The sequence below is a fragment of the Frigoribacterium sp. MEB024 genome (genome assembly GCF_000878135.1).
Classification (GTDB): Bacteria; Actinomycetota; Actinomycetes; order Actinomycetales; family Microbacteriaceae; genus Frigoribacterium.
The window spans coordinates 1-55279 of sequence record NZ_JXQZ01000037.1 but is presented as its reverse complement, the minus strand read 5'-3'; the positions used below and the strand labels follow the sequence as shown (position 1 = coordinate 55279).

The following is a 55279-nucleotide window of genomic DNA, read 5'->3' as shown; positions in this document are numbered from 1 at the left end:
GTCCACGCCGCCCTGGCCGCCGACAAGCCGCTGCTGGGCGTCTGCCTCGGGCACCAGGCCATCGCCGAGGCCCTGGGGGCCACGGTCACCCATGCCGACGAACTGATGCACGGCAAGACGTCGGCCGTCGAGCACGACGACAGCGCGTTCTACGACGGGGTCCCCCAGCCCTTCACCGCGACGCGGTACCACTCGCTCGCGGTCGTGGACGAGACGGTGCCCGAGACGCTCGAGGTGACCTCGCGCACCACGGGTGGCGTCATCATGGGCCTGCGCCACCGCTCCGCGCCCGTGTACGGCGTGCAGTTCCACCCCGAGTCGGTGCTGACGCAGGGCGGCTACCAGATGATCGGCAACTGGTTGTCGTTCGCCGGCCTGCCGGAAGCGGCCGAGACGGCGAGAGGGCTCGATCCTCTCGTCGACCTGGGCTGACCGTCACGGTCTCTGCGTCGGACCATCGGCACAGAACCGTCGGCACAGAACCGTCGGCAGGGTGCTGTCGCGTCGAACCCGCAAAGGGAACTCTGGATCGCGAAGGGGTCAGCCGGTGCAGATGCGGAGGGTGACGGCCGAGCCCTGAGCGACGTCGCCTGGGGGGACGCTCATGCCCGACACGGTCTCGCCGGTGCAGCCGGGGTCGGCCTGAGGGGTGACCGTCAGACCCAGCTGGTCACGGAGGGTCGTGATGGCCTCTTCGGAAGGCTGACGACTGACGTCGGGAAGCTGCACGAGGCCGTTGGACACCACGAGGTCGACGTCCGAGCCGAGGGCGACCTGCGAGGCCGCCGCCGGATCCGACGAGAGCACGGACCCCTCGGGCACCGTGGGCGAGTAATCGGTGCTCTGCTGACCCCGTTCGAGACCGGCGTCGGTGACGGCCTGCCACGCGGCATCCACCGTCTGGCCGGTGACCGAGGGCATCGCGACGAGTTGCGGCCCGGACGAGACGGTCACCGTGACCGCGAACTCTTTCGGGACGGACGTGCCGGGCAGGGGATCGGTCGAGACGATGTCGCCGGCGTCGATGGTCGGGCTGCTGGCGTCGGCACGGATGACCGTCAGGCCCAGGTCGTCGAGGCGGGCGGACCCGGTCTCGAAGCTGACCCCGACGAGGTCGGGAATGCGAGACGACTGGGCGTTGTCGACCGTGGGCGGGGTGAGATTGACCACCCAGAAGACGACGGCCACGATGACGACGGCCACGAGCACGATGCCCGCCCAGATCCAGGCCACCGGAGGGCGGGTCTGCGTTCGCTGGGGTCGTCCCGTGTCGTCGGACTGGAGCTCTTTCAACGCGGCCTCGCTGCCGGCGCTCGAGTGCGGGTTGACGCCGAAGAGCGTGGAACCTGCGTCGACGGCATGCGGGCGGCGGGCCGGCGCGCGACCGGCACCGGCGGCCTCGAGGTCGTCACGGAACTCGGCGGCGCTCTGGAAGCGGTCGAAGCGGTCTTTGGTGAGCGCGTGCAGGACGACGGCGTCGAGCGCCGGACTGACGCCCCGCTCGACCGTGCTCGGCGGGACAGGGGGCTCGCTGACGTGACGGTAGGCGACCGCGACGGCGCTGTCGCCGGTGAAGGGCGGCTTGCCCGTGAGCAACTCGAAGAGCATGACGCCCGTCGAGTAGAGGTCGGTGCGGGCGTCGACGGTCTCACCGCGCGCCTGCTCGGGGCTGAAGTACTGGGCGGTGCCGAGGATCGCCGTGGTCTGCGCGACGGTGGCCGCGGAGTCGCTGATGGCTCGGGCGATGCCGAAGTCCATCACCTTGACCTGACCGGAGTTGGTCAGCATGACGTTGCCGGGTTTGATGTCGCGGTGCACCACACCCGCGCGGTGCGAGTACTCGAGGGCCGTCAGCACCCCTGCGGTGACCCGGACGGCCTCGTCGGGGTCGAGCGGACCCTCGGCGACGATGTCCTTGAGCAGACGCCCCTCGACGTACTCCATGACGATGAACGGGACGACCACGTCGAGCCCACGGCTGTCGCGGACGACCTCTTCGCCGGCGTCGAAGACCCGGACGATGGTCGGGTGCGCCATGCGGGCGGCGGCCTGGGCCTCTTGGCGGAACCTCGAGCGGAAGGCCGGATCGGTGGCGAGGCTGGGCTTCATCAGCTTGACGGCGATCTTGCGACCGAGCCGGGCGTCGGTGCCGACGTGGACGTCGGCCATGCCACCGCGGCCGATCAGGTCACCGATCTGGTACCGGTTGGCGAGGAGATGGATGCTCTCTCTCACACCTTCAGCCACGCCTGTTCTCCCAACGACCCACCCCTGTCTGGCGACACGGTCGGAGCCAGTGTACCGGGGCGGCCGCCCCCGGACTGGGTACGGGCCTAGGCCGCAGGGATGATTGTCAGGCCTTCGCGACCCCGGTCGACCGCACGACCGGGGTCACGAGGAACCTATTGCTGGTCGGGGCCTTCCGAGGGGCTCGGAGCGGGCGACGTGGCCGGCGCCGTCACGGTGACGGTGACGCCAGGAGACGGCTCGGACGCGATCTGACCGCAGTTGGCCACGTAGCTGACCGTGAGGTTTCCGGCGGCCGTGGCCGTCACCGTGAGGGAGGTCGCGTTCGCGCCGAGGCCGCCGGCCGACTGACCGGAGGTGTCGGTTCCGCCGGTGATCGTGTACGAGTACCCGGTGAGCGAGTAGCCGGTCGGGCACCCCGTGTAGGCGGGCCAGTTGATCGTGGCGGTCTGGCCGGCGGCGATCTGACCCGGCGTCGCCGTGGGCGTCGAGGGCTGGGCAGGGGTCGGGGCCGCGCGGTAGATGTAGATCGTCACCGAGGAGCCCTTCTCGAGGGCGCCCGTCGGGTCGATGCTGGCGACCGTGCCGACCTGGTCGGGGCTCGGAGCGCTCGATCCGGCGTCGGCCGAGTCGACCTGCAGGCCCAGCTCTTCGAGGGAGGCGCGGGCAGCGGCCTCGGTCAGCCCCACGTAGTCGCCCGAGGACACCGTCACGGATGTCGGGGTCGGGGTCGGCGTCGGAGTCGTCCGGGTCGGCGACGGCGTGCTGCTCGAGGTCGTCGGCGCGGGCGCCGGGTCGTCGGTGTTGCCCACCGCGAAGACGATGCCGACCACGAGGGCGATGACGGCCAGGACGGCCAGGACGATCAACGGCCAGAACCAGGGGCTGCGCTTCTTCTCGTCGGCGGGCTCGTCGTCGCCGTCGCGCAGGGCGTCGGGATCGGCCGAGCCGGCCACGTAGCCCGCGGCCGCACCACCCGCGGCGCTCTGGGCTCGGGTGGCCATCGGATCGAACAGCTGCGTCGTGGCGTCCTGGGCGTTGAAGGCCTGGGTCGCGGCGTCGGCGGGCGTGGCGGCTGCCGCACCGATCGCCGGCACGGCGACGGTCGCGGCGGCGACGTCGCCGCGACGGAGGGCGCGTGCCGCCTGGGCGAGGGCCGAGGCCGTCGCGGGCCGTTCTCCGGGCTTCTTGGCGATGCACGACAGGACGAGACGGCGCACGGGTTCGGAGACCGTCGACGGGAGATCGGGCGGCTGTTCGTTGATCTGCGCCATGGCGATGGCGACCTGGGACTCGCCCGTGAACGGGCGGCGACCGGCGAGGGCCTCGTAGGCGACGATGCCCAGCGAGTAGATGTCGGTGCTCGGGGACGCCGGGTGGCCGCTCGCCTGCTCGGGTGAGAGGTACTGCACGGTGCCCATGACCTGACCCGTGGCCGTCAGCGGCACCTGGTCGGCGATGCGTGCGATGCCGAAGTCGGTGATCTTCACCCGGCCGTCGGGGGTGACGAGCAGGTTGCCGGGCTTGATGTCGCGGTGCACGAGTCCGGCGGCGTGGGCGGCCTGCAGGGCCGACGCCGTCTGCGCGACGATGTCGAGGACCTTGTCGGTGGGCAGGACCCGATCGCGCTCGAGGACCGTCGACATGGCCTCGCCGGGGACGAGCTCCATCACCAGGTAGGCGCTGCCCTCTTCCTCGCCGTAGTCGAAGACGTTCGCGATGCCCTCGTGGTTGACGAGGGCCGCGTGGCGGGCCTCGGCGCGGAAGCGCTCGAGGAAGCCCGGATCGCCCAGGTACTCGTCCTTGAGGATCTTGATGGCGACCGTACGGCCGATGACGAGGTCGGTGGCTTCCCAGACCTCGCCCATGCCGCCGATGGCGACTCGGGTCGACAGCTGGTAACGCCCACCGAAGGTGACTCCGCCGGATGGTCTCATTTGTTCAGCACCGCCTCTAGTACTTTCTTCGCGATCGGTGACGCGACACTGTTGCCGAATGCGGACTGGCCCTGTCCGCCGCCGTTCTCGACGACGACGGCGACCGCGACCTCGGGGTCAGCAGCAGGCGCGAACCCGGTGAACCAGAGGGTGTACGGCTCGCCGGGGCCGTTCTCGGCCGTTCCTGTCTTGCCGGCGACGTCGACGCCGTCAATTCTTGCATTGCTCGCCGCACCGTTCGCGACGTCCTGCACCATCATGTCGGTCATCGTGGCCGCAGTCTGGGAGCTGATGGGCTTGCCGTACTCGGAGGGCGAGAAATCCTCGACCGGGCTCAGGTCGGGGTTCAGGACGCTCTCGATCAACGTCGGGTTCATCTCGGTGCCGCCGTTGGCGATGGCGGACGAGACCATGGCCATCTGCAGGGGCGTCACTCGGTCGGACCCCTGCCCGAACGACTGGAGCATGAGGGTGGCGTCGTTGATGGCCTGGCCCTTGGAGTCCTCGATGGGGAACTGGCTCGGCGTGACGGCCTGGGGGACGCCGATCGACTTGTCGCCGAAGCCGAACTTCTCGGCCTGCTCTTGCAGGGCCTTCGCCCCGAGGGCCTGACCGAGCTGGGCCATGGGGATGTTGCACGACAGGCGGAGGGCCGTCGCGATCGTCGCCGTCTCACCGCCGCCGCAGCTTCCGCCCTCGGCGTTGTTGATGTTCGTGCTGGTGCCGGGCAGCGTCAGCGTCGACGGGTTGGGGAACGCGCTGTCGGGCGTGTAGTCACCGCTCTCGAGCGCCGCCGCCGTCGTGATCAGCTTGAAGGTCGATCCCGGCGCGTAGAGGTCGCCCTGGATCGCCCGGTTCTGCAGCGGGGCCGAGGGGTCGGCGATCAACGAGTCGTAGGCGTCGGTGACGGTCTGGCGGTCGTGGCTGGCGAGCGGGTTGGGGTCGTAGCTGGGCTTCGAGACCATGGCGAGGATCTTGCCGGTCTTCGGATCCATCGCGACGACCGAGCCGGAGTTCGAGCCGAGCGCGTCGTACGCGGCCTGCTGCACCGTGGGGTCGAGGGTGAGGTTGACCGTGGCGCCCTCGGGGTCCTGACCCGTGAGCAGCGAGTTGACCTGGTCGAAGAACTGCGAGTTCGCGTTGCCCGTGAGGTACCGGTTCATGGCGTCCTCGATGCCCCGGGACCCCTGGCCCAGCGTGTAGTAGCCGGCGACGGGTGCGTAGAGGTCGGGCTGCGAGTACGTGCGCTGGAACTCGTACTGGTCGTCGACGGGGGTCGACTGCGCGATCGCCTGGCCGCCGACCAGGATGGGGCCGCGCTGGGCCGAGTAGCTGGCGAGCAGCGCCCGCGAGTTGCGGGCGTCGGCGTTCAGCGCGTCGGCCTGGAACGCCGTGATGTAGGTCGTCGAGAGGAAGAGCGCGACGAACATGGCGAGCACCACGTAGCTCACGCGTCGGAGTTCTTTGTTCATCAGCCGATCACCAGCCTCGGTTGGTTGCGCACGGAGTCGGACAGTCGCAGCAGCAGGGCCACGATGATCCAGTTGGCCACGAGCGACGAACCGCCCGCGGCGAGGAAGGGAGCGGTGAGGCCCGTGAGCGGGATCACCCTCGTCACGCCACCCATGACCACGAAGACCTGCAGGGCCACGACGAACGCGACGCCGACCCCGAGCATGCGACCGAAGTCGTCCTGACCCACGAAGCCGATGCGGAACCCGCGGGAGACGAGCAGGAGGTAGAGCGCCAGGATGGCGAAGAGCCCGGTGAGGCCGAGTTCTTCACCGAGGGATGCGAAGATGTAGTCGCTCTCGGCGAGCGGTGTGGTCTGCGGACGGCCCTGACCGAGCCCCGTGCCGATCAGTCCGCCGTTCGCCAGGCCGAACAGGCCTTGGACGAGCTGGAACGACCCGCCGACGGCGTCGTACTCGGACTGGGCGAAGGGGTTGAGCCAGGCGGCGAAACGGCCCTGCACGTACCCCAGGAAGGTGCTGGCGATCAGGGCCCCTCCGAGGAAGAGGCCGACGCCGAGCACGATCCAGCTCGCGCGCCCCGTGCCCACGTAGATCATGACGAGGAACAGCCCGAAGTAGAGCAACGAGGTGCCGAGGTCGCGCTGGAAGATCAGGACGCCCATGGCGACGAGCCAGACGATGAGGATCGGCCCGAGGTCGCGCGGCCGCGGGAACCGCATGCCCAGGATCTTCGGCCCCATGAGCGAGAGGTTGTCGCGGGCGGTGACGAGGTAGCCGGCGAAGAAGATCGCCAGCGTGATCTTGGCGATCTCACCCGGCTGGAACGAGAACGGGCCGATGTCGATCCACACGCGGGCGTTCAGCCCCTCGCGGCCGATGCCCGGCAGGAGGGGCAGCAGCAGCAGCACGATCGACACGAACATCGCGATGTAGCGGTACCGCGACAGCACCCGGTAGTTGCGGATCACGAGCAGCACGGCGAGGGCGATCACCATCGCGAGGACGGTCCAGACCATCTGCTTGATGCCCAGCGCGCCCCAGCCCTCACGCCCCTCGGCCAGGTCGAGGCGGTAGATCATCGCGATGCCGATGCCGTTCAGGGTGACGGCGATCGGCATGACGAACGGGTCGGCCTCGCGGGCGACGACCCGCAGGACGACGTGGAAGATCAGGGCCAGGCCCAGCACCATCGAGCCGGCGATCAGCACGGTCGGGTCGACCTCGCCGGTCGCACCGAGCTGGACCAGCACCATCGCTCCGGCGGCGACGCCGCAGGCGATCAGCAGCATGAGCAGTTCGAGGTTGCGGAGGCGCGCGGGTTCGCGCAGGCGCAGCGAGATCGCCTGCGTCATGTTCGTGGGACGCGACGCCTTCGCGGACGGCTTGCGCGCGCCTCCTACGCGACCGATGACCTCGGTCGCGTCACCACCGGGTGCGTCAGGGGTTGCTGGCATCGGCCAACCTCTCGACGATGGCCCTGGCGTCCGCGAGGGAACCGGCGTTGATGGTGTCTTCGACGGTGGTCTGCGTGTAGTTCGGCAGGTCGTCGACCTGGACGTCGGTGGTCTCGTAGACGCTCGAGAGGCCGATGGGCCCGAGGCTCTGTTGCACGCCCTTGTAGATGACGACCGTGCCCCGCTCTTCGCCCACGTAGTAGTGGTCTTGCGTCCACTGGTAGGTCAGCACGAGCCCGGCGACGAGCGCGGCGATCGCGACGACGAGGGCGGTCAGCCAGGTGATGCGGCGACGGCGACGGCGACGTTTGTCTTCGGCGATGAGCTCGGCGAGGTACTCGTCGCTCTCGGGCTCGAAGTGGCTGTCTTCCGGCGTCGTGGCGACCTTGAGCGGGTGCAGCAGGATCGTCGGCAGACGGAGCTGCTTGCGCCCGGCGTCGCTGTCGAAGCTGAGGGGTGCGGCGGCCGACCCGACCGTGACGGGTTCGTCGAGTGCCGAGTCGCCCGACTCGTCGACGTCGACGATGACGACGGTCACGTTGTCGGGGGCGCCGTGGTCGAGGGTCTCCTTCACGAGGCGCCGGGCCGTCTGCTCGGCGTCGAGACCCATGGCCATGGCCTTCTTGATGCGCTCCTCGGCGAGGTAGCTGCTGAGGCCGTCCGAGCAGATCAGCCAGCGGTCGCCGGGCTGCGTGCCGAGGGTGGCCGTGTCGATCTCGGGTGCCGCGTCGACGTCGCCGAGCACGCGCATCAGCACGCTGCGTCGGGGGTGGACCGCCGCTTCTTCGGGCGTGATGCGTCCGCTGTCGACCAGGCGCTGCACGAAGGTGTGGTCGGCGGTGATCTGGCTGAGCTCGCCCTCGCGGAACAGGTAGATGCGCGAGTCGCCGATGTGGGCGATCGCCATGCTGTCACCGACGCGCAGCATGGCGCTGACGGTGGTGCCCATGCCGGTGAGCTCCTGGTGTTCGAAGACGGTCTCGGCCAGCAACTGGTTCGCGGCGATCAACGACGACTGCAGCGCGAACTCGGCGTCACCCGGCGAGGTGTAGACGCGGTCGGTCTCGCGGATCCGTCGGATCGCGATGGCCGAGGCCACGTCGCCGCCCGCGTGCCCGCCCATGCCGTCGGCGACGACGAAGAGTTGCGTGCCGGCGTAGCCGCTGTCTTGGTTGTTGGACCGGATCTTGCCCACGTTGGACAGAGCGGCACTCTTGGCGTGCGTCGTCATGAGGGCCTACCGCCGGAGCTCGAAGCTCGTCTGCCCGATCGTCACGGTCGCGCCCGTGGGCACGGGGGTGGGGACCGACACGCGCTCACCGGCGAGGAACGTGCCGTTGGTGGAGTCGAGGTCTTGCACGACCCAGCGGCCGTTCCAGAGCATGAGGCGCGCGTGGTGGGTCGAGGTGTAGTCGTCGCGGATCACGAGGTTGCTCTCTTGGGATCGCCCGATGGTGAGCGGCCCGTCGCCGAGGGGCATCTCGAGGCCGGCCTTGGCGCCCTTGGTGATGACCAGGCGCGTGGCGCGCCCGTCACCCTGCGGCGTCGGTGCCGGCGCGGCGGGCGCGGGACGCGGGGCGGGGGCAGGAGGCGCGGTGGCGGTCGAGCTCGCCTTGCCGGGTGTGGCGTCGGCGGGCATCTTGCGCGCCCGCTGCCCGAAGAGGTCGCTCCGCAGCGCGAACACGATCACGAAGACGAACAGCCACAGGACGGCCAGGAAGCCGAAGTGGAGCACCAGCAGGGTGAGGGCTGAGGTCATCGTCGGCCACCCGTGGAGTCGGGCCCGTCGAAGGGGTCGGGCGTCGATGACTGGGGGAGCACGCGGAACACGATACGCGTACGACCGATCTGGATCACCGAATCGGGCTGCAGCGGGGCCTTCGTCAGTGGGTTGCCGTTGAGCTTCGACCCGTTCGTCGAGCCGAGGTCGCGGACCTGGGCGCGTGACCCGTCCCACAGGATCTCGACGTGCTGACGCGACGTCCCCGTGTCTTGCACGGTGATGTCGGCGTCGCTGCCGCGGCCGATGATGGTGCGGGCTCCGCTGAGCTCGCGGCGCTTGCCGTCGATCTCGACGAACGGCTTCCACTGCACCTCGCCGCGCAGGTTGCGCGAGTCGACCGACATGATGCCGACGCTCAGCGAGTCGTCCTCGCGGAGGCGGATGCCGAGGGGCCCGGCGAACTGGTACCCCTGGGCGGTGGCGTGCCGCTGGGTGAGCTGCGTGAGCTCGTCGATCAGGGCCGGACCGATGCCGGACATCTTCTCGTAGTCGATGGGGGCGAGGCGCACCTGGAGTTCGTTGGGCACGAGGATGCGGTCACGCGAGACCACCGCGGCCTTGGTGTCGAGCTCACGGCGCAGCGCGTTCGTGATCTCGAGTGGTTGCACGCCCGAACGGAACGTCTTGGCGAAGGCGCCGTTGACGGCGCGCTCCAGCCCGCGTTCGAAGTTGTCGAGCAGTCCCATGGGTCTCCAGGTTCGGGGTCTCTGGTCGCCCGATCTTAGCCCGAACGAGTGAAAGGGACTCACCGGTGCTCTTTCGGGCGTCCCACGCATGCTAAAGTCTACGAGTTCGCGCGAGTGGCGGAATTGGCAGACGCGCTGGCTTCAGGTGCCAGTGCTCGAAAGGGCGTGGGGGTTCAAGTCCCCCCTCGCGCACGAACGTGAAGGCTCACCTCCGGGTGGGCCTTCTCTCTTTCCCTGCTCTGGTCCCACCCGTCGCCGTCGGCCCGTGCAGTGGTTGTCTGGTGCGATGAGCCAGCAGAGCGCGGTCGTGTTCGAGTTCGACGAGGTGCTCTTCGACGAGTTCCCGAAGGCCCCGTGGGTGCCCCGCAACCAGCGCATCGTCGTCGACTCCGACCGCCGCGTCGTGGGTCGCCGCGACGGCGTCGTCGTCAGCGTCACCGACCTGCCCCCGGTGTACGCGCATGCCGACATCGGGCCGAGGATCAGCAGCATGCAGTCCTTCGTCACCGTCGGCGACCACGTCTCATGGATCGTCCGGACCGTCGAGGGCACGCGGTTCACCTCGTCCGCCGACGGCCTCGACGAGGAGGCGCGGCTCGAGATCGCGAGGGACGCCACCCTGCACGGGTTCCTCGACGACCTCGAGTGCATGGTCATCACCGACCTGTCGGAGATGCGATTCGGACAGGACCGCGAACTGACGCGCTGCCGTCTCGAGGTGACCCGCGCCTCCGGGGGTCCGGTCGCCTGGGCGCTCGTCGTCGAGGGCACGGGGCACCGGATCGAGTCGGACACGGTCGAGGCCGCGGAGTTCGTCGGCCGGCAGCTCAACGACATCGCGATCGACGGCGACCCGCTCGCCCTCGAGGCCGTGCTGCCGCTCTGAGGCGTCTCGGCCCGATCAGCCCGTGAGGCCGGTCACGGAGAGCCTCCGGCCGATCGCGAGGCGACGACGGCGGCGAGCCAGCCAGGGATCGCCTCGGCGGGCCGTGGGTACGACTCGAGATCGTCGAGGTAGGCCTGGTCGTCGATCCAGGTGTGAGGAGCGCGGTGGTCGAAGTCGAACGAGGTGCCGAGCTTGCCGGCGGCGGTGACCCGGAAGCGGGCGCTGAACCACGATCCGACGTCGGCTCGGTACATGAGCCGTCGGAGGTCGGAGGCGGCGGCGCCCGCCTCGTCCGTGTCGGGAGTGGACGACTCGTGGCCGGCTTCGTCGAAGAAACCCACGGATGCCACCCGGACGCCTCCGACCTCGGAGAAGTCGAACTCCGCCCGGACGGAGCCTCGAGGCATCATGCGGTGGACGGCGAGACCCACCCGACGGAGGGCATCACGTTCGATCGGCACGCGGCCACCGCCGTCGTCGTGTTCGCTCATCGCTCGGCCCCGCCGCCACCGTCGGCTCGGCCGGCCAGGTCGTGGCGGGTCGGGGCGCCGGCGAGGATGGCGGCGAGCCAGTCGGGGGTGTTCTCGGGGGTGCGGGGGAACTCGTCGAAGTCGGCTCGGTAGGCCTCGGCGGCGAAGTGGCCCAGCTCGGGTTCGTTGTCGTAGTCGTACGACGCGCTCATCTTGCCGGTCGCCGTGACCGTGAACACCGCGGTGAACCAGGTACCCGAACCGGGTCGGTACATCGCCTTCCGGAGGTCGCGTGCCGCCCGGAAGGTCGTCTCGTCGGGCAGCGCGTGGTCCTCGCTCCCGTCGATGCGGGGCAGGACCGTCTCACCGGCCATGACGCCCCCAGCGATGCTGGTCTTCATGACGATCCGGTCGAAGCCGGTCGGGAGCAGGCCGTACAGCTGCCGGCCGATGTCTCGGAGGATCGTGCGCTCGGCCTCGATGCCGGTCGTCGGTGGGCCGTCGGACATGCGTGTACCCCTTCGGTCATCGATCACTTGCGGTCGTGGCGGGTCGGGGCGCCGGCGAGGATGGCAGCCAGCCAATGCGGGGTGTTCTCGGGGGTGCGGGGAAATCGAGCCAGATCGGCCCTGTAGGCATCCGCGGAGAAGTGGCCCAACTCGGGCTCGTGGTCGTAGTCGTACGACGCGCTCGTCTTGCCGGCCGCCGTGACCGTGAACACCGCGGTGAACCAGGTCCCCGCATCTCGACGGTGCATGGCGCCGCGGAGGACTTCGGCCGCCTCGAACGCATCGACAGGCCCGATGATCGATTCGAGCGAACCGTCGAGTCGATGGACACGGGTCCGGCCGGCGAGGACGCCGCCCGCCACGCTGACCTGCATCTCGACACGATCGTGTTCTGAGTTCAGAGTCGGATACAGCAGACGACCGATGGCGCGCAGTTGGACGCGTTCGGCTTCGAGTCCCGCCGGCTGCCCGTCACGTGAAGCAGAGCGGCTCTCCTCAGCGCCGGTCATCGTGTCCGAGGCGAACGAGGTCGTGGCGGGTCGGGGCACCGGCGAGGATGGCGGCGAGCCAGTCGGGGGTGTTCTCGGGGGTGCGGGGGAACTCATCGAAGTCGGCTCGGTAGGCCTCGGCGGCGAAGTGGCCCAGTTCGGGTTCGTTGTCGTAGTCGAATCGCGTGCGGAGCTTCCCTTCCGCCGTGACCGTGAACCAGGCGGTGAACCATGTTCCGGCCCCCGGCCTGTACATGGCCTCTCTGAGTTCACGAGCACGGAGGGTGGAGTCCCTCGTGCCCATGATGGAGTCGTCCGTCCCGTCCGGGCGGTAGAGGCGCTTCTTTCCGGAGGAGACACCACCGACGATGCTGATCTCGGCCTCGATGCGATCGAAGCCCGCTGCGATCTCGCCATGAAGAGCCAGACCGACCCCTCTCAGCGCAGAGCGCCCTTGCTCGAGTCCGGGTGGGTTCTCATGTCGTGTCATGACTTGGGTTCTCCCTTCGGCTCATGTGTGCCACCCCTGCCGACGAGGTCGTGGCGGGTCGGGGCACCGGCGAGGATGGCGGCCAGCCAGTCGGGGGTGTTCTTCGGCGTGCGGGGGAACTCGTCGAAGTCGGCGCGGTACGCCTCGGCGGCGAAAGACCCGAGCTCGGGCTCGTGGTCGTAGTCGTACCTCGCACTGAGCTTCCCCCCGGCGGTGACGGTGAACACGCCCGTGAACCACGTCCCGGCTTCGGGTTTGCTCATGACCCTCCGGAGATCGCGGGCCGCCCGGAAGACGCCACGACCGGACGAGAGAGAGGTCGAGCTGCCGTTTGCGGCATGCAGCTCGATCGTGCCGGCTGTCACTCCGCCGACCACGCTGATCCGGGCGATCACTCGATCGTGGTCGCGCGGGATGACGGCATGGAGCGCTTTGCCGAGGATGCGGAGTGCGTCCCTCTCGGCAGGCATGCCGTGGGGCTCCGAGTCGTGAGCGGACGGCACGGGCCCGAGTACTCCTGAGTCCGCCAGTTCTCTCGAGGTCGTGAGGCATGCCTCGAGGTAGGCATCGGGCGATGTGCCGCCTCCGACGAGGATCAGGGTCCCGCCCGTCGTCGACTGCGCGGTCGCGACCGACAGCCCCACCTCACGTGCAAGTGGATGCGAGCATGCGGCGTCTGTGCCGCTGGCGTGAGTCACGGCAGTGGGCCCGCGACGGAGGAGATCAGGAGGACGTGCTCGCGCATGTCGACGACCTCGAGTAACGCAGCAGATCGTCGGCCTCCGAGGGCGAGCAGCGGGCTGAAACCGAAGCATTCGTCGGAGCGGGGCACCCCGAGACGCTCCCGCGCCTCCGGGAAGGGGCTCCAGTCGAAGTAGTCGGGGTCGGCCAGGAACGACTCGTAGCCGAGGATGACGAGGAGCGTCGAGAGCCTGTTGGCGATGATCCGGCTCGTGCCCCGTCGAAATTCGAGGAGGTGCGCTCGGCCGTCGAGCCAGACGACCAGGTCTCCGAGGGCGGACGACATCAGGGGCGTGGCCGCCGCGAATCGAGGTGCGACCTCGGCGAGGACGTCCTGCCACGCGGTGGGGTCGACGATGCGCAGGTACCCGTCAGCCGTCGCGCCCAGCCCGTGGTCACGCCACAGGGCCACGACGTCGTCGGGAAGACGCTCGACAGCGGCGTCGAGGCTGGCGGAGGACAGTGGAGGCCCTGGCATCAACGGCTGCGTCACGTGACTCCAGCCCTGTTGCGCGAGTCCATGTCTCGACTCTCAGACGGGACCCTCGTCACGGCCGACGAGGTCGTGCCGGGTGGGCGCACCCGCGAGGATCGCGGCGAGCCACTCGGGCGTGTTCTCGGCAGTCCGGGGAAAATCCTCGAAGTCGGCACGATATTCCTCGGCACCGAAGTGACCTAGTTCGGGTTCGTTGTCGTAGTCGTACTGTGCGCTGAGTTTTCCGGCGGCCGTCACGGTGAAGACGGCGGTGAACCACGTGCCTGCCCCTGGCTTGTACATCAGGCGCCTCAGTCGACGAGCCGCTTCGAACGTGCGTCGCGCGGGAGCAGCCGACTCCTGGGAGCCGTCGGCTGCGAAGAGCAACGTCTCGCCGGCCATCACACCCCGAGCCATGCTTGTCTGCATGCGGATGCGGTCGGAACCCGAAGGAATCAGTGCAAGGAGCTGCGAACCCAGTTCTCTCAGTGCATCACGTTCTGCTTCGAGACCCGACTTCACCTTGTCGTCACCGGACATTGTCGTAGAACTCCTGTCGTAGCGGTTGACCGTGAGCCTGGATCTTGACTTGGACACCGGTCGGGACTGTGTTCGTGCCCTCGTACTCCGGAAGCACTTTGAGGTCGGCGGCGCCTCCGTCGGACGCGGTCAGGGCTTGCCGGAGTTCGCGTTCGAGGTTACCGAAGGAGTGGCCCCGGCCGCGATTGACCTCTCGGAGCATCGGCACGATGTTGATCTTCTCGCCGCCGCCGCCGAACATGTTGGCCAGGAGGTGGCCTCCCTCGTACCCGACACCGCCCTCCTTGCCGATGCGCTTCTGCACCGACTCGGACCGGTCGGCATCGCCGAGTTGGAGGTCGTCGAACTCGGCGAGCACCGTGCGGCTGGCGTGGTCCGTGACGTAGACGTGCTTGCCACCGACGACGTAGGTCGTGTCCGCGGCGGGCTGCATGAGGTCGTAGTTCAGGTTGCCCTTGCCGCCGTACTCGGTCTCGACGTGGACGATGCGACCTGTCGCGTCGGTCGAGAACACACCCCGGCCAGGCACCGTGTACGCCGTGTCCGGGGCGAGGACCTGACCGTGGGCGAACGGCTTCTCCTTCGTCGGCAGGTCGGAGCCCGAGACCGTCACGTGGTGCTCGACGGCCGGTGTGGCGTGCGGCGTCGGTTCGGTCGGGGTGGGCGTCCGGTCAGGGCCCGACAGGTCGAGCTCCCCGATGTCCGTGTCATGGCCGCCACCGGCTGACCGGTCAGGGGTTGCACCCGCGCCGTCGACGGGACCGTCGGCCCGACCGGGCTCGTCCGTCCCAGGGCCGTCCGCGCGACCTGCGTCGCTCGTCCCAGGGCCGTCGGCCCGACCTGCATCGCTCGATCCGGCACCGTCGGCTCGCCCGGCATCGCCCGCTCCGCCTCCGTCGCCACGTTCGAGCAGCGTCGTGCCACCCGATCCGGGGTCGGCGGCGCGGGCCGCACCGGCGGCGGGGTCGGAGCCGGTGCCACCACCCGCGTGGGCTGACGCGTCGGCGTGCGTGGGGGACGCGGCCCGCGCCTCCTCGGCTGCTCGACCGAGGTCGCCGTAGTCGGCGAAGTCCTCGAGCTTCGACAGGGACTCGAAGTCGACCTTCTTGCCGGCCTTGAGAGCGCCGGTCAGGCCCTCGAACTCGACGTCGGTCATGCGGTCGAGCGCCGTCATCGTGTCGGTCAGGTCGTCCAGGCCGCCGACCTTCGAGAGACCGCTGCCGCGCGCCCCGAACTCGCTCAGCAGGCTGTCGACCCGGGCCAGCCCGCTGGGCAGGTGCGCCGCGTCGCCGGCGATCTCGGCGGCACGACCCGCGATGGTGGCCGTCCTCGCCGCGCCCGACGCCACCTTGACGCCGGCCCCGACCTCTCCGGCACCGGGGATGAAGAACGATCCGATGTTCGCCACCGCGAACGTGCCCGCCGCCACCGGGTCCTCCTCCCACTGCTCGGGAGAACCGACGATGCCCTGCACCATGCCGTCCATCGTCTGCTTGTACTTGTCGCGCAGCCCCCGCAACGGTTCGGGCACGACCGAGTCGGGCAGGTTCGCCAGCGCCGGTGCCGCCGGCATCACGGCGGTGACGGCGAGGGCGCCGAGGCCGGTGACCAGACCCTTCCAGGCCTCGCCGGCCAAGGACCAGTCGTGCTTCCAGCCGTTCGCGGCGTCGAAGCCCACGAGCGACACGGTGCCCTCGACGAAGTTCTTCCCGAACTCGGTCAGTCCGTCACCGACCGATTCGTAGCAGGACCTCTCGCCCTTTCCCTGGGCACCCCAGGGGTTGTCCTCGGCGGTGTCGAGCTGTTCGGCCGTGACGGCGGTCTGCGTCGTGGCGCAGACGTCGTCCCGCAGGGCGGTGACCGCGTTCTCGAACTCGACCCGGGCCGCGTCGATCTTCGCGATCTCGACGTTGTACTCGGACTGCAGCTCGTTGTTGCGCTCGACCGAGGGCGTGTGCTCGTTCCACGGGATGGTCTGCTCGCCCGATCCCTCGGGCACGTAGGCGACCCCGCCGTCGATCTGGCTGTTCTGCCAAAGCGTGTTGTCGGGATCGTTGAAGGCCAGGTGCACGCCTCCGGCGATCGAGGCCCGGAACTCCTCGGCCTCGACCACGAGCTCCTTGATGCGCTTGACGGGAGCCGTGACGGCCTCGGCCAGGACGTCGAGCAGGGCGCCCACGGTCGACATCGTGTCGGCGACCGTCGCGGCGTCCTCCCGCACCGGGTCCATCGACGCGAACAGCTGCGGCCCCTCGGGGGCTTCGTAGGACGCCGACAGGCCGGACCAGTCGGTCAGGACCGCCTCGGCGTTCGTGACGATCGACGTCGCGGTCGCCTTGTACGAGGTCGCGGCCGAGGCGATCGACTCGGGCGAGATGTCGAGGCCGTAGAACTTCTCCGGGTCGATCAGCGACCCCTTGGTGGCCATCAGCGGCCTCCCTGTCCGAAGCTGAGATCGTTCGACGCGAGGGCCTGCACCGCCGCGGCCTGCGTCTTGTCGGCCATGTCCTCGTGGCCCTGCACGTAGGCGAGGGCCGCGTCCCCCGCACCCGTCGCGCAGGCGAGGATGCGGGCGTTGATCCCCTGGACGCGCGGCACCTGCGACGAGATCAGGTCGACGACGGCCACGGCCGACGACACGAGGATGTCGCTGCCCACGCCGGCGTTCAGCTCGCCCTGGGCGGTCTCGACGTCGGCGAAGGTGCGCGCGAACGTCTCGGCCGAGCCCTGCACCTTGGTGAGGACGGCCACCACGCCGTCGGGTTCGATGCTCCATGCGGTCATCGGTCGTCTCCTGTCGTCACGAGGGTGCCCTGCACGTCGTCGGCCAGGCGCCGGGCCAGCGCCTGGGTGAGGGGCCCGTCGAAGGGGCCGTAGGCCTCCGTCCACCAGCGATCGGTGGCGGGGTGGTCGGTCGGTCGGCCCGGGGGGCCGTCGGAGGGCGCCCTGTCGGTGACGGACAGGCCGAGGCCGCGCCGCGCCTCCCGGGGGTCCTCGAGCTGCGTGCTGCGCAGCACGGCCAGGACCAGGCCGTCGCCGGACGCGATCTGGATGCCGCCGCCCTGCCAGAGGCGCCCGGCACCGAGGCCGCCGTCGACGGCCGCGGCCGCGGTCACGACCTCGACGGCCGTCACGGGCTCGGCCGAGATGATCACGAACTCACGGGGCACGGCGCACCGCCGGGGGGAGGAGGGCGTCGGCGACGACACCCGGGCCGATCGCGTCGAGGGCCGCCGCGAAGCGCTGCCACCGGGTCGCGTCGGCACCGAACGGCACCACGAGCGAGGGCGTGCGGGCGTTGCCGGTCGTGGTCCCGCCGTGCTCGGCGGCGAAGGAGGCCGCGTCGAGACCCAGGCGCCGCACGGCCCGCGCGCCGACCACCGCGGCCAGGGGCTGCGGCGTCGTCGGCCGGTAGGGCGTGATCGTCGCGTCGGCCGCTCCCCGCAGGCTCCACGCCGTCGCCAGCAGCACCTGCTGCTTCTCGGACAGGCTGCGCAAAGCCGAGGAGGCGCGGGTCGCGTCGTCGACGCCGGTCGCCTCGGGCAGCGCGAACAGCAGCCGCGTCTCTTCGGTCAGGCCGGTCTCGCTGCGCGCGATGCGGATCGTGCCGGTCCAGACCGTGCCGTCGGGTGCGGAGCCCGCGACGTGCACCCGGGAGTCCCGTGGCATGCGCGCCCGGGCCAGGGCCGTGATGCGACCGCGGTCCCAGACGGTGGCGGGGGGTTCGGAGGTGCCCCACACGGTGGGCGCGACGCCCGCGACGGCGGTGACCAGCGCCTCCGTCGTCGAGCCGGTCAGGGCCTCGGCCCTGGCCGTGTGGTGGACGGCCACGGAGAACTGCAGCCAGGGGCGCGTCGTCTCGACCGCCGGCTGGGGCAGGAGGGCGAACTCGTCGGCGGGCGCGGTCGCCCGCGCCGAGCCGTCGACCGGGTCGCCGAGGGGATCGAGCAGGGCCTCGTCGTACGACGCCACCCGGGCACCGCCGATGGCGTGGCGCAGGTGGCCGTCGGCGTCCCGCACCATCCAGGCCCCGGCGACGAGGCGCAGGGCCTGGTAGAGCGCCCAGCTGAGCCGGGCGTCGTCGTGGGTGACGACGACGACGCGGACGCCGGCGCGGGTCGCGTCGGTGAGCAGGGCCTGCCGACCCGAGGTCAGGCCGACGACGGGGGCGGTGCTGATCGTCGCGATCCACCCCGGCCCGCTCGCGTCGGCGAGCGGGTGGGGCAGGGTCGTCGCCCGTGAGTCGCTCACGGGCCGGGCCTAGATGCCGTCGACGGCGGCCTTGGCCCGCTGCATGGCGGTCTGGGCCGACTCGTCGTTCGACGCGAGCGACTGGCGGAGCGTGTTGATGATCGTGCGCACCTCGGTGGCGACGCGGTTCCAGCGCTGCTCCTTGCCCGCGTACTCCTCGCTGGAGCCGTCGGCCTGGTAGTCCGCCATGGCGGTCTTGACGTCGGAGTCGCGCTGCGTGATGAGCGCCTCGAGGCGGCTGGCGACGGCGTTGAAGTTGTCCTGGGCGTTGCCCGAGGCTCCGAGGTCGAAGTCGCGGCGGTCGGTTGCGTTGGCCATGGTCGTTCCCCCTTATGCGCGCGATCCGCCGAAGCGGGCGCTCTCGAATCCGGCACCGGACTGGGCCGAGGTGGTCTCGTCGGCGATCTGCTGCTCACCCTCGACGAAGGCACGGTTCTGGCCCGTGATGCCGGTCAGCACCGACGACAGGGCGGCGTTGAGCTCGACGGAGATGCCGTCGACCTCGCCCTTGAAGCGGTCGAAGGCGGCGCGGCCGGCTCCGTTGAAGCGGCCTTCGAGCGGCGCGGCCGCGTCGGCGAGCTGGCGCACGAGCGCGCCGAGGTCGTCGCCGGCCCCGCTCGTCTTCTGGCTCAGTTGCGTGAGGGTCTCGCTCCCCATGGCGAACTTCATCATGTCGTTCTCCCCTTGCTTCGATCTGATGGCGACCCGTCACGGGTCGACTCATGAGGAAATCACGATTACGTCTCGATCGCCACCCGTTCGCGGGGTACATGTCGGGGGACCAGGGCGGGGGACAGGTGCGTGTCGACCCCGGAACGGGTGTCTCACCGGGGGACGCGGGGTCGGCTAGCCTGGGGCCGATCGTGCGCTCCGGGGACGCGGGCGGTCGCTCTTCGTCGGCCTCGACGACCTGGTCCGGACCCCGCAGGCGAGAGGCGGAACCGTGGGCGCACTGGTGGGCGCGCGAAGCTGCGGACGCTGCGGTCAGCCGCTCGGTGCGGGCGCGACCTGGTGCTTCTGGTGCGGCGTGCGGATCGTCTCGGCGGCCACCGGCAGCGCCATCGGCACCTACTCGGGTCTGCTCGCGGGCGTGCAGACGGCGACCCCGTCGAGGCGTCGCAGCGCGGTCGCGATCGACTGGGGAGTGCCCCTCCTCCTGCTCGGCGTCCTCGTCGTCGGCGTGGCCACGGGCGCCTCGTCCGCCACGGCCGGCGCGGCGCTCGTCCCCGTCCCCGTCGAGGTCGCCGTCGTGGTCGTCGCCGTGGGCTTCGTGGCGCTCGACGTCGTGCTCTACGTGCGCGGCGGTCGCTCGGTGGGCCGCCTGCTGCTCTCGTTGCGAACCGTGGACGACCTGACCGGCCGTCCGCCGGCCGTGCTGAGGGTCGACCGCCGCGGGCGCTTCAGCATCCGTCGTCAGGCGGTGACGGTCGACCTGCGGCGTGGCCGCGATCCCATGACGTCGTCGCCACCGCTCGTGCAGAGGCCGGCCCTGCCCGCCGCGGCCTCCGCCCCGCTGCCGCCCCACCCGACCGACCCGCTCGACGCCGCGGGACGACCCGACGAGAACACCTTCGGGCGCACGGGCCAGGGCCGACCCACGACCACCGCCCCGTCGATCGTCCTCGAGCTCGACAGCGGCGAACGCCTCGACCTCGAGTCGACCCTGCTGATCGGCCGCGCCCCGGTCAACCGCGAGGGCGAGGAGCACCCGGTCTTCGCCTGGGCGGACCTCGCCCGCAGCCTCACCAAGACCCACGCCCTCTTCGCGTGGGAGGGGGCCGTGCTGTGGGTCACCGACCTCGGCTCGACCAACGGATCGTCCCTCGTGGCGCCGGACGGCACGCGCCAACCGCTCGTGGCGGGCCTGCGCGGGCCGGCCGCACCGGGATACGTCGTCGAGCTCGGCGAACGGACCCTCACCGTGCAGCCGTCGGGGGTGGTGGACGCATGAGCGGGGACCGCGACGTCGTCCTGCTCGAGACCGTCAAGACGCACCGCGCCCGCCTGGTCTCGGCCCTCCTGTTCGGCGAACTCGACGAGCGTCGACTGGTCAACGACAACGTGCGTCGCCTGGTCGTGAGCCTGGTCATCGCGGCGGTCGCCTGCGCCGGCTGTGCCGGCACGTCCTTCGTGCTCTCGGTGCTGGCCGACCAGCGCGCGACCCAGTCGCAGACCACCGGAGGGTCAGGAGGCGCGGTGCCGGTCACCGGCTCGCCGTCGCCTTCTCCCGCGTCGACCGACGTCCCCGACCCCACCCTCACGACGGAGCCCCGATGACCGACTACACCCGGCTGACCATCGTCGGCACGGCGCGCAAGGCCGAGATGGTCGTGCCCGCCGACGAGCCGATCGGTGGTCTGATCCCCCGGCTGATGGAGCTGCTCGACGAGCGCCCGGGTGCCGTGTCGCGCCCGCTGACGCTCGTCCGGTCGACGGGGGAGCAGCTCGACACCTCGCTGTCGGTCGCCGAACAACGCATCGTCGACGGCGAGTTGCTGCGGTTGCTGCGCGAGGACGCCGCGCCCCCGCCGCCCGAGGTCGCGGACGTCACCGACGTGCTGGCCGAGTCGCTCGCCAGCCGACCGGGCCTCTGGACTCCACGGTCGCGCACGGCGACGGCGGCCGTCGCGATCGGCCTGCTCTCGCTGGCCCTCTCGACGGTGCTGGCCAGGGCGTCCGACGTCGAGCCCGTCGGCACGCTCGCGATCGTCTACGGGTTCGCCGTCGTGGTCGCCCTCGTGTCCGGCCGGTTCGGCGGCCGCTGGCTCGCCGTCGCCGCGACCTCGGTCGCCCTCGGCTGTGCGGCCCCCCTGGCGGTCGTGCTCGGAGCCGTCCCGGCCCTCGAGCTGCCGCCGGTCGACGTGGCGCTCGCCGTGATCGTGCTCGCCTGGGTCGCGCTGGCGCTCGGCGCGGGCGCCGGTCTCGGCTCCCGGTCGGCCTGGTGGGGCGGCGTCCTCGGCGTCGTGCTCGGGGCCGTGCCGATCGTGCTGCGGTCCCTCGGCGTCCAGGACGCGGGGGCCGTGGGCGTCGGCGCCGTGCTCGCCGTCGTCGTCTGCGGCCTGCTGCCCTGGTTCGCCATGAGCGCCTCGGGTCTGACCGGTCTCGACGACCAGGTGGTCGACGGGCGCCGGGGCCGCCGCGACGAGGTGCTGCTGACGGTCGGCGACGCCTACCGCACCCTGACCTGGTCGACCTTCGCGGTGGCGGGACCCGTGGCCGTCACGGCCGTCTCGTCCGTCGGGTCGGCCGATCTCTGGCAGGTCGGTCTCGGGGTCGCCGTGGTGCTCGTCGTCGCGGCCCGCACCCGGGCCCTGCCGATCGCCGCCCAGGGCTGGGTGCTCTGGGCCGCCGCCCTGATCGGCCTGCTCGGGGGCCTGCTCGTCCAACCGATCGCTCCCGGGTGGCTCGTCGTCGTCCTGTTCGCGGCCGGCGTCGTGGTCGCGGTCGTGGCCGGCGGCGTCGACCCGGTCGCCCACCAGCGCGCCTCGCTGCGCCGCGTGGGCAACCTCGTCGAGGCGCTGGGCGTCGTGGCCCTGCTGCCCGTCCTGCTCGGGGTGTTCGGCGTCTACGCCGACCTGCTCGGGGCCTTCTCGTGAGCGCCTTCGACGCGTTCGTCCGATCGGCACCGCTCGCCCTCCTCGGCAGCGTGAGCGCCCGGGTGCACGAGGTGACCACGGTCGACGAGATCGTCCGGCGACCGCTGCCCGTGTCCCGCCGCATCGGCTTCGTGCAGGCGCGGGGCGGAGCCGGGGCGAGCTCGACCGCCGGCTACGTCGCCGCCCTCCTCGCCCGGCGTCGTCCCGGGCTCGTCCTCGGCGTGGACGCGTCGCGCGGTCCTCGCGGCATGCTCTGGCAGGCCGGTGCGCCGGTCGGTTCGAGTGCGGCGCCGAGCTCCCGACGACGCACGGCCCGCCGGTCGGTCGACGCCGTCGACGGCCTGCCCCGGACGCCCTCGGGCCTGTACGCCCTCTCGCTCGACCCTCGCGGTGAGTCCCGGGCCGTGGCCGCCGCGGCGGGCTGGTTCGACGAGGTCACGCCGATCAGCCGGTTCTTCGACCTCGTCGTGACCGACTGGGGAGTGCGCGACTGGCGCGCGGACCTCACCGACGTGGTGTCGGCCAGCCGGACGGTCTGCATCGTGGCCCGCGCCGACCGCCACGCCGCCGAGGAGGCTGCGGCGCTCGTGCCGGCGATCAAGGACCACCCCGACCGGCCCGACGTGGTCATCGCCCTGGTCGACGTCGGCGACGCCGGTCGCGCGGCGCCCGTCACGGTCGGTGACGACCCCACCGTGCCCGTCGTGCGCGTGCCCTACGACGCGGCCCGTTCCGGCGGTCGACCGGTGTCGAGCGCGGCGCTGGGCACCCGCACCCGCATCGCGTACGCCCGCCTCGCCGCGGCCCTGCTGCCCCTCGACGCCCCGTCGGTCCCGCGGGGCGCCCCGCCCGTCGACGCCCCCGGCCCGGCCCCGTCCGCAGCCGACCCCGGCCCGTCGGAGCGCCGCCCCTCGGAACGCCGTCAGGCCCGGGGGCGGGACGCCCGCCCGGCCGTCACCGACGACCAGGAGGCGCGACGATGACCGTCAAGCTCGTCCACCGGCCCACGCGCATCACGCGACCCGTCCAGCCCGCCGAGCACGAGGACATCACGCCGCCGCCCCAGCTGGCCGACGGCAAGGTCGGCGGCGTGCCCGTGCAGGCCCTGCTGCCCGTCGTGGGCGCCCTCTCGAGCGTCGTGATGATCGTCGTCTACCGCGGCAGCTCGAACCCGCTCTTCCTGCTGGTCGGCGCGGTGCTGCTGATCGTCGCCCTCGTCGGCGGCCTCGCGGTCACCCTCAGCCAGCGGGGCAACGCCGCGCGGCAGCGACGACTGCAGCGCGAGCGCTACCTCGACTTCCTCGAACGACTGCGGTCGCGCATGCGCACCAAGGCCCGGACCGTCCGGGCGACGGCGGCCGTGCTCGACCCCGAACCCGCCGCCCTGCTCGAGTTGGTGCGAGACCCCGCGCGACTCTGGGAGCGCCGTCGCCAGCACGACGACTTCCTCTCGGTGCGGATCGGCGAGGGCGACCTGACCTGGTTCCCGATGTCGGTCCCCGAGGACCCGAACCCCGTGCAGCCGTTCGACCCGATCATGGCCAGCGAGGCCGAGTCCGTGGTCGAGCACCTCTCGACCGTCCGGGGCATGCCCATCACGGTCGACCTCGACCGCGCCGGATCGGTCGCCGTGCTGGGCGACCGCGAGTCCGCGCTGCGGGTCGCCCGCTCGATGATCCTGCAGCTCGCCGCCCTGCACTCGCCCGACGACGTGCACCTGGCCGCGGCGTTCCCCGAGAGCGCGGCCGCCGACTGGCGCGGCTTCGACCTCGTCCCGCACGCCGTGGACGACTCGTTGTACGACGGACCGGTGCCGGCGCGACGGGTCGCGACCAGCGCCTCCTCGTTGCTCTCGGTGATCGGCGGCGAACTGGGCGACCGGGCGCAGGAGGCCGCCACGACGAAGCGCTCGATCGGTACGACGGCGCGCACCGAGGGATCGCGCCTCGTCGTCTTCGTCGACGACTGGGGGCACGTCGCCTCGAGCATCCCGGTGCCCGACGCCGACCTCTCGCTGACCGATCTCGGCGTCACGACCGTCCACCTGCTCAGCGACCGCCTGCACGAGCCGTCGGACGTGACCCTGCGCATCACCGTCGAGGGCGACGAGGCGGTCGTGACCGACGCCCGCGTCGAGGACGACGGCCAGGTCCGCGTGCAGACGGCGACGATCGACGCCACGACCCCGCAGCTGTTCGAGGCCGTCGCCCGCACGCTCACCCCCCTGCGCCTCAGCCTCAGCCGGCAGGACGAGGTCGACTCGGCCCAGGCCGTCGAGATCACCGACCTGCTGGGCATCGACGACGTGACGACCCTGACGCCGGCGACCGCGTGGACGCCGCGCTCGCCGCGGGACTTCCTGCGCGTGCCGATCGGCATCGACGACTTCGGGGCGCCGGTCCTGCTCGACCTCAAGGAGTCCGCGCAGCTCGGCATGGGCCCGCACGGCATCTGCATCGGTGCGACCGGCTCGGGCAAGAGCGAGCTGCTGCGCACGCTCGTCCTCGGCCTGGCCCTGTCGCATTCGCCCGACGACCTCAGCATGGTCCTCGTCGACTACAAAGGAGGCGCGGCGTTCGCTCCGTTCGCGGGGTTGCCCCACGTCGCCGGGCTGATCGACAACCTGGCCGACGACGCGCAGCTCACCGAACGCGCGCGGGTCAGCATCCAGGGCGAGGTCGTCCGACGTCAGGAGCAGTTGCGCGACGCGGGTGGCGCGTCGTCCATCAGCCACTACCGCGAGCTGCGCGTCGGCCGCCCCGAGCTTCCGCCGATGCCGCACCTGTTCGTCGTCATCGACGAGTTCGGCGAGCTGCTCACGGCGGAGCCCGAGTTCGTCGACCTGCTGCTCACCATCGGGCGCATCGGACGGTCGATCGGCGTGCACCTGCTGCTCTCGAGCCAACGCATCGAGGCGGGCAAGTTGCGCGGCCTCGACACCTACCTCTCGTATCGGATCGGCCTGCGGACCTTCTCCGAGGCCGAGAGCTCGATCGTGCTCGACCGGCCGGACGCGTTCCACCTGCCCGCGGTCCCGGGGTTCGGCTTCCTCAAGGTGGACACCTCGGTGTACCGCAGGTTCCGTGCGGGCTACGTGTCGGGCCCCCTGCCGACCGAGGCCGCCCGCTCGCTCGCGGGCGACGACGCACGGCCGACCGCCCTGCTGCTGCCGACCTTCAACGGCATCGCGGGGGGTGACGACGAGGGCGGCGAGGAAGAACTCTCGCGCCCCGACGTCGGTCGTGCCGTCATCGACGAGGCCGTCGACCGCCTGATGGGCGGCGGCACCGACGTCGACCCCGTCTGGCTGCCGCCCCTGCCCGACCGGCTCGCGCTCTCGCGGGTGGTCGGAGCGGACCAGGCCGGCGGCCTGCGGGTGCCGATGGGACTGCTCGACGACCCGGCGCGCCAACGGCAGGACCCGTGGCTGCTCGACCTGGCCCGGGCCGGCGGACACGTGGCCGTGATCGGGGCGCCTCAGACGGGTCGCAGCACGTTCCTGCGCACGCTCGTCGCCTCGCTGGCCCTGACGCACACGCCCCAGGAGGTCGGCATCTACGGCATGGACCTCACGGGTGGTGGACTCGGCCGGATCGAGGGGTTCCCGCACGTCGGCGGTGTGGCGACGCGAGCGAGCAAGGACCGCCTCCTGCGCCTGCTCGAAGAACTGGCGGCCATGCTGACGACCCGGGAACGCGTGTTCCGCGACCACGGCATCGACTCGCTCGCCATGCTGCGGCGACTGCACGCGGCGGGCGAGGTGCCCGAACTGATCTCGGCCGACGTGGTGCTCGTCGTCGACGGCACCGGTCAGCTGCGCGGGGACTTCACCGAGCTCGAGACGGCGTTCGGCGACCTGCTGCTGCGCGGCGGCAGCTACGGACTGCACGTCGTGCTCGGGATGACGCGGTGGAACGAACTGCGGATGGCGCAGCAACCGCTGGTCGGCACCCGGGTCGAGTTGCACCTGAACGATCCGGCGGACTCGGTCATCGGTCGCAAGCTGGCCCAGACCATCCGCGCCGACCAGGCCGGCCGGGCCCTGACCGACGAGAACCTGTTCGCCCAGGTGGCGTTGCCGGTGCTGGACGACACGGACGACGACGAGGTCGGCGACGCGCTCGAGGCCCTCGCCCGCCGGTCCGCGGCGAGCTGGAACGGCCCCGCGGCCGCACCGATCCGCTTGCTGCCCACCGAGCTGTCGCCGGACGAGCTGCCCGACGCGTTGGACGAGCCCGAGGCCATCCCGTTCGGCCTCCGGCAGGACACCATGCAGCCGGTCGCCCTCGACCCGGGCGCCGACCAGCACCTGCTCGTCTTCGGCGACTCCAAGGCCGGCAAGTCGACCCTGCTGCGCGGACTCGTCCGCGGCTTCGTCGACCGGGCGACACCGGACGAGCTCGTCGTGGCCCTCATGGACCTCCGTGGCGACCTCGTCGCCGAGGTGCCCGACGACTACCTGGGCGGGCACGCCTCGACGAGCACGGACGCCCGCGCCCTCGCGGTCGCCGTCGCCGACGAGCTCGCGAAGCGCCAGGCCGGCGACCGCGACGCCGGGCCGCGCATCGTGGTGGTGATCGACGACTACGACATCGTCGCCTCGGGGGGCACCGAACCGCTCAAGCCACTGCTGCCGTTCCTGCCGTCGGCGCGCGACCTCCGGCTGCACGTGTTGATCAGCCGGCCGGTCGCCGGCTCGGCACGGGCGCTGTACGACCCGGCGCTGCAGACGCTGCGCGACACGGGCGGGTCGTCGTTCATCATGTCGGGCGAGCGCAGCGAGGGACCGATCGTGCCGCAGGTCTACGCCGAGCAGATGACCGCCGGTCGTGGTCGGCTGGTCCGTCGCGGCCAGGCGCCGCGCATCGTCCAGGTGGCCCGGTTCGAGGCCGACGTGCGAGCCGACGCCGAGCGAGCCGACACCGAGCCGTCCGACGCCGCCGGAGCGGGCTCGTGACGGGCCGGACGGTCGTCGTCGCGGGCGTCGCCGGCGGCGTCGGGACGACGACGGTCACGGCCCTGCTCTTCACCCAGCTCTCGGGGGAGTCGGTGCCTCGGCTGATCGACCACTCGGGCGGTGACCTCGGGAGCCGGCTGACCGGGGGTGACGACGCGCCGCGGGTCGACCACGAGCTGACGCTGCACGACCTCGGCGCCCACGCCGACGGCGCCCTCCTCGACCTGCTCGACGACGCGAGCGTCTTCGGGGTCGTCGTGGCCCCGACGACCCCGGTCGGCTTCGCCGACGCCCAACGGGTCCTCGCCCGCATCCGCGAGCGGCACGGGGTCGGCGGCCTCCGCCGGGTGATGCTCGTGGTCGTCGGCGTCTTCGGCGAGCACCGGACCACGCGCTCGAGCGAGGCGCTGCAGAACGAGTTCGGCCGTCGCTCGCTCGTCGTCGTCCCGCGCGACCCCGCCCTCGCGGCGGGCGGTCGCGTGCCGCTCAACCGGCTGACCCGGGAGTCCCGACGGGCCCAGGGCGAACTCGTGTCGTACCTGCGCGAACGCCTGGCGAGCCACCGCGACGCGCGCTGAGGCGCCGGTCCGCGCCTCCGGCCGGGACGCGAGCCGCGCCTCCTCGTCCGACGGGCGTCAGCGCAGGGGCTCGATGAGGTGCGGGCCGTTGTTGCGGACGTTGTTCGCGTCGCGGCTCACCTCGTGCTGCACGAGGTCGTGGGCGACCTCGAACGAGTCCCGGTCGAGCAGCGAGAGCAGCTCGTCGGCGTCGAGGCCGTCGCCCAACCAGTCGTCGTACGAGTCGGAGGTGAGGCAGGCCGGCATCCGGTCGTGCACCTCGCCCGGTGCCACGTGGGCGTCGCGCGTGATGATCGTCGTCGAGAGCACCCAGCGGTCGGGGTCGTCCTCGCCCTTCGAGGGGTCGGGCCACGCGGTGACGAGGCCGGCCATGGCGAGCCCGGCGTCGGGCTGGTGCACGTAGTGCGGCTGCTTGCCGGTCTCGGTCACGACCCACTCGTAGTACCCCTGCGCGGGCACGATGCACCGGCTGGTCGCGAACGCCCGGCGGAACATGCCGCTCGTCGCCACGGTCTCGATGCGGGCGTTGATCGGCTGCGGACGCTTCTTCAGGTCGGGGTACCACGACGGCACGAATCCCCAGCGGGCGCCGGGTAGCTGCCTCTCGCCGTGCCGCTCACGGACGACCGGCACGACGGTCGTCGGAGCGACGTTGAAGTCGTCGGGCAGGGGCCCCAGGCCGTCGAGCAGGCTCGGCAGCAGATCGGACGTGGCCCGGGCAACGACGTAGCGACCGCACATGCCGACAGTCTGCTCTTCCGCGGAGGGGTGTGACGGTGGTTCACTGTGGCCGTGGCGCCGCGTGGGACGGCTACACGGTGAGAGGGTGGTGACCATGTCCGACGAGCAGAACCCCGCGCGCGGCTTCGTCGTCGCGGGCGTCGTGCCGAGCTCGGGCGAGGCCGTCGTGGCGACCGCGGCCGACCTGGCGGCGCGCTACGGCACCGGTCTGCTCTGCGTCTCGGTCGAACCCGACCGGCTCGCCTTCGCCGAGGGCATCGACGGCACCGTCCTGTCGTACCCCCTCGACCCCGACGACTACACCGAGACCCTGTCCTTCGACGCCGACCTGGAGGCGCGGCTGCGGCCGGTCGCCTCGGCTCGCGGCGTCGAGCTGCGCACCTCGATCGTCGCCGGCGACCCCGCCCGGTGCCTGTCGCACCTGGCCGAGCAGCTCGACGCCCCGCTGATCGTCGTCGGCAGCCGCGAGGCCGGCCTGCGGGGCAGCGTCCGTGAGTTCTTCGCGGGCTCGGTCGCCCTGCACCTCAGCCACCGTCAGCACCGACCGGTCGTCGTCGTGCCGCTCGCCCCCGTCCCCCGCAGCCAGACGCTGCCGTGGGAGGATGAACTGTGACGCGAGGCCGCCGGTGACGGGTGCCGCGCGCCCTCGCGCCCCGCACCTCCGTCCGTCCCTGATCGCCCTCGTCGCCCTGGGCGGCGCCCTCGGGACGGCCGCACGGGTCGGGGTGACGCTCGTCGTGCCGTCGTGGGGGGCGTTCGACACGGCGATCTTCGCGATCAACGTGGTCGGGGCGTTCGTGCTCGGCGTCCTGCTCGAGCGGTTGCTGCGCTCCGGGCCCGACGAGGGTGGGCGTCGCCGGCTCCGACTCCTCGTGGGGACGGGCGTCCTCGGCGGGTTCACGACCTACAGCTCGCTCGCGACCGAGACCGCGGCGCTCGCCGGGGCGGGTGGGGGCGACCTCGCCGTCGCCGCGCTCTACGGACTGCTGAGCCTGGTGCTGGGGGTGCTCGCCGCGGCGGCCGGCATCCGGGTCGGGGCACGTCTGGCGGGGCGCGCCTCGTGAGCCCGCTGCTCCTCGTCGCCGTCGCGGCGGCCGGCGGGATCGGTGCCGCCGCGCGCTTCGTCGTCGACGGCCTCGTCAAGGACCGCCTCGGCTCCGCCTACCCGTGGGGCACGACCGCCATCAACGTGTCGGGCTCGTTCGCGCTGGGGCTGGTGACCGGCCTCGCCCTGCAGGCGGTCGTCGCGCCCGAGTGGAAGGCCGTCCTCGGCACCGGCCTGCTCGGTGGGTACACGACGTTCAGCACCGCGAGCGTCGAGACGGTGCGGCTGCTGGCGGCCGGGCGACGCGGGGCCGCGGTCGCGAACGGCCTGGGCATGCTCGTCGCGTGCGTGGGCGTCGCATCGCTCGGGCTGTGGCTCGGCTCGCTCGCCTGACGGCCTCCGGGGGAAGGGGCCCGGTCAGGCGTGCGTCTCGCGCTCGTGCCCCGCGTGGTCGGCCGGCTCGAGCTGGAACGTCGCGTGCTCGACCGAGAAGTGGGCGGCGAGGCACCGGTCGAGGGCGTCCAGGGTCTCGTCGACCTTCATGTCGCAGAACACCTCGCGCTCGACGACGACGTGCGCCGAGAAGACGGTCGCCCCGCTGGTGATCTGCCAGGCGTGGACGTCGTGTGCCGAGACGACGCCCGGGGTGTCGCCGATGTGCGTGCGGACCGACTCGAGGTCGATGTCGCCCGGAGCCGAGCCGAACAGCACCCGGATCGCCTCGCGCAGCAGCGACCAGGCCCGTGGCACGATCATCGCCGCGATGATCAGCGACCCGACCGAATCGGCCTGAGTGAAGCCCGTGGTCAGAACGACGACGGCGGCCACGACGACGGCGGCCGAGCCGAGCAGGTCGCCGAGCACCTCGAGGTAGGCCCCGCGCATGTTGATCGAGTGCGTCGCCCCGCCCCGCAGCACGAGCAGTGCCGCGACGTTCGTCGCTCCGCCGACCAGGCCGACGACCAGCATCGGCAGCCCGAGCACCTCGTGCCCGCCGACCGCCACGAGACGGGAGACGGCGGCGACGGCGACCGAGAGCGACACGGCGAGCAGCACGAGGCCGTTGACGAAGGCGGCGAACACCTCGGCCCGCCGGTAGCCGTAGGTCTGTCGGCCGCTCGCGGGTCGGGCGGCGACGATCGTGGCCACGAGGGCGATGACCAATCCGGCCAGGTCGGAGAGCATGTGCCCCGAGTCGGCCAACAGCGCGAGGGAGCCCGAGAGCCAGGCGCCGACCAGCTGGGCGACGAGCCCGAGGGCGATGATCGCGATCGCGAGGCGGAGCCGTCGTCCGTCGGCGGCGACGTGTCCGTGTCCGTGGTCGTGGCCCATGGGCGCCTCTCGTCGGGATGAGGGTCGGGGGTGGCGGATCGGGGTGGGGATCCGTCCGGCGGATCGGCCCGCCGGATCGGTCCGCCGGCGTTCCGGGCCGGCGTCGAATCTACCGGCGCCCGACGGCGACGGCCACCGATCCGGGCAGTCGATAACGAGTCTCGATCCCTGCAACGACGCCGATCGGGGCGCGCCGGGCGAACGAGGAGGTGCGGGTCGGCCCCGCCTGGGAGCCGCCCCCACCGCGCATGGTTCAGTGAGGCATGACCGACTCGACCGAGACCTCCTCCGCCTCCCTCGGGGAACCCGCCCGCGCCTCCTCGTCCGTCGTCGCCGTGACGGGTGCGACGGGTGCCGTGGGCGGCATCGTGGCCGCGCACCTGTCCGAGCGGGGCGTGCCGCTGCGGCTCGTCGTGCGCGACGCCGCCCGCGCGCCCCGGCTCGACGGGGCCGAGGCCGAGGTCGCCGTCGCCACGTACGGTGACCGGGCGGCCTCCGTCGAGGCGCTGCGCGGGGTCGAGACCCTGTTCATGGTGTCGGCGGCCGAGGCCCCCGACCGCGTCGACCAGCACCGCTCGTTCGTCGACGCCGCCGTCGAGGCGGGCGTGCGGCACGTGGTCTACACGTCGTTCGCCGGTGCGTCGGCCGAGTCGGTGTTCACGCTCGGGCGGGACCACTTCGCGACCGAGCAGCACATCCGCGAGTCGGGGCTGGCCTTCACGTTCCTGCGGGACAACTTCTACCTGGACTTCATCCCGCTGTTCGCGGACGAGCAGGGCGTCATCCGCGGCCCGGCCGGCGACGGGCGCGTGGCGGCGGTGGCCCGGGCCGACGTCGCTGCGGTGGCGGCCGTCGTGCTGCTCGACCACGAGTCGCACGCCGGGGCGACCTACGACCTCACCGGGTCCGAGGCGTTCACCCTGACCGAGGCGGCTGCCCGCCTCACCGCCCTCGGCGGGCGGTCGTTCACGTTCGTGGACGAGACGGTCGACGAGGCCTTCGAGTCCCGCCGCGTCTTCGAGCCGGAGCCCTTCCAGGCGGACGCCTGGGTCAGCACCTACACGTCCATGGCCTCGGGCGAGGTGGCGCAGGTGACGTCGTCCGTGCGCGACCTGACCGGACGCGACCCGTTGACGCTCGAGGTGCTCTTCGCCGGAGGCGTGCCGCGCTGACCCTGCCCGCCGGGCCCCCGGGCCGTCCGTCCGGGCGGCTCAGGGCACGCGTCGCGACGACAGCACGCCGCTGACGCCGAGCACGACGACCGCCGCGGCGACGCCGATCATCGGGATCTGCCAGTTGCCGCTGACGTCGTGCAGCCCGCCGATGGCGAGCGGGCCGAGCGCCGCGATCGCGTAGCCGCCGCCCTGCACGAGGGCCGACAGGCGCCGCGCCTCGACGTCGGTCGACGCCATGCGCACGATGACGATGAAGATGATCGTGATCCCGCCGCCCTGCGCGGCTCCGCCGAAGATCGACCAGAGCAACCAGTGCTCGGGGGCGAAGAGCAGGCCCAGCGGCATGGCCGACCAGAAGACGGCGATCAGCCCGATGACGACCGCCGGCCGCACGCGCAGGGCGAGGAACGGCACGCCCAGCGCACCCACGACCGCGAGGATCTGGAACACCGACGAACTCGCGCCGGCCGCCTCGCGGGTGAGACCGACCTCGTCGCGCAGCAGCGTCGGCATCCAGGCCGTGAGCCCGTAGTAGCCGAAGGCCTGACCCGAGAACGCCAGCGTCAGGCCCCAGGTGGTCCACCGACGCAGCAGCGGGGTGGCGCCACGCCGGCGTTCGCGCGCGTCGGCCTCGGCCTCGCCGGGCTCGACGACGTCGATGCCCCCGGTGAAGACGTCGGTCGCCGAGGAGGCGCGGTGCCGGTCGTCGACGTCGGCCTGCGACCCCGGCACCACGGCCACGCGGCCGCCCCGCACCGCCACGCGGGGGCCCACGGCGATCGACCAGACGACGGCGGCCAGGACGGCGAGCAGCCCCCAGGTGACGAGGGCCAGGGGCCAGCCGACGACCGAGGCGATCGGGGCCGTGGCCAACGACGTGATCATCGATCCGACGTTGAGGGCCGAGGTGTAGATGCCCGTGACGAAGCCGGCCCGCTCGGGGCTGAAGTCGCGGCGGATGACGACGGGCAGCACGACGTTGCCGATCGTGATGGCGACGCCGATCACGATCGTGCCGACGTAGAGCCAGACCGTGCCACCGGCCGTGCGCAACAGGGTGCCGAGCAGGACGCCCGCGAGGCCCAGCGTGACGGCCCGCTCGGCACCGATGCGGCCGATCAGGGCCGAGGCGAACGGGCTGGCCACGGCGAAGCAGAGCACGGGGATGCTGGTGAGCAGTCCGGCCACGACCGCCGTGAGGCCGAGGTCGGCGCTCATCTGGTCGAGCACGGGAGCGGGGGCCACGATCGGCCCACGCATGTTGAGGGCGATCAGCACGATCGCGAGGGTGATCAGCCAGGCGGCGGGCGACCGCACGACGGCCGCGGCGCGGGTCACGCGGCGCCGCGCAGCAGGGAGACGCCCAGCAGGTCGGCCACCTCGTCGACGTCCGCCGCGACGGCGACCGCGCCGACGTGCTCGTCGGGCTCGCCGTAGCCCCAGCCGACCAGGATCGTGGGCACGCCGTGCACGGCCGCACCCTCGACGTCGTGGCGGCGGTCGCCGAGCAGGACGGGCCGCGAGAGGTCGGCGCCGCGCGCCCGCAGGCGCTTCAAGGCCTCTTCGACGACGTCGGCCTTGGTGTTGCGCACCTCGTCGTCGGAGGCGCCGGTGATGACGTCGAGGTAGCGGTCGAGTCCGTGCGCCCGCAGGATCGCGGTGGCCGGGGTCTCGGGCTTCGAGGTCGCGGTCGACGTGGGGATGCCGGCGGCGTGCACGGCCGCCATGAGGTCGGGCACGCCCGGGAAGACCTCGCCCTCGAGGGCGCCGTGGGCGAGGTAGTGCGCGCGGTAGAGCCGCATGGCGTCGACGAGGCGCTCGCCGTCGAGGCCGAGGCGCACCTCGAAGCTCTGCGGCAGGGGCGGGCCGACCCAGGCCATCAGGTCGGCGGCGGAGGGCACCGGCAGGCCGAGTGCGCCGATCGTGTGGGCGAGGCTGGCGGTGATCGCGGGCGCCGAGTCGGCGATGGTGCCGTCGAGGTCGTAGAGGACGGCCGTGTAGGGGAGAGTCATCGCCCCCAGCTTAGGGATCGGGGGTCAGCGCGGGACGGCCCGCAGTGGCCAGGTCGCCACGGCCGGCACCGCGGCCCGGGCCGACGGAGGCGTCACGGTCTCGAACGACCACATCGGGTCGTCGAGGCCCCGGGCCAGGGACTCGAAGAGCGGGGTCGCCTCGCGTTCGGCGGTCAGGGTGTCGAAGATCGGTGAGGTCACGGGTTGCTCCTGCGGTCGATGAAGCTCGTAGCAGGAATATAACCCTGAAATGTGAGTATCACAAGGCTCTTGGCGTGTCGTCAGAAGAGGCGGGAGTGCGAGTCGTCCAGGCCGCGCATCGCGTCGTAGTCGAGCAGCAGCGTGCGGATGCCCCGGTCGTGCGCCAGCGTGCGGGCCTGCGGTTTGATCTCTTGTGCGGCGAAGACGCCCGTCACGGGGGCGAGGTGCGGGTCGCGGTTCATCAGTTCGAGGTATCTGGTGAGCTGCTCGACCCCGTCGATGTCGCCTCGACGCTTGAGTTCGACGGCCACGGCCGCACCCTTCGCGTCGCGGGCCAGGATGTCGACCGGCCCGATGGCGGTCATGTACTCGCGCCGGACGAGGGTGTGGCCCTCGCCGAGCAGGTCGATCTGTTCGGCCAGCAGCTTCTGCAGGTCGGCCTCGACGCCGTCCTTGGTCAGGCCCGGGTCCACGCCCATCTCGTGCGAGGAGTCGTGCAGCACCTCGTGGATCGAGACCACGAGGATGTCGGCCGTCTTCGCCTGGGTGACCTTCCACAGCTCGACGACGCCGGCCTCACGTTGGTCGTCGTCGGGTTCGACCGTGCGGATCGTGCAGGGCGGGCTCATCCAGTTGAGGGGCTTGTAGCTGCCGCCGTCGGAGTGGACGAGCAGGCTGCCGTCGCTCTTCACCATCAGGAGGCGCGTGGCCAGGGGCAGGTGGGCGGACAGTCGACCGGCGTAGTCGACCGAACAGCGGGCAATGACGAGGCGCACCCGACGATCCTACGGGGCGACGAGAACGGCCTCAGATCACCGTGTTGACATGCATTCATATGTGAAATACATTCATGACAGATGGTCGGCAGGAGACCACCGAGACGCTTCCAGGAGGAACGATGCCCCACCCGATGCCCGCCACGACCCGTCCGCTGCGGACGACGACCCACGACACGGCCGAGCTGCTGCTGGTCGACCTGGCCACGGCGCGCTACGCACCCGGCGACTCCCTCGACGTGGACACCGTCGTGCGGGAGCACCGGGTCACCCGCGGCGAGGTGCACCTCGCCCTCTTCGAGCTGAGGCGCATGAAGGTCGTGGTGCGGGCTCCGTTCAGCGGGGCCCACGTCGTCGTCTGGCACCGGCGGTTCAACGAGGTGCTGCTGCGCGACCTCGTCCGCATGATCTCCGTGGCGTCGACGAAGGCCACCTCGCTCGAGGACGTCGCCGAGCCCGGTGTGCGCCGACCGGCCTGCACCGCTCACGGGCTGGCCCTGCCGGCGGACGTCGCACACTTCCTCGATCTGACCCGGGCGATCGCGCAGGTGCTCTCGCCGTCGGCCCGCCAGCACGTGCTGGACGACCTGTTGCTGCCGCTCGAGATCCTCTGCAGCGCGAGGGCCGTCGCGGTGCACGACATGCGGCCCGCCCTCGGCGAGACCGTCCGCGGTGCGATCGTCGACCTGATGGAGGCCGCCGCGCACTACGGCGACTGGACGCAGCTGCCGGACCTCGCGTCCGACTACGTCACGGCCCTGGGCGTCGACGAACCGCCCGTGCGACCCGTCGACTGACACCCCGCCGACCGTCACCGGCCACCCGGAGGCCGTCCGGCCCCGTCGGCTAGGCTGCGGCAGCATGAGCCGGGCAGAGGGCGACGTCGCCGCCAGGCCGACCCTCGCGTCGGTCGCGCGGGTCGCCGGGGTGAGCGCGAGCACTGCCTCCTTGGCCTTCAGCGGCACCGGACCCGTGTCGGACGAGACCCGCGCGCGGGTGCTCGCCGCCGCCGACGAACTCGGCTACGCCGGGCCCGACCCGCGGGCGAGGTCGTTGCGTCGCGGGCGCTCCGGCATCGTCGGGGCCGTCCTCGAGTCCACGCTCAGCACGGCCTTCCGCGACCCGATCAACGTCGCGATGCTCGACGGCATCGCCGACGTGACCGGGCCCGCCGACAACTCGCTGCTGCTGCTCACCGAGAGCGCGGGCGAGCGTTCCCGCCTGCTCGACGCCCCGGTCGACGCGGTCGTGTTGTTCGGCTGCAGCACCCGGCTCGACGAGTCCGTGTCGATCATGCGGCGGCGCGGCATCCCCGTCGTCTCGATCGAGGCCCCGCCGACCGAGGGTGTGCTCGACATCGCCGAGGACAACGTCGGCTCGTCCCGCCTGCTGGCGCAGCACCTGCACGACCTCGGCCACCGACGGGTCGCCGTCGTCGCCCTCGAACTCGGCCCCGGGCGCTCGACCGGCGGGCAGGACGACGAACTGACCGACGAGCGGGTGGCCCGCGGCACCTCGTGGCCGACCCTCGAGCGCCTGCGCGGCACCCGTGAGGTCTTCCCCGGCGTGGGCGGCCTGGCCACGCGCGGCAGCTGGACGAGCGAGGGGCACCGCGCCGGCCTGCGGCTGCTCGACGTGCCCGAGGCCGAGCGGCCGACGGCCATCGTCGCGCAGAGTGACCTGCTCGCGTCGGGCGTCATCGCGGCGGCGGACGACCTGGGCCTCTCGGTGCCGGGCGACCTGAGCGTCGTCGGCTACGACGGCGTGCGGCTCGACGACCCGCGAGCCGCCGACCTCACGACGGTCGTCCAACCCGCGGTCGAGAAGGGCCGCGCGGCCGGTCGCGCGGTGCTCGCGCTGCTCGCCGGCGACCCGGTCGAGGGCACGACCTTCACGAGCGTCTTCCGCCCCGGGTCGACGACGGGTCCGCCCGCACGCTGACCCCGCGCCGGGGGCGTGCGCCGGGCGGCGTGACGCTCAACGCGCGCCGACCACCATCCACCGGTCGGTGCGGGCCCGCAGCCCGAGCGTGACCGCCCGCGCCCCGATGTACCCGAGGCCGAACGCGAGCCAGAGCGCGACGGCACCCGACGTCGTGGCGCCGACCCGCGCCTCCACCGGGAACAGCACCGCGAGGTAGGCGAGCACGCTGACGACCGACGCGATCGCGAGGTAGCGGGCGTCGCCCGCGCCGAGCAGCACGCCGTCGAGCACGAACACGAAGCCGGCGAGCGGGATGCCGACCGCCATCGCGACGACCACCGACGGCAGCAGCGCCTGCACGCCCGGGTCGGGGCTGAAGACGGGCGCGAGCACCGGCGCGAGCAGGGCCAGGACGGCGCCCAGCACCACGCCGCCGCCGACGCCGAGCAGCATCAGCCGTCGCGTGATCGCCCGCACCCGCTCACGGTCACCCTGCCCGAGGGCGTGACCGACCATCGCCTGCCCCGCGATCGCGAGGGCGTCGAGGGCGAAGGCCAGCGTGCTGAAGAGGGTGAGCGCGATCTGGATGGTCGCGAGGCCCGTCACCCCGGCGGAGGCGGCGGCCGCGACGGTCGCGAGGAGCGCGGCCCGCAGACCCGCGTTCCGCACGAGCAGCCAGCCGCCCGCCTGTGCGGTGCGGCCGACCCCGGCGAGCCCCGGGCGGAGGTCGGCGCCGACGGCCCGGGCCGCCCGCACCGCGATCACGACGTAGACGGCGGCCATGCCCCACTGGGCGACGACCGTGCCGGCCGCGGAGCCGGCGATGCCCCAGCCGAATCCGTAGAGGAACAGCGCGTTGAGGCCGGCGTTCGCGGCGAAGCCGACGGTGGCGACGACCAGCGGCGTCCGGGTGTCCTGCAGGCCGCGCAGCAGGCCCGTCGCGGCGATCACGAGCAGCATGCCGGGCAGGCCGAGCAGCGAGACGGAGAGGTACGTCGTGGCGGCCGCGGCGACCTCGTCGGCCACGCCGAAGAGGCCCACGAGCGGCTCGGCGACCACCGCGCCGGCCCCCGCGACGACGATGCCGACGAGCAGGGCGAACCACATGCCGTCGACCCCGGCGCGGATCGCGCCCCGCTGGTCGCCGGCCCCCAGCCGCCGCGCGACCGTCGGGGTGGTCGCGTAGGCGAGGAAGATCAGCAGCCCCAGGGCCGTCTGCAGGATCACGCTCGCCACCCCGAGCCCCGCGAGCGGCACCGAGCCGAGGTGGCCGACGAGGGCGGTGTCGGTGAGCAGGAAGAGCGGCTCGGCCACGAGCGTCCCCAGCGCCGGCACGGCCAGGCGGAGGATCTCGCGGTCGAGGGGCGAGCGGAGGCGCACGCTCAGTCGGTGCCCCGGAGCCGACCCAGCACGCTCATCACGTGGAACACCACGATGGCCGCGACCGTGCCGAGGATGATGCCGCCGAAGCTCGCGCCTCCGAGGGCCAGGGTGAAGTCGGCGATGCCCATGATGAGCGCGACGCCGGCCGTCAGCTGGTTCTTCGGGCGGCTGAAGTCGACCTTGTTCTCGACCCAGATGCGGATGCCGATCACGCCGATCAGGCCGTAGAGCGCGGTCGTCACGCCGCCGAGCACCCCCGGCGGGATGGTGAAGATGACGGCGCCGATCTTGGGCGACAGCCCGAGCAGGATCGCCACGACGCCGGCGACCCAGTACGCGGCCGTCGAGAAGATGCGGGTGGCGCTCATCACGCCGATGTTCTCGCCGTAGGTGGTCGTCGCCGAGCCGCCGCCGAGGCCGGCGAGCACCGTGCTGAGGCCGTCGGCGAAGAGGGCGCGGCCGGTCAGCGGGTCGAGGTTGCGCTTCGTGAGCTGGCCGACGCCCTTGACGTGGCCGACGTTCTCGGCGATCAGGGCGAGCACGACGGGCAGGAAGCCGAGGTAGATCGGCAGCTGCCCGAGGTCGAACGCGGGGGCCGTGAAGGTCGGGAGTCCCACCCACGGCGCGGCCCCGACGGCGCTGTAGTCGACGGCGCCCGCGATCACGGCGGCCACGTAGCCGACGACGACCCCGACGAAGATCGACAGACGGCCGAGCAGGCCCTTGAACAGCACGGCGCTCAGCACGACCGCGGCGAGCGTGATGAGGGCGATGCCCGGTGAGAGCGCGAAGTTGTCGCGGGCGGCCGGGGCGAGGTTGAAGCCGATGAGGGCGACGATCGAGCCGCTGACCACCGGGGGCAGCAGGGCGTCGATCCAGCGGGTGCCCGCGAGGTTCACGACCACGCCGATCACCGCGAGCAGGGCGCCGACGACGATGATGCCGCTGAGTGCGAGGGGGATGCCGCCCACGTCGGTGGCAGCCGCGATCGGGGCGAGGAAGGCGAAGGACGAGCCCAGGTAGCTGGGCAGCCGGTTCTTCGTGATGATCAGGAAGAGCAGGGTGCCGATGCCGGAGAAGAACAGCGTCGTGCTCGGCGGGAAACCGGTGATGATCGGCACGAGGAAGGTGGCGCCGAACATGGCGACGACGTGTTGGCCGCCGAGGCCGATGGTGCGCGGCCAGCTGAGCCGTTCCTCCGGGGCCACGATCTCGGTCGGGTCGACCGTCTTGCCGTCACCGTGCAGTGCCCAGGGGAGTGCCATGCCGAGAACTGTACTGGGGGTGCCGTTTCCTCCGTGTTTCCTGAGACGGCCTCGCCAGCTCGGGCCGCAGAGGGTTCGACCCGGCCCGCCGTCGGGGGCCTCACCTAGGCTGACGAGCATGACCAGCGACGCACTGAGCAGCGGAATCCAGACCGACGAACTCGACCCGGCGGTCCGCCCGCAGGACGACCTCTTCCGGCACGTCAACGGCGCGTGGATCGACCGCACCGAGATCCCCGACGACAAGGCGCGTTACGGCTCCTTCTACCTGCTCGCCGAAGAGGCCGAGAAGGCCGTCCGCGAGATCGTGGTCGAGTCGCAGTCCGCCGAGCCCGGCACCGAGGCCCGCAAGGTCGGCGACCTCTTCACCAGCTTCACCGACGAGGAGCGCATCGAGGCGCTCGGCGCCGCACCCCTCGAACCGCTCCTGGCCGAGGTCGAGACGGTCACCGACGTGACCTCGTTCACGCGCCTCCTGGGCTCGCTCGAGAAGCAGGGCATGCCGAGCTTCGTGCAGCTCTTCGTCGACAACGACCCGGGCGACCCCGAGCGCTACGTCGTCTTCGTCGAACAAGGCGGCCTCGGCCTGCCCGACGAGTCGTACTACCGCGACGAGAAGTTCGAGTCCGTGCGGACCGCCTACCGGGCGTTCGTCGAGCAGATGCTCGGGCTCGCCGGCCTCGACGACGCCTCGTCCCGCGCCGACCGGGTGATCGAGCTCGAGACCGCCCTCGCCTCGCACCACTGGAGCAACGTCGCCACCCGCGACAGCGACAAGACCTACAACCTGCTGCCCTGGGCCGAGTTCGACGCGCTCGCCGACGGGGTCGACCTGACGGCCTGGCGTGACGCCGTCGGCGGCCCGGCCGGCGTCTTCGACGAGCTCGTCGTGCGCGAGCCGTCGTTCGTGACCGGGCTGGCCACGTTGCTGACCGACGACCGCGTCGACGCCTGGCGCGACTGGCTGCGCTGGCAGATCGTCCGCTCGACGGCCGCCTACCTGTCGACGCCGTTCGTCGAGGCGAACTTCGGCTTCTACGGTCGCACACTCACGGGCACCCCCGTGCAGCGCGCCCGTTGGAAGCGCGGCGTCTCGCTCGTCGAGGGCGCCCTCGGCGAGGCCGTCGGCCGCATCTACGTCGAGCGGCACTTCGCACCCGAGGCCAAGACGGCGATGGACGTCCTCGTCGCCCACCTCGTCGAGGCCTACCGTCAGAGCATCACGGGCCTCGAGTGGATGACCGACGAGACCCGTGCCCGGGCCCTCGACAAACTCGAGAAGTTCACGCCCAAGATCGGCTTCCCCTCGACCTGGCGCGACTACTCGGCCCTGTCGATCGACCCCGCCGACCTGGTCGGCAACGTGCGCGCCACCGCCGCCTTCGGGTTCGACCGCGAGCTGGGCAAGATCGGCAAGCCGCTCGACCGCGACGAGTGGTTCATGACGCCGCAGACCATCAACGCGTACTACAACCCGGGCATGAACGAGATCGTCTTCCCCGCGGCGATCCTGCAGTTCCCGTTCTTCGACGAGAACCGCGACGCCGCCGCCAACTACGGGGCCATCGGCGCCGTCATCGGCCACGAGATCGGCCACGGCTTCGACGACCAGGGCTCGAAGTACGACGGCGACGGCAAGCTGACCGACTGGTGGACCCCCGCCGACCGTGAGGCCTTCGAGAAGCTCACCTCGTCGCTCATCGCGCAGTACGACGCGCTGGCCCCGAAGCAGGTGCCCGACCACCACGTCAACGGGGCCCTGACGATCGGCGAGAACATCGGCGACCTCGGCGGCCTCTCGATCGCCTGGAAGGCCTACCTCATCTCGCTCGACGGCAGCGAGCCGCCCGTGATCGACGGCCTGACCGGCGCCGAGCGGTTCTTCCTCAGCTGGGCCCAGGCCTGGCAGATCAAGCTGCGCGACGAAGAGGCGATCCGCCTCGTCTCGATCGACCCGCACTCGCCGAACGAGTTCCGCTGCAACCAGATCGTGCGCAACATCGACGAGTTCTACACGACCTTCGGCGTCGCCGAGAGCGACGCCCTGTGGCTGCCGGCCGAGGAGCGCGTCACGATTTGGTAGGTCCTGGGCCCGGGCGCCGCGCCCGCCGCGAGAACGCCGACGGCGCCGACCACGAGCCGCGTCACGGCGGCGGTCGCGCGCTCGAGTCGTTCTCGTCGTCGTTCGCGGCCCTGGGCGATCTGGCCCTCGCGGGTGGTCAGGTCTCGGCGTCGGTCAGCGACCTCGACTCGGGCGTCGACCTGCTGGGCGTCGACGAGCACCTGGCGCTGCCGGTCGGGCAGCTCGGGGCCGTCCTGCTGCTGATCGAGGTGTCGGCCCGCATCGAGGACGGCACGCTGCGCCCGCTCGACGAACTCGACCGGCCGGGCGATCCCGGCGACCAGGGGCCCGGCGGTCTCTGGCCTTACCTCCGCCGGACGAGCCTCCCGGTGACCGACGCGGCGACGCTCGTCGGGGCCTTCCGCGACGCGGCCGCGATCGACGCGCTCATCGGGCGGGTCGGCTTGGCCGCGGTGCGGGCACGGGGCGAGTCGCTCGGTCTCACGAAGACCGCCCTCCTCGACGTCACGCGGTCGTCGCGCGGCCCCGACGACGCGCCCGCGCTCGCCGTCGGCTCGGCCCACGAGTTGGCCGGCCTGATGGTGTCCCTGGCCCGAGGCGAGGTCGTCGACCGGGCCGTGTCGAACCGTGTGCTCGGCTGGCTGTCGCTGGGTGCCGACACGTCGCTCGTCGCCGCACCGTTCGGACTCGATCCGCTCGGGCACCGACGTCTCGACCACGACCTCCAGATCGTCCACGCGACGGGTGGCGACCCGGGGGTGCGCTCCGAGCTCGGGGTGCTGCGCGGTCCTCACCGCAGCGTCGCGTACTGCGTGATCGTCACCTTCGACGATCTGACGCTCGCCCACCGTCTCCGCGCGCTCGACGCCCTGCGGGCCGTGGGCACCGACGTGCTCGAGTACGTGCACTGAGTGACCGCGTGCGCCGTGCGTCGGTTCAGTCGACCAGGTCGAGCCGCTTCAGGCGTTCGAGCGTCGCGACCCCGGCCGGCGGGCACCGGTCGGCGTCGGCCGAGGTCACCCAGTGCACCGCGCCGACCTCGGCGGCGGGAGCCGGTTCGGGGCTCGTCGCCGCGAGCTCGGCGGCGAAGACCGTCATGGCGACCTGTCGGCCCTCGGGTTCGCCGTGTGCCTGCGTCACGACCGTGAAGAGTTCGGCCACGGTCGCCCGGTCGAGTTCGACGCCGACCTCTTCGCGCGATTCTCGGACCAGTGCCTCGGCCGCGGTCTCGCCGGCCTCCAGCTTGCCACCCGGCAGGTAGAGCACGTCACGACCCCGCGCCGTGACCATCAGCATCCGCCGGTCACGGACGAGGGCGAGCGCGCTGACGACGATGGTGTCCATCAGGCCATCTTCGGGCACGACCGGGGGACGTCGTGTCGCGACGGCGGTCAGCCCGCCGAGGCCTGACGCTCGTCGTCGATCGCGCGCAACGGCGACGACGAGGAGGCGCGGCGCCCGTCGGTCACGCCGAACAGCGCCTCGAGACCGTCGCGGAACTCGTCGCCCCGGCCCTCGCGGGCCAGTTGACGTGCTCGGACGGAGGGGGTGTGCAGCAGGACGCCGGCGAGGTGCCGCAGGGCCGACTCGGTGCGCTCGGACGAGTCGCCGCGCGACCGTGCCCGTTCGATCTCGGCGTCGAGCAGGTCGAAGACGTGCTTGCGCAGCGCGACGACCGACGGGGTGAGCGACTGCTCGGCGGCGACGGCCTGGAACTCGGCGGCCGCCGACGAGACGAGGGCGCGGGCGTCGTCGGCCGCGCTGAGCTGGGGCAACGGGGCGTGCAGGCTGATGGTCTCGAGGTCGAGCAGCTCGACGCCCTCGACGCCCGAGACGAGCGGGTCGACGTTGCGGGGCAGGCCGAGGTCGATCACGAGGCGGCGACCGCCGGGCTGCACGACGTCGCGGGTGACGACCGGCTCGGTGGTCGAGGTGCAGGTGATGAGCACGTCGCTCCAGGCGACGGCGGTGGCGAGGTCGTCGTAGGGCGTCGCGGCGTGCTTGAGGCCGAACCACTCGGCGCGGCCCGAACCCGAGTAGACGGCGAGCTGGTCGGCGCCGCGGTCGCGGAGGGCGGCCACGGTGGTGGCGGCGTACTGGCCGGTGCCCACGATGAGGACGCGCGCCTCGGACCAGTCGGTCACCCGTGAGGACGCCAGTTCGAGGGCGAGGCGCACGAGTGAGCGACCCGCGCCTCCGACGTTCGTCTGGTTCTTGATGCCGCGCGAGGTCTGGGACGCCTTCTGGAAGAGGCGCTCGAGGTCGCGGGAGGTGGTGCCGTCGTGGCGGGCGCGTTCGAGCGAACGCCGCACCTGGCCCGAGATCTCGTCCTCGCCGACGACGACCGACTCGAGGCCCGAGCTGACGGCGAAGAGGTGCTCGACGACCTCGTCGCCCGTGATGACCCGCACGCTGTCGCGCAGGTCGTCGGGCTCGACGCCGCTGGCGGTGCTCATGGTCTCGATCGTGGCCTCGACGGCGAGGGCGCTGCCGGCCGTGAGGGGCTCGTCGACGTCGAGATAGGCCTCGAACCTGTTGCAGGTCGCGAGCACGACCGCTCCGCTAACGAAGTCGCTGCCGTCGACCAGGGTGCCCGCCGCCGAGGGTGCGCCGATGCTCAGCCTCTCGAGGAGGTCGAAGCTGGCGTTCTGGTGGGACGCCGTGAGGCAGATGAGCACTGAGTGATCCTAACTCTGATCGGCGTTTTCGGCTGGGCGTTGACTCGACGTCGAGTGGCCGGGAATGCCACACCACGGTTGCAGCTTGCAACAACGGAGCCCGGGGCCGCATTCCGGCCACCGGCCCGCACCGCATCGAACCAAGGAGACACCATGACCTCGACCACCAGCACCCAGTGGCAGCTCGTCGCCCGCCCGCACGGCGAGCCCACCCCCGACGACGTCGCCCGCGTCGAGGTGACCCTGCCCGAGCTGGGCGACGGCGAGGTCCGCGTGCAGAACGAGTTCCTGTCGGTCGACCCCTACATGCGCGGTCGCATGAACGACGTGAAGTCGTACGTCCCGCCCTTCGCCCTCGGCGAGACCATGACCGGCGGTGCCGTCGGCCGCGTCGTCGAGTCGCGGTCGGACGACCTGCCGGTCGGCACGGTCGTGCTCCACGAGCAGGGCTGGCGGGACGTGGCCCAGGGAGGCGCGTCCACGTTCCGTGCCGTCCAGCCCGTCGACGGCGTGCCCCTGTCGGCGTACCTGGGCGTGCTCGGCCTCACGGGCCTCACGGCGTACGTCGGCCTCACCGAGATCGCCGGCATCCGCGAGGGCGACGTCGTCTTCGTCTCGGGCGCCGCCGGGGCCGTCGGCACCATGGTCGGCCAGATCGCGCGCCTCAAGGGAGCCTCGCGCGTGATCGGCAGCGCCGGCTCGGCCGAGAAGGTCGAGCTGCTGACCTCGAAGTACGGCTTCGACGCCGCGTTCAACTACAAGGACGGCGACGTCTCCGAGTTGCTCGCCGAGGCCGCGCCCGACGGCATCGACCTCTACTTCGACAACGTCGGCGGCGACCACCTGTCGGCCGCCCTCGCCTCGTTCCGCACCGGCGGCCGCGCCGCGCTCTGCGGCTCGATCGCGAACTACAACTCGACCGGTGCCCCGGTCGGCATCACGGGGATGACGAACATGGTCACCCGCGGTCTGACGATGAAGGGCTTCACGCTGGGCGACTACCGCCACCTCGCACCCGCGTTCCAGGCCGAGATGGGCCCCTGGCTCTCCGCCGGCGACGTCGTGTACGACGAGACCGTCGTCGAGGGCATCGACAACGCGTTCGACGCCTTCACCGGGCTCATGCGCGGCGACAACGTCGGGAAGATGGTCGTCGCGGTCTCCTGACCCGCGCCTCCTCGTCCGCTCGCGCGTTCGAGGCGACCCGGCCGAGACGGTCCCGCCGTGGCGGGGCCGGCGGTGGGTCGCCTCGACGCGACGTCCAGCGGGCGATGGGACAATCGACCACGTGACCCAGACCTCCGCCCTGCCCGAGCAGCACCCGCTGGCCGCCGGCCTCACGACGCGTTCGCCTCTGGTCCGCGCGTTGCGCGGCGACCGGCCCGAGACGCTGCCGGTGTGGTTCATGCGCCAGGCGGGGCGCTCGCTGCCCGAGTACCGCGAGCTGCGCGTCGGCACCAAGATGCTCGACGCCTGCCTCACACCCGACCTGGCGAGCGAGATCACGCTGCAGCCGGTCCGCCGTCACGGTGTCGACGCCGGCATCTTCTTCAGCGACATCGTCGTGCCGATCAAGCTGGCCGGCGTCGCGGTCGACATCGTCCCGGGTCGCGGGCCGGTGCTCGAGACGCCGATCCGCACGGCGGCCGACGTCGCGGCCCTGCGGCCGGTCGATCCGGAGGCGCTGGCCCCGATCGCCGCGGGCGTCGCCCAGACCGTCGCGCAGCTCGGCAGCACGCCGCTGATCGGGTTCGCCGGTGCACCGTTCACCCTCGCCGCCTACCTCGTCGAGGGCGGGCCGTCGAAGGACCACATCCGCGCCCGCGCCCTGATGCACAGCGACCCCGAGACCTGGGACGCCCTGCTCACCTGGGCCGCCGACGTGACCGGCGCCTTCCTGCGGGCGCAGGTCCTGGCGGGTGCGAGCGCCGCCCAGCTGTTCGACTCGTGGGTCGGGTCGCTCTCGCTGGCCGACTACACCGCGCACGTCGCCCGCCACTCGGCCCGGGCGCTGTCGCACGTCGCCGACCTCGACGTTCCGCGCATCCACTTCGGCGTGGGCAGCGGCGAGGTGCTGACCGCCATGCGCGACGTCGGCACCGACGCCGTCGGCGTCGACTGGCGCATCCCGCTCGACGAGGCCTCGCGTCGCCTCGGCGGCTCGACCCCGGTGCAGGGCAACATCGACCCGGCCATGCTGCAGGCGCCGTGGGCCGTGCTCGAGGCGCACGTCCGCGACGTGGTCGAGCGTGGTCGGGCGGCCCCGGCGCACGTCCTCAACCTCGGCCACGGCGTCAGCCCCGACACCGACCCCGACGTGCTCACCCGCATCGTCGAGCTCGCCCACACGCTGTGACCCCGCCCGTCGTCACCCCGGGCGCCGTCGTCGACGTCGCCGTGGTGGGCGGCGGCATGGGCGGCATCGTGCTCGCCCGCGACCTGGCCGCCGCCGGGCTGAGCGTCGTCCTGTTCGAGGCGTCCGACCGTCTCGGCGGCGAGGTCTCGCGACACGTCGTCGCCGGCATCGCGCTCGACGCCGGCGCCGAGAGCTTCGCGACCCGTGGCGGCACGGTCGCCGGCTTCGCCACCGAACTCGGTCTCGGCGACGACATCGTCCTGCCGGACCCCCGCGGCGCGTGGTTGCACGAAGCCGACGGTGAGTCGTTCCCGATCCCGCGCACGGGGTTGCTCGGCATCCCCGGCGATCCGTCCGCCGCCGACGTCCGGGCCGTCGTCGGCGAGGACGGGGTGAGGCGCGCACTCGCCGACGCCGACCTGCCGGCCGAGGTCGGGACCGAAGAAACCACCCTGGGGGGTCTCGTCCGCGCCCGCATGGGCGAGGCGGTCGTCGACCGCCTCGTCAGCCCCATCGTCTCGGGCGTCCATTCGCTCCACCCCGACCTCCTCGCCGTCGACCGCGTCGCGCCCGGGCTGCGCTCGGCCCTGCAGCGCGAGGGCAGCCTCGCCGCCGCCGTGCTCGGGCTGCGGGCCCTGGCCCCGGCCGGTTCGGCGGTGGCGGGCATCCGCGGCGGCCTCGCGCGTCTGGTCGACCCGATCGTCGCCGACCTCGAGCGGCACGGCGTCGACGTCCGTCTCGGCACCCGCGTCCGCTCGATCGACGAGACGCGCGTCGAGACCGCCGGCGGTGAGCACGTCCGGGCGAGACGGGTCGTGTTGGCCGTGGGAGACCACGACGCGGTGGCCCTGACGACCCGCGCCTCCTCGGTGCCGCCCGGAGCGATCACCCTCGCGACCCTCGTCGTCGACCGGCCGGAGCTCGACGCGGCGCCCCGGGGCACGGGCGTCCTCGTCGCCCCCGGCTCGACCGGACTCCGGGCCAAGGCCCTCACCCACGCGACCGTCAAGTGGAGCTGGCTGGCCGAGCTCGCCGGGGGACGCCACGTGCTCCGGCTCAGCTTCGACTCGCCCGTCGTCGACCGCGACACACCCGACGCCGAGGTGCGCGACGCGGCGCTCGCCGACGCCTCGACCCTGCTCGGCGTCGACCTCGCCGAGCGTCACCTGGTCGGCTTCGGCCGGGCCACCTGGGACGCCCCGCGCCGGGCCGAGGCGGCGGCCGTCACCGAGCCCGTGGTCGAGGTCGTCCAGGCCGGAGGCGCGGTGGCGGGCCGCGGGCTCGCCGCGATCGTCGCCCACTCGCGTCGTCAGGCCGCCACCCTGGTGGCGGCGCTCTCGTCGCCCCCGTCCCGCGACTGAGGCCTCGGGGTCGGACCGCTTCGGTCCGGCGCGGGCGTCGGCCGCCCGCCTCGGGCTACATTGGAGGGACGTGTGCGGCACATGCCGTCGCGCGTACGACCACGAATGGAGTCCCCCGTGCGAGGCAAACTGATCTTCGTCGCCGGAGCCGCTGTCGGATTCGTGCTGGGCGCCCGCGCCGGCCACGACCGGTACGAGCAGATCACCGAGAGGGCGTCCAAGGTCTGGAACAGCCGGGCCGTGCAGCGCCAGGTCGCCAAGGGCCAGGACTTCGCCGGTGCCAAGACGGCCGACGGCGTCGACGCCGTCGTCACGGGCATCACCCGCGGAATCTCCAAGGCCTTCGGCGGCGGCCGCAAGAAATGACCGACTCGACGCGCAGCGACAAGGTGCGGCACAAGACCAGGCCGCGATCGCTCTTCGCCCTGGTGCAGGACGTCCCCACGCTGGTCACCGACCTGGTCAAGGGCGAGCTGGCCATGCTCAAGTACGAGGTCATCGGCACGCTCAAGGCCTTCGGCATCGGTGCCGGCTTCCTGGTCGGGGCCCTGGTCTTCGTCTTCGCGATGCTCGGCGTCCTGCTGACCGGCATCGTCCTCTTGCTCGCCATCTGGCTTCCCGGCTGGGCCTCGGCCCTCATCGTCGCCGGCGTGCTGTTGCTCGTCGCGGCCCTGCTCGCGTTCCTCGGGTACAAGGCCATCAAGAAGGGGCTCCCCGCGGTTCCCGAGAAGACCATCGCGAGCCTCAAGGCCGACCTCAAGGCCGTCAAGGGCGTGGGGTCGATCCCCGGCGCCCGCCTCGACGAGCGCTGACGCGCCTCCTCGACACCCCCACCCTTCCCGTTCCCGACAGGAGCACCGTGAGCGACAGCAGCGACATCCAGGCCCACATCGACCGCACGCGCGCCGAGCTCGCCGCGACCCTCAACGAGCTCGAGGACAAACTGAACGTGCCCAAGCAGTTGGGCATCGCCGGGCACCGCGCCAAGGCGTCGTTCGACCGCGACAAGACCCCGTGGCTCGCCGCCGCCGGGGCGGGCGCCCTGGCCGTCGCGGGCGTCGTCGTCGCGGTCGTCAAGCGCCGCTGACCGGTCGCCGGGCTCGCCCGACGGCTCGTCCCCGACGAGCACCCGGACCCGTTCGCTCGACCGGGAGCAACCTGGTTGGGCTCCCAGCGTGCCGAGAGGGAGAATGACTGCATGAGTTCCAGCGCCGATGCGGCAGCGCCCGATCTGCCGACGTCCGATTCACCCGCAGCACCCGTCCAGACCGAGTCCGGTGACGAGGCGGCGAGCACCCCGCCGCCCGTCGAACGCCTCGGCTACACGCTCTGGGCGGTCCTGCGTCGCGACCCGCAGAACCCCTACGCCCCCGAGCTCGACGACGTCCCGCAGCTCGACGCCGTCGTCGACGCCCTCGCCGGGCTCGGCGTCACCGTGCGCGGCTTCTACGACGTCAGCGCCCTGCGGGCCGACGCCGACATCATGATCTGGCTGCACGGCGAGGTGCCCGAGGCCGTCCAGTCGGCCTACCGGCAACTGCTGCGCACCGACGTGCTGGGCGGCCTGCTGCCCACCTGGAACGCCATGGGCATGCACCGCGAGGCCGAGTTCTCGCGCAACCACAGCCCGGCCTTCATGCGGGGCAAGGCGCCCGAGACCTGGCTGACCGTGTATCCGTTCGTGCGCAGCTACGAGTGGTACCTGCTGCCCGAGGCCGAGCGCCGCCAGATGCTCGCCGAGCACGGCAAGCAGGGCTCCGAGCACCGCGCGGTCCTGACGAACACGGTCGCCAGCTTCTCGCTCGGCGACTACGAGTGGATCCTCGCCCTCGAGGCTCCCGAGCTCGTCCAACTGGTCGACCTCATGCGCGACCTGCGCTACACCGAGGCCCGCCGCCACGTCCGCGAAGAGATCCCGTTCTTCACGGGCCGACGCATCCCCACCACCGACATCATCGAGGTCTTGTCGTGACCGACACCAGCAACATCACCAACGGGCAGCTCGTCCGCAACGCCACCCCCGCCGCGGCCTCCGGCCCGGAGCACGTCTCCGAGCCGACCGACTACGACGCCATCCTGCTGGCCGGCTTCGGCGGGCCCGAGGGGCAGGACGACGTCATCCCGTTCCTGCGCAACGTCACGCGCGGTCGGGGCATCCCCGAAGAACGGCTCGAAGAGGTCGCGACCCACTACCGCCACTTCGGCGGCGTCAGCCCGATCAACGAGCACAACCGCGAGCTCAAGGCGGCCCTCGAGGCCGAACTCGAGCGACGGGGCATCGATCTGCCGGTCATCTGGGGCAACCGCAACTGGCAGCCCTACATGGCCGACGCCGTGCGTGAGGCCGACGAGCGCGGGTTCCGCAAGCTCATCGCGGTCGCGACCAGCGCCTACTCGTCCTACAGCTCGTGCCGCCAGTACCGCGAGGACTTCGCCATGGCGCTCGACGCCACCGGGCTCGAGGGCACCATGCAGATCGACAAGGTGCGCCAGTTCTTCGACCACCCCGGGTTCGTGCAGCCGTTCATCGACGGCGTGCGCGACGCGTTGGTCGAGGCTCGCGCCGAGAACGAGGGCCTCGACCTGTCGACCGAGGTCCAGGTGCTGTTCGCGACGCACTCGATCCCGTCGACCGACGCGGCCAAGAGCGGCCCCGAGGCGCGCGGCTTCGACGCCGACGGCGCCTACGCCGCCCAGCACAAGGCCGTCGCCGAGGTCGTCATGGCCGCGGCCGAGGCCGCACTCGACCTCGACCTGCCCGAGGGTGGCGGCACGACCGTCCCCTGGCAGCTCGTCTACCAGTCGCGCAGCGGCCCGCCCTCGATGCCGTGGCTCGAGCCCGACATCAACGACGCCATCGACGACCTGGCCGGCGGCCCGACCCGTGCCGTGGTCATCGTGCCTCTCGGGTTCGTCAGCGACCACATGGAGGTCATGTGGGACCTCGACAACGAGGCGATGGAGACCAGCGAGAAGAACGGTTTCTGGGCGACGCGCACCCCGACGCCGGGCATCGACCCGAACTACGTCACCGGGCTGGTCGACCTCGTGCTCGAGCGTCGTGACGGCGTGCCGGCCGAAGACCGCCCCCACGTGACCGATCTCGGGCCGTGGTACGACGTGTGTCGTCCCGGCTGCTGCGAGAACGTGCGACTCGGCTTCAAGCCCGCCCTGTCCGGGCTGGTGCCCTGACCCCGTGGCGACCATCCGCATCGGAACCCGGGGCAGCGCCCTGGCCGTCGCCCAGTCGACCACCGTCGCCGACCGCATCGCCGCCGCGACCGGCCACGACGTCGAGCTCGTCCGCATCAAGACCGAGGGGGACCGGTCGCAGGGCACCGGCGAGTCGCTCGCGTCGCTCGGGGGCACCGGCGTGTTCGCCAGCGCCCTGCGTGAGGCGCTCCTGGCGGACGAGTGCGACGCGCTCGTGCACTCGCTCAAAGACCTGCCCACCGCCACGCACCCCGGTCTCGTCATCGGCGCGACGCCCGGACGCGCGGACGCCCGCGACGCCCTCTGCGCCCGTGACGGACTGACCCTCGAGGGACTGCCCCAGGGGGCTCGCGTCGGCACGGGGTCACCGCGTCGTGCCGCCCAGCTGCTCTCGCGACGCCCCGACCTCGAGGTCGTCGACATCCGCGGCAACGTCGACACGCGGCTCGGTCGCGTCGGCGTCGACCTCGACGCCGTGCTGCTCAGCGCGGCGGGTCTCGGCCGACTGGACCGCCTCGACGCCGCGACCGAACTGCTGGGGCTCGGCTTCTGGCCCAGCGCGCCCGGCCAGGGGTCGTTGGCCGTCGAGGTCCGCGAAGGCGACGCCGACGAGGCACTCGCCCGCGGTCTGGCCGCCATCGAGGACGTTGAGACCCGTCTCGTGGTGACGGCCGAGCGGGCCGTGCTGGCCGGCCTCGAGGCCGGTTGCGCGGCACCCGTCGGTGCCAGTGCGGTCGTCGACGCCGGGTTGCTGCTGCTCAGCGCGACCGTCTACAGCCCCGACGGCAGCCGACGCCTCAGCTCGTCGCATGCCGTCTCCCTCGACGACGGCCCGCTCGTCGCACGTCTCGCCGACGTCCACGAGGTCGCCGGCCGTGTCGTCGACGAGTTGCTCGACTCCGGTGCGGCCGAGTTCGCCCCGCTGGGTGGCGGACCGGCCGGCGGTGACCCCCTGGGCAGCGCCTCGTGACCGCCGACAAGCCGCTCAAGGGCGTGCGCGTCCTGGTGCCGCGCGGTGGCAAGTGGGGCGACGGGGTCGCGGCCTCGCTCCGGTCGCGCGGTGCCGCGCCGGTGATCGCCCCCCTCATCAACTTCGCCCCGGCCGAGACGCCCGAGCTGCTCGCCGCCGCCCTGGCCCGCCTCGAGTCCGGCGTCTACGAGTGGCTCGTCGTCACGAGCGCCACGACGGTCGACGTCCTGGTCGGCAACGGCATCCGGCCCCCGGCGTCGACCCGCGTCGCCGCGGTCGGCGAGACCACCGCGGCCGCTCTGAGCCTGGCGGGCATCCGAGTCGACTTCGTCCCCGAGGGCGACAACTCGGCCCGCGGACTCGTGAAGGAGTGGCCGGCCGACGAGGTCACCGGTCGCGTGCTCGTGCCGCAGTCCGACCTGGCCGAGCCGACCCTCGTCGCCGGGTTGTCGGCCCGCGGGTTCGACGCCGAGTTCGTCTCGGCGTACCGCACGGTGGGAGTGCCCGTCTCGGCCGAGGTGCGCGACGGCGTCGCCGACGGCTCGATCGGCGTCCTCCTCGTGACCTCGGGCAGCGTGGCCCGCCAGATCGCCGCCCAGCTGGCGCCCCTGCCCCCGCAGACCCTCGTCGCGTGCATCGGCCCGCGCACCGCCTTCGACGCCCGTGCCGCGGGGCTGCCCGTGCACCTGATCGCCGAGACCCGATCGGCGGCCGCCCTCGTCGAGGCCGTGGTGGACCACGCCCTCGACGGCCCGTCCGCCGGAACGCCCCCCACCGAGAAGGACTGATGTCCGATTTCCCCCGAGTGCGGCCCCGCCGCCTCCGCGCCACCCCTGCCCTGCGCCGCCTGACGGCCGAGACGCGCCTGCACCCCGCCGATCTCGTCCTGCCGATGTTCGTCCGCGAAGGCATCGACGAACCCACCCCGATCTCGTCCATGCCGGGCGTCGTCCACCACAGCCTGTCGAGCCTGCCCCGGGCCGTCGAGCAGGCCGCCGAGGCCGGCGTCGGCGGGGTCATGCTCTTCGGCGTACCCCTGGAGAAGGACGCCGTCGGATCGGGCGCGACCGACCCCGAGGGCATCCTCAACGTGGCCACCCGCGTGGCCGTCGACGCCGCCCAGGGCGCGCTGGTCGTGCAGACCGACCTCTGCCTCGACGAGTTCACCGACCACGGCCACTGCGGCGTCCTCGCCGCCGACGGCTCGGTCGACAACGACGCCACCCTGGTCCGCTACGACGAGATGGCGGTCGTCCAGGCCGAGGCCGGCTCGCAGCTGATCGGCATGAGCGGCATGATGGACGGCCAGATCGGCTCGGCCCGCGACGCGCTCGACGAGGCCGGCTTCGGCGGCACGGCACTTCTCGCCTACGCGGCCAAGTACGCCTCCGCTTTCTACGGCCCCTTCCGCGAGGCCGTCCAGTCGACCCTCGTCGGTGACCGCCGCACCTACCAGATGGACGCCGCCAACGGGCGCGAGGGCCTCCGCGAGGTCGACCTCGACATCGCCGAGGGTGCCGACGTCGTCATGGTCAAGCCGGCCATGAGCTACCTCGACGTCCTCGCCGAGACCGCCGCGACCAGCACCGTGCCGGTCTGGGCGTACCAGATCAGCGGTGAGTACGCGATGATCCACGCGGCCGCCGCGAACGGTTGGATCGACCTCGACGCCGCGTCGTACGAGAGCGTCCTGTCGATCAAGCGGGCGGGGGCGGACGCGATCCTGACGTACTGGGCCACCGAACTGGCCACGCGCCTCCAGAAAGAGCGGTTCTGATGACCGAGCAGAGCAACGACACCTACTTCACCCGGGCCAAGCGGTCCATCCCGGGCGGCGTGAACTCGCCCGTCCGCGCCTACGGCTCCGTCGGCGGGACGCCCCGGTTCCTCGTGGGCGCCCAGGGTGCGTACGTCACCGACGCCGAGGGGCGCGACTACGTCGACCTCGTCGCCTCGTGGGGCCCCGCGATCCTCGGGCACACCCACCCCGAGGTGCTCGAGGCCGTGCAGCAGGCGGCCGCGCGCGGCCTGTCGTTCGGGGCGTCGACCCCGGCCGAGACCGAACTCGCCGAACTGGTCCGCGAACGCGTCGCTGTCGGCGACCAGCGTCCGATCGGCAAGCTGCGCATGGTGTCCACCGGCACCGAGGCGACCATGACGGCCATCCGTCTCGCCCGCGGCTACACCGGTCGCGACCTGCTCGTGAAGTTCGCCGGGCACTACCACGGGCACTCCGACTCGCTGCTGGCCGAGGCCGGCTCGGGCGTCGCCACCCTGTCGATGCCCGGCTCGGCCGGCATCACGGCCGAGACCGCGGCCCAGACGCTCGTCCTGCCCTACAACGACCTCGACGCCGTGCGCGCGGCCTTCGACGAGCACGGCCCGCGCATCGCGGCCGTCATCGTCGAGGCGGCCGCCGCGAACATGGGCGTCCTCGCGCCGCAGCGTGGCTTCAACCGCAGCCTGTCCGAGATCACGAGACGACACGGCTCGCTGCTGATCGTCGACGAGGTGCTCACCGGCTTCCGTGTGGGCCGCGCGGGTTGGTGGGGTCTCGAGGCCGCCCAGGTCGTCCCGGACGGCGCCGGGTGGGAGCCCGACCTCGTCACGTTCGGCAAGGTCATCGGCGGGGGCATGCCCCTGGCGGCCCTGGGTGGACGTGCCGAGGTGATGGACTTCCTCGCCCCGCTCGGGCCGGTGTACCAGGCGGGCACGCTCAGCGGCAACCCGGTGGCCGTCGCCGCGGGCATCGCCACGCTCAGGCTCGCGACGCCCGAGGTCTACGCCCGGCTCGACATCGTTGCCGACCAGCTGTCGGCCGGTGTCTCGGCCGCCCTGTCGGCCGAGAGTGTCGAGCACAGCGTCCAGCGCGCCGGGTCCCTCTTCTCGTTCGCCTTCACGCCGACGGCACCGAACGACTACGACGACGTCCGCGCCCAGCAGACCTGGCGCTACCCGCCGTTCTTCCACGCCATGCTCGACGCCGGGGTCAACCTGCCGCCGTCGGTGTTCGAGGCGTGGTTCGTCACGGCGGCCCACGACGACGACGTGGTGTCGCGCATCCTCGACGCCGTGCCCGCCGCGGCCAAGGCCGCCGCGGCCGCGCAGGCGCCGCACTAGCCCGCTCGAGCGCGCGCCGCGCCTCCGTTCCGGCTCGCCGGGGGCTCGGCCGGCTCTGCGTGCCGGGCTCGCCTGCCCGTCA

58 protein-coding genes and 1 tRNA gene (1 of these 59 cut by a window edge) are annotated in these 55279 nt (G+C 72.2%); 29 read left to right on the top strand and 30 right to left on the bottom strand.

Features of this window, described 5'->3' with window-relative positions:
- Positions 1-432, top strand: partial view of an aminodeoxychorismate/anthranilate synthase component II gene (locus SZ60_RS09045; RefSeq protein WP_043595283.1) — the 3' portion only. 207 nt of this gene lie to the left of the window's left edge; only the last 432 of its 639 coding nucleotides appear in the window; its start codon lies beyond the left edge, outside the window; it ends in the stop codon at positions 430-432.
- 108 nt (positions 433-540) lie between these two features.
- Here SZ60_RS09045 and pknB read toward each other — a convergent pair whose 3' ends face one another.
- From pknB to SZ60_RS09010, 7 genes are all read right to left on the bottom strand, one after another.
- Positions 541-2247 (bottom strand): Stk1 family PASTA domain-containing Ser/Thr kinase, encoded by a 1707-nt coding sequence (pknB, locus tag SZ60_RS09040; protein WP_137846895.1) that lies wholly within the window; start codon positions 2245-2247, stop codon positions 541-543.
- 155 nt (positions 2248-2402) lie between these two features.
- A complete protein-coding gene (locus SZ60_RS09035) occupies positions 2403-4184 on the bottom strand; it encodes a protein kinase (RefSeq protein WP_043595281.1) in 1782 nt (593 codons plus the stop codon).
- Positions 4181-5656, bottom strand: coding sequence for a penicillin-binding protein 2 (locus SZ60_RS09030; protein ID WP_043595279.1), 1476 nt, complete (start codon positions 5654-5656; stop codon positions 4181-4183). The genes SZ60_RS09035 and SZ60_RS09030 overlap by 4 nt, the downstream gene beginning before the upstream one ends.
- Positions 5656-7011 carry an FtsW/RodA/SpoVE family cell cycle protein gene (locus tag SZ60_RS09025; protein WP_043595278.1) on the bottom strand — a complete coding sequence of 452 codons (1356 nt, stop codon included), beginning with the start codon at positions 7009-7011 and terminating at the stop codon, positions 5656-5658. Before SZ60_RS09025 ends, SZ60_RS09030 begins: the two co-directional genes overlap by 1 nt.
- Positions 7012-7096: 85 nt before the next feature.
- The gene (locus tag SZ60_RS09020; RefSeq protein WP_043595276.1) at positions 7097-8344 is read right to left on the bottom strand and encodes a PP2C family serine/threonine-protein phosphatase; all 1248 of its coding nucleotides are present in this window, start codon (positions 8342-8344) and stop codon (positions 7097-7099) included.
- Between the two features lie 6 nt (positions 8345-8350).
- Positions 8351-8872, bottom strand: coding sequence for an FHA domain-containing protein (locus SZ60_RS09015; protein ID WP_043595274.1), 522 nt, complete (start codon positions 8870-8872; stop codon positions 8351-8353).
- Positions 8869-9582 (bottom strand): DUF3662 and FHA domain-containing protein, encoded by a 714-nt coding sequence (locus SZ60_RS09010; protein ID WP_043595272.1) that lies wholly within the window; start codon positions 9580-9582, stop codon positions 8869-8871. Before SZ60_RS09010 ends, SZ60_RS09015 begins: the two co-directional genes overlap by 4 nt.
- A gap of 108 nt (positions 9583-9690) precedes the next feature.
- On the opposite strand from SZ60_RS09010, the gene SZ60_RS09005 reads away from it, so the two are divergent.
- Positions 9691-9774: transfer RNA gene (locus SZ60_RS09005), tRNA-Leu, on the top strand.
- 94 nt (positions 9775-9868) lie between these two features.
- The gene (locus SZ60_RS09000) at positions 9869-10468 is read left to right on the top strand and encodes a hypothetical protein (protein WP_043595271.1); all 600 of its coding nucleotides are present in this window, start codon (positions 9869-9871) and stop codon (positions 10466-10468) included.
- A gap of 32 nt (positions 10469-10500) precedes the next feature.
- On the opposite strand, the gene SZ60_RS16480 is transcribed toward SZ60_RS09000, so the two are convergent.
- From SZ60_RS16480 to SZ60_RS08935, 13 genes are all read right to left on the bottom strand, one after another.
- Positions 10501-10959, bottom strand: a complete 459-nt coding sequence (locus SZ60_RS16480) for a hypothetical protein (protein ID WP_052505277.1) — start codon at positions 10957-10959, stop codon at positions 10501-10503.
- Positions 10956-11447, bottom strand: a complete 492-nt coding sequence (locus tag SZ60_RS16475; RefSeq protein ID WP_052505276.1) for a hypothetical protein — start codon at positions 11445-11447, stop codon at positions 10956-10958. The genes SZ60_RS16480 and SZ60_RS16475 overlap by 4 nt, the downstream gene beginning before the upstream one ends.
- A 23-nt stretch (positions 11448-11470) precedes the next feature.
- Positions 11471-11956: a hypothetical protein gene (locus tag SZ60_RS16470; RefSeq protein WP_052505275.1), complete on the bottom strand. Its 486-nt coding sequence runs from the start codon at positions 11954-11956 to the stop codon at positions 11471-11473.
- Positions 11943-12425, bottom strand: a complete 483-nt coding sequence (locus SZ60_RS17205; RefSeq protein ID WP_156155555.1) for a hypothetical protein — start codon at positions 12423-12425, stop codon at positions 11943-11945. The genes SZ60_RS16470 and SZ60_RS17205 overlap by 14 nt, the downstream gene beginning before the upstream one ends.
- Positions 12422-12895 (bottom strand): hypothetical protein, encoded by a 474-nt coding sequence (locus SZ60_RS16465; RefSeq protein WP_156155554.1) that lies wholly within the window; start codon positions 12893-12895, stop codon positions 12422-12424. Before SZ60_RS16465 ends, SZ60_RS17205 begins: the two co-directional genes overlap by 4 nt.
- 224 nt (positions 12896-13119) lie before the next feature.
- Positions 13120-13644: a T6SS immunity protein Tdi1 domain-containing protein gene (locus tag SZ60_RS08970; protein ID WP_156155553.1), complete on the bottom strand. Its 525-nt coding sequence runs from the start codon at positions 13642-13644 to the stop codon at positions 13120-13122.
- 54 nt (positions 13645-13698) lie between these two features.
- Complete coding sequence (locus tag SZ60_RS08965; RefSeq protein WP_137846903.1) at positions 13699-14181, bottom strand: hypothetical protein; 483 nt, start codon at positions 14179-14181, stop codon at positions 13699-13701.
- Positions 14171-16609 (bottom strand): DNA/RNA non-specific endonuclease, encoded by a 2439-nt coding sequence (locus SZ60_RS16460; RefSeq protein WP_052505271.1) that lies wholly within the window; start codon positions 16607-16609, stop codon positions 14171-14173. Before SZ60_RS16460 ends, SZ60_RS08965 begins: the two co-directional genes overlap by 11 nt.
- Positions 16609-16965: a DUF6507 family protein gene (locus tag SZ60_RS08955; RefSeq protein WP_043595268.1), complete on the bottom strand. Its 357-nt coding sequence runs from the start codon at positions 16963-16965 to the stop codon at positions 16609-16611. The genes SZ60_RS16460 and SZ60_RS08955 overlap by 1 nt, the downstream gene beginning before the upstream one ends.
- A complete protein-coding gene (locus SZ60_RS08950) occupies positions 16962-17351 on the bottom strand; it encodes a hypothetical protein (protein ID WP_043595266.1) in 390 nt (129 codons plus the stop codon). Before SZ60_RS08950 ends, SZ60_RS08955 begins: the two co-directional genes overlap by 4 nt.
- Positions 17341-18432, bottom strand: coding sequence for a DUF6177 family protein (locus tag SZ60_RS08945; RefSeq protein WP_043595264.1), 1092 nt, complete (start codon positions 18430-18432; stop codon positions 17341-17343). The genes SZ60_RS08950 and SZ60_RS08945 overlap by 11 nt, the downstream gene beginning before the upstream one ends.
- Before the next feature lie 9 nt (positions 18433-18441).
- On the bottom strand, positions 18442-18750 hold the full coding sequence (locus SZ60_RS08940; RefSeq protein ID WP_043595262.1) for a pore-forming ESAT-6 family protein: 309 nt from the start codon (positions 18748-18750) through the stop codon (positions 18442-18444).
- A 12-nt stretch (positions 18751-18762) separates the two neighbouring features.
- A complete protein-coding gene (locus SZ60_RS08935; RefSeq protein WP_307785006.1) occupies positions 18763-19104 on the bottom strand; it encodes a WXG100 family type VII secretion target in 342 nt (113 codons plus the stop codon).
- Between the two features lie 271 nt (positions 19105-19375).
- On the opposite strand from SZ60_RS08935, the gene SZ60_RS08930 reads away from it, so the two are divergent.
- From SZ60_RS08930 to SZ60_RS08905, 6 genes are read left to right on the top strand one after another with little or no spacing between them, the layout of a single operon-like run.
- Positions 19376-20383 carry an RDD family protein gene (locus SZ60_RS08930; RefSeq protein WP_082060001.1) on the top strand — a complete coding sequence of 336 codons (1008 nt, stop codon included), beginning with the start codon at positions 19376-19378 and terminating at the stop codon, positions 20381-20383.
- The gene (locus SZ60_RS08925; RefSeq protein ID WP_043595259.1) at positions 20380-20709 is read left to right on the top strand and encodes a hypothetical protein; all 330 of its coding nucleotides are present in this window, start codon (positions 20380-20382) and stop codon (positions 20707-20709) included. The genes SZ60_RS08930 and SZ60_RS08925 overlap by 4 nt, the downstream gene beginning before the upstream one ends.
- Complete coding sequence (locus SZ60_RS08920; protein ID WP_043595258.1) at positions 20706-22028, top strand: EsaB/YukD family protein; 1323 nt, start codon at positions 20706-20708, stop codon at positions 22026-22028. The genes SZ60_RS08925 and SZ60_RS08920 overlap by 4 nt, the downstream gene beginning before the upstream one ends.
- On the top strand, positions 22025-23011 hold the full coding sequence (locus SZ60_RS17820) for a hypothetical protein (RefSeq protein WP_043595256.1): 987 nt from the start codon (positions 22025-22027) through the stop codon (positions 23009-23011). Before SZ60_RS08920 ends, SZ60_RS17820 begins: the two co-directional genes overlap by 4 nt.
- Complete coding sequence (gene eccCa, locus SZ60_RS08910) at positions 23008-26985, top strand: type VII secretion protein EccCa (protein WP_082060000.1); 3978 nt, start codon at positions 23008-23010, stop codon at positions 26983-26985. Before SZ60_RS17820 ends, eccCa begins: the two co-directional genes overlap by 4 nt.
- Positions 26982-27563 (top strand): hypothetical protein, encoded by a 582-nt coding sequence (locus SZ60_RS08905; protein ID WP_043595254.1) that lies wholly within the window; start codon positions 26982-26984, stop codon positions 27561-27563. Before eccCa ends, SZ60_RS08905 begins: the two co-directional genes overlap by 4 nt.
- Before the next feature lie 57 nt (positions 27564-27620).
- On the opposite strand, the gene SZ60_RS08900 is transcribed toward SZ60_RS08905, so the two are convergent.
- Positions 27621-28304 carry an SOS response-associated peptidase gene (locus tag SZ60_RS08900; protein WP_043595252.1) on the bottom strand — a complete coding sequence of 228 codons (684 nt, stop codon included), beginning with the start codon at positions 28302-28304 and terminating at the stop codon, positions 27621-27623.
- A gap of 94 nt (positions 28305-28398) precedes the next feature.
- Between SZ60_RS08900 and SZ60_RS08895 the strand changes: the two genes are divergently transcribed.
- Genes SZ60_RS08895 through crcB form a run of 3 tightly spaced genes read left to right on the top strand, consistent with a single transcriptional unit; the run spans position 28399 to position 29742 of the window.
- Positions 28399-28917: a universal stress protein gene (locus SZ60_RS08895; protein WP_043595367.1), complete on the top strand. Its 519-nt coding sequence runs from the start codon at positions 28399-28401 to the stop codon at positions 28915-28917.
- Positions 28907-29368: a CrcB family protein gene (locus tag SZ60_RS08890; protein ID WP_043595250.1), complete on the top strand. Its 462-nt coding sequence runs from the start codon at positions 28907-28909 to the stop codon at positions 29366-29368. Before SZ60_RS08895 ends, SZ60_RS08890 begins: the two co-directional genes overlap by 11 nt.
- Positions 29365-29742 (top strand): fluoride efflux transporter CrcB, encoded by a 378-nt coding sequence (gene crcB, locus SZ60_RS08885; protein WP_043595249.1) that lies wholly within the window; start codon positions 29365-29367, stop codon positions 29740-29742. The genes SZ60_RS08890 and crcB overlap by 4 nt, the downstream gene beginning before the upstream one ends.
- Before the next feature lie 24 nt (positions 29743-29766).
- On the opposite strand, the gene SZ60_RS08880 is transcribed toward crcB, so the two are convergent.
- Positions 29767-30681 (bottom strand): cation diffusion facilitator family transporter, encoded by a 915-nt coding sequence (locus SZ60_RS08880; protein WP_043595247.1) that lies wholly within the window; start codon positions 30679-30681, stop codon positions 29767-29769.
- A gap of 263 nt (positions 30682-30944) precedes the next feature.
- On the opposite strand from SZ60_RS08880, the gene SZ60_RS08875 reads away from it, so the two are divergent.
- Complete coding sequence (locus SZ60_RS08875) at positions 30945-31853, top strand: SDR family oxidoreductase (protein WP_043595245.1); 909 nt, start codon at positions 30945-30947, stop codon at positions 31851-31853.
- A gap of 39 nt (positions 31854-31892) precedes the next feature.
- On the opposite strand, the gene SZ60_RS08870 is transcribed toward SZ60_RS08875, so the two are convergent.
- The 4 genes from SZ60_RS08870 to nucS form a co-directional block, all read right to left on the bottom strand.
- A complete protein-coding gene (locus SZ60_RS08870) occupies positions 31893-33194 on the bottom strand; it encodes a CynX/NimT family MFS transporter (protein WP_043595243.1) in 1302 nt (433 codons plus the stop codon).
- Complete coding sequence (locus tag SZ60_RS08865) at positions 33191-33868, bottom strand: HAD hydrolase-like protein (protein WP_043595241.1); 678 nt, start codon at positions 33866-33868, stop codon at positions 33191-33193. Before SZ60_RS08865 ends, SZ60_RS08870 begins: the two co-directional genes overlap by 4 nt.
- Before the next feature lie 24 nt (positions 33869-33892).
- A complete protein-coding gene (locus tag SZ60_RS17200; protein WP_156155552.1) occupies positions 33893-34069 on the bottom strand; it encodes a hypothetical protein in 177 nt (58 codons plus the stop codon).
- An 80-nt stretch (positions 34070-34149) separates the two neighbouring features.
- A complete protein-coding gene (gene nucS, locus SZ60_RS08860) occupies positions 34150-34845 on the bottom strand; it encodes an endonuclease NucS (RefSeq protein WP_043595239.1) in 696 nt (231 codons plus the stop codon).
- Between the two features lie 134 nt (positions 34846-34979).
- Between nucS and SZ60_RS08855 the strand changes: the two genes are divergently transcribed.
- Both SZ60_RS08855 and SZ60_RS08850 read left to right on the top strand, forming a co-directional pair.
- Positions 34980-35642, top strand: a complete 663-nt coding sequence (locus tag SZ60_RS08855; protein WP_043595238.1) for a hypothetical protein — start codon at positions 34980-34982, stop codon at positions 35640-35642.
- Positions 35643-35706: 64 nt separating this feature from the next.
- Positions 35707-36786, top strand: coding sequence for a LacI family DNA-binding transcriptional regulator (locus SZ60_RS08850; protein WP_043595236.1), 1080 nt, complete (start codon positions 35707-35709; stop codon positions 36784-36786).
- Positions 36787-36822: 36 nt separating this feature from the next.
- Here SZ60_RS08850 and SZ60_RS08845 read toward each other — a convergent pair whose 3' ends face one another.
- Positions 36823-38154, bottom strand: a complete 1332-nt coding sequence (locus SZ60_RS08845; protein WP_043595365.1) for an MATE family efflux transporter — start codon at positions 38152-38154, stop codon at positions 36823-36825.
- Complete coding sequence (locus SZ60_RS08840) at positions 38151-39416, bottom strand: uracil-xanthine permease family protein (RefSeq protein WP_043595235.1); 1266 nt, start codon at positions 39414-39416, stop codon at positions 38151-38153. The genes SZ60_RS08845 and SZ60_RS08840 overlap by 4 nt, the downstream gene beginning before the upstream one ends.
- Before the next feature lie 118 nt (positions 39417-39534).
- Between SZ60_RS08840 and SZ60_RS08835 the strand changes: the two genes are divergently transcribed.
- Positions 39535-41499, top strand: a complete 1965-nt coding sequence (locus tag SZ60_RS08835) for a M13 family metallopeptidase (protein WP_043595234.1) — start codon at positions 39535-39537, stop codon at positions 41497-41499.
- Positions 41493-42410: a serine hydrolase gene (locus tag SZ60_RS08830; RefSeq protein ID WP_082059999.1), complete on the top strand. Its 918-nt coding sequence runs from the start codon at positions 41493-41495 to the stop codon at positions 42408-42410. The genes SZ60_RS08835 and SZ60_RS08830 overlap by 7 nt, the downstream gene beginning before the upstream one ends.
- Before the next feature lie 25 nt (positions 42411-42435).
- On the opposite strand, the gene SZ60_RS08825 is transcribed toward SZ60_RS08830, so the two are convergent.
- Together SZ60_RS08825 and SZ60_RS08820 are read right to left on the bottom strand one after the other, a co-directional pair.
- Positions 42436-42843 (bottom strand): NUDIX domain-containing protein, encoded by a 408-nt coding sequence (locus tag SZ60_RS08825; protein WP_043595232.1) that lies wholly within the window; start codon positions 42841-42843, stop codon positions 42436-42438.
- Between the two features lie 47 nt (positions 42844-42890).
- Positions 42891-44177 (bottom strand): glutamyl-tRNA reductase, encoded by a 1287-nt coding sequence (locus SZ60_RS08820; RefSeq protein WP_043595230.1) that lies wholly within the window; start codon positions 44175-44177, stop codon positions 42891-42893.
- A 153-nt stretch (positions 44178-44330) separates the two neighbouring features.
- On the opposite strand from SZ60_RS08820, the gene SZ60_RS08815 reads away from it, so the two are divergent.
- The 12 genes from SZ60_RS08815 to hemL all read left to right on the top strand — a co-directional run bounded on the left by SZ60_RS08815 (position 44331) and on the right by hemL (position 55197).
- Positions 44331-45344, top strand: a complete 1014-nt coding sequence (locus SZ60_RS08815) for an NADP-dependent oxidoreductase (RefSeq protein ID WP_043595229.1) — start codon at positions 44331-44333, stop codon at positions 45342-45344.
- A gap of 121 nt (positions 45345-45465) precedes the next feature.
- On the top strand, positions 45466-46533 hold the full coding sequence (hemE, locus tag SZ60_RS08810) for a uroporphyrinogen decarboxylase (protein WP_043595227.1): 1068 nt from the start codon (positions 45466-45468) through the stop codon (positions 46531-46533).
- Entirely contained in the window at positions 46530-47894 is a 1365-nt protein-coding gene (locus SZ60_RS08805; protein ID WP_231567095.1) for an NAD(P)/FAD-dependent oxidoreductase, read from the top strand. Before hemE ends, SZ60_RS08805 begins: the two co-directional genes overlap by 4 nt.
- Before the next feature lie 117 nt (positions 47895-48011).
- A complete protein-coding gene (locus SZ60_RS08800; RefSeq protein ID WP_043595360.1) occupies positions 48012-48260 on the top strand; it encodes a hypothetical protein in 249 nt (82 codons plus the stop codon).
- Positions 48257-48706: a phage holin family protein gene (locus SZ60_RS08795; RefSeq protein WP_043595225.1), complete on the top strand. Its 450-nt coding sequence runs from the start codon at positions 48257-48259 to the stop codon at positions 48704-48706. The genes SZ60_RS08800 and SZ60_RS08795 overlap by 4 nt, the downstream gene beginning before the upstream one ends.
- A gap of 47 nt (positions 48707-48753) precedes the next feature.
- Entirely contained in the window at positions 48754-48981 is a 228-nt protein-coding gene (locus SZ60_RS08790; RefSeq protein ID WP_043595223.1) for a DUF3618 domain-containing protein, read from the top strand.
- Positions 48982-49092: 111 nt separating this feature from the next.
- Positions 49093-49866 (top strand): hydrogen peroxide-dependent heme synthase, encoded by a 774-nt coding sequence (gene hemQ / locus SZ60_RS08785; RefSeq protein ID WP_082059998.1) that lies wholly within the window; start codon positions 49093-49095, stop codon positions 49864-49866.
- Positions 49863-51086 (top strand): ferrochelatase, encoded by a 1224-nt coding sequence (locus tag SZ60_RS08780; protein WP_082059997.1) that lies wholly within the window; start codon positions 49863-49865, stop codon positions 51084-51086. Before hemQ ends, SZ60_RS08780 begins: the two co-directional genes overlap by 4 nt.
- Positions 51087-51090: 4 nt before the next feature.
- Positions 51091-52077 (top strand): hydroxymethylbilane synthase, encoded by a 987-nt coding sequence (gene hemC, locus SZ60_RS08775; RefSeq protein WP_043595222.1) that lies wholly within the window; start codon positions 51091-51093, stop codon positions 52075-52077.
- The gene (locus tag SZ60_RS08770; protein ID WP_043595220.1) at positions 52074-52865 is read left to right on the top strand and encodes a uroporphyrinogen-III synthase; all 792 of its coding nucleotides are present in this window, start codon (positions 52074-52076) and stop codon (positions 52863-52865) included. Before hemC ends, SZ60_RS08770 begins: the two co-directional genes overlap by 4 nt.
- A complete protein-coding gene (gene hemB / locus SZ60_RS08765) occupies positions 52865-53854 on the top strand; it encodes a porphobilinogen synthase (protein WP_043595219.1) in 990 nt (329 codons plus the stop codon). Before SZ60_RS08770 ends, hemB begins: the two co-directional genes overlap by 1 nt.
- On the top strand, positions 53854-55197 hold the full coding sequence (gene hemL, locus SZ60_RS08760; RefSeq protein WP_043595217.1) for a glutamate-1-semialdehyde 2,1-aminomutase: 1344 nt from the start codon (positions 53854-53856) through the stop codon (positions 55195-55197). The genes hemB and hemL overlap by 1 nt, the downstream gene beginning before the upstream one ends.
- The last annotated feature ends 82 nt before the right edge of the window (positions 55198-55279 follow it).

Coding starts and splice junctions, on each gene's coding strand:
- SZ60_RS09035 (WP_043595281.1), bottom strand. CDS start 4,184: ATGAGACCATCCGGCGGAGTCACCTTCGGTGGGCGTTACCAGCTGTCG.
- SZ60_RS09030 (WP_043595279.1), bottom strand. CDS start 5,656: ATGAACAAAGAACTCCGACGCGTGAGCTACGTGGTGCTCGCCATGTTC.
- SZ60_RS09025 (WP_043595278.1), bottom strand. CDS start 7,011: ATGACGCAGGCGATCTCGCTGCGCCTGCGCGAACCCGCGCGCCTCCGC.
- SZ60_RS09020 (WP_043595276.1), bottom strand. CDS start 8,344: ATGACGACGCACGCCAAGAGTGCCGCTCTGTCCAACGTGGGCAAGATC.
- SZ60_RS09015 (WP_043595274.1), bottom strand. CDS start 8,872: ATGACCTCAGCCCTCACCCTGCTGGTGCTCCACTTCGGCTTCCTGGCC.
- SZ60_RS09010 (WP_043595272.1), bottom strand. CDS start 9,582: ATGGGACTGCTCGACAACTTCGAACGCGGGCTGGAGCGCGCCGTCAAC.
- SZ60_RS09000 (WP_043595271.1), top strand. CDS start 9,869: ATGAGCCAGCAGAGCGCGGTCGTGTTCGAGTTCGACGAGGTGCTCTTC.
- SZ60_RS16480 (WP_052505277.1), bottom strand. CDS start 10,959: ATGAGCGAACACGACGACGGCGGTGGCCGCGTGCCGATCGAACGTGAT.
- SZ60_RS16475 (WP_052505276.1), bottom strand. CDS start 11,447: ATGTCCGACGGCCCACCGACGACCGGCATCGAGGCCGAGCGCACGATC.
- SZ60_RS16470 (WP_052505275.1), bottom strand. CDS start 11,956: ATGACCGGCGCTGAGGAGAGCCGCTCTGCTTCACGTGACGGGCAGCCG.
- SZ60_RS17205 (WP_156155555.1), bottom strand. CDS start 12,425: ATGACACGACATGAGAACCCACCCGGACTCGAGCAAGGGCGCTCTGCG.
- SZ60_RS16465 (WP_156155554.1), bottom strand. CDS start 12,895: ATGCCTGCCGAGAGGGACGCACTCCGCATCCTCGGCAAAGCGCTCCAT.
- SZ60_RS08970 (WP_156155553.1), bottom strand. CDS start 13,644: ATGCCAGGGCCTCCACTGTCCTCCGCCAGCCTCGACGCCGCTGTCGAG.
- SZ60_RS08965 (WP_137846903.1), bottom strand. CDS start 14,181: ATGTCCGGTGACGACAAGGTGAAGTCGGGTCTCGAAGCAGAACGTGAT.
- SZ60_RS16460 (WP_052505271.1), bottom strand. CDS start 16,609: ATGGCCACCAAGGGGTCGCTGATCGACCCGGAGAAGTTCTACGGCCTC.
- SZ60_RS08955 (WP_043595268.1), bottom strand. CDS start 16,965: ATGACCGCATGGAGCATCGAACCCGACGGCGTGGTGGCCGTCCTCACC.
- SZ60_RS08940 (WP_043595262.1), bottom strand. CDS start 18,750: ATGGCCAACGCAACCGACCGCCGCGACTTCGACCTCGGAGCCTCGGGC.
- SZ60_RS08935 (WP_307785006.1), bottom strand. CDS start 19,104: ATGATGAAGTTCGCCATGGGGAGCGAGACCCTCACGCAACTGAGCCAG.
- SZ60_RS08925 (WP_043595259.1), top strand. CDS start 20,380: ATGAGCGGGGACCGCGACGTCGTCCTGCTCGAGACCGTCAAGACGCAC.
- SZ60_RS08920 (WP_043595258.1), top strand. CDS start 20,706: ATGACCGACTACACCCGGCTGACCATCGTCGGCACGGCGCGCAAGGCC.
- eccCa (WP_082060000.1), top strand. CDS start 23,008: ATGACCGTCAAGCTCGTCCACCGGCCCACGCGCATCACGCGACCCGTC.
- SZ60_RS08900 (WP_043595252.1), bottom strand. CDS start 28,304: ATGTGCGGTCGCTACGTCGTTGCCCGGGCCACGTCCGATCTGCTGCCG.
- SZ60_RS08895 (WP_043595367.1), top strand. CDS start 28,399: ATGTCCGACGAGCAGAACCCCGCGCGCGGCTTCGTCGTCGCGGGCGTC.
- SZ60_RS08890 (WP_043595250.1), top strand. CDS start 28,907: ATGAACTGTGACGCGAGGCCGCCGGTGACGGGTGCCGCGCGCCCTCGC.
- SZ60_RS08880 (WP_043595247.1), bottom strand. CDS start 30,681: ATGGGCCACGACCACGGACACGGACACGTCGCCGCCGACGGACGACGG.
- SZ60_RS08875 (WP_043595245.1), top strand. CDS start 30,945: ATGACCGACTCGACCGAGACCTCCTCCGCCTCCCTCGGGGAACCCGCC.
- SZ60_RS08865 (WP_043595241.1), bottom strand. CDS start 33,868: ATGACTCTCCCCTACACGGCCGTCCTCTACGACCTCGACGGCACCATC.
- SZ60_RS08855 (WP_043595238.1), top strand. CDS start 34,980: ATGCCCGCCACGACCCGTCCGCTGCGGACGACGACCCACGACACGGCC.
- SZ60_RS08850 (WP_043595236.1), top strand. CDS start 35,707: ATGAGCCGGGCAGAGGGCGACGTCGCCGCCAGGCCGACCCTCGCGTCG.
- SZ60_RS08840 (WP_043595235.1), bottom strand. CDS start 39,416: ATGGCACTCCCCTGGGCACTGCACGGTGACGGCAAGACGGTCGACCCG.
- SZ60_RS08835 (WP_043595234.1), top strand. CDS start 39,535: ATGACCAGCGACGCACTGAGCAGCGGAATCCAGACCGACGAACTCGAC.
- SZ60_RS08825 (WP_043595232.1), bottom strand. CDS start 42,843: ATGGACACCATCGTCGTCAGCGCGCTCGCCCTCGTCCGTGACCGGCGG.
- SZ60_RS08815 (WP_043595229.1), top strand. CDS start 44,331: ATGACCTCGACCACCAGCACCCAGTGGCAGCTCGTCGCCCGCCCGCAC.
- SZ60_RS08795 (WP_043595225.1), top strand. CDS start 48,257: ATGACCGACTCGACGCGCAGCGACAAGGTGCGGCACAAGACCAGGCCG.
- hemQ (WP_082059998.1), top strand. CDS start 49,093: ATGAGTTCCAGCGCCGATGCGGCAGCGCCCGATCTGCCGACGTCCGAT.
- hemB (WP_043595219.1), top strand. CDS start 52,865: ATGTCCGATTTCCCCCGAGTGCGGCCCCGCCGCCTCCGCGCCACCCCT.
- hemL (WP_043595217.1), top strand. CDS start 53,854: ATGACCGAGCAGAGCAACGACACCTACTTCACCCGGGCCAAGCGGTCC.